General features: G+C 69.0%; 51 protein-coding genes, 2 tRNA genes and 2 pseudogenes (1 of these 55 cut by a window edge). 36 read left to right on the top strand and 19 right to left on the bottom strand.

Annotated elements, in window-relative coordinates; genetic code table 11:
- Together ACWDX9_RS07985 and ACWDX9_RS07980 are read left to right on the top strand one after the other, a co-directional pair.
- Window positions 1–873, top strand: the 3' portion of a protein-coding gene (locus ACWDX9_RS07985) for an extracellular catalytic domain type 1 short-chain-length polyhydroxyalkanoate depolymerase (protein ID WP_449950364.1). Its footprint begins 462 nt before the window's first position; the window shows 873 of its 1,335 coding nt (coding positions 463–1,335); its start codon lies beyond the left edge, outside the window; the stop codon is at window positions 871–873.
- Window positions 874–904: 31 nt separating this feature from the next.
- On the top strand, window positions 905–2,341 hold the full coding sequence (locus ACWDX9_RS07980; protein ID WP_449950361.1) for a glycoside hydrolase family 43 protein: 1,437 nt from the start codon (window positions 905–907) through the stop codon (window positions 2,339–2,341).
- Window positions 2,342–2,594: 253 nt separating this feature from the next.
- Here ACWDX9_RS07980 and ACWDX9_RS07975 read toward each other — a convergent pair whose 3' ends face one another.
- The 8 genes from ACWDX9_RS07975 to ACWDX9_RS07940 form a co-directional block, all read right to left on the bottom strand.
- The gene (locus ACWDX9_RS07975; protein WP_449950358.1) at window positions 2,595–2,798 is read right to left on the bottom strand and encodes a hypothetical protein; all 204 of its coding nucleotides are present in this window, start codon (window positions 2,796–2,798) and stop codon (window positions 2,595–2,597) included.
- Between the two features lie 195 nt (window positions 2,799–2,993).
- A complete protein-coding gene (locus ACWDX9_RS07970) occupies window positions 2,994–3,548 on the bottom strand; it encodes a DJ-1/PfpI family protein (RefSeq protein ID WP_449950355.1) in 555 nt (184 codons plus the stop codon).
- A gap of 375 nt (window positions 3,549–3,923) precedes the next feature.
- Window positions 3,924–4,529 carry a hypothetical protein gene (locus ACWDX9_RS07965; RefSeq protein ID WP_449950353.1) on the bottom strand — a complete coding sequence of 202 codons (606 nt, stop codon included), beginning with the start codon at window positions 4,527–4,529 and terminating at the stop codon, window positions 3,924–3,926.
- A complete protein-coding gene (locus tag ACWDX9_RS07960; protein ID WP_449950350.1) occupies window positions 4,526–4,795 on the bottom strand; it encodes a hypothetical protein in 270 nt (89 codons plus the stop codon). Before ACWDX9_RS07960 ends, ACWDX9_RS07965 begins: the two co-directional genes overlap by 4 nt.
- Window positions 4,796–5,005: 210 nt before the next feature.
- Window positions 5,006–6,043, bottom strand: coding sequence for a COG1470 family protein (locus tag ACWDX9_RS07955; RefSeq protein ID WP_449950347.1), 1,038 nt, complete (start codon window positions 6,041–6,043; stop codon window positions 5,006–5,008).
- 98 nt (window positions 6,044–6,141) lie between these two features.
- On the bottom strand, window positions 6,142–6,783 hold the full coding sequence (locus tag ACWDX9_RS07950) for a hypothetical protein (RefSeq protein WP_449950344.1): 642 nt from the start codon (window positions 6,781–6,783) through the stop codon (window positions 6,142–6,144).
- A gap of 61 nt (window positions 6,784–6,844) precedes the next feature.
- Window positions 6,845–12,040, bottom strand: coding sequence for a ThuA domain-containing protein (locus ACWDX9_RS07945; protein ID WP_449950343.1), 5,196 nt, complete (start codon window positions 12,038–12,040; stop codon window positions 6,845–6,847).
- Between the two features lie 213 nt (window positions 12,041–12,253).
- Window positions 12,254–13,534, bottom strand: coding sequence for an ROK family protein (locus tag ACWDX9_RS07940; RefSeq protein WP_449950342.1), 1,281 nt, complete (start codon window positions 13,532–13,534; stop codon window positions 12,254–12,256).
- 242 nt (window positions 13,535–13,776) lie between these two features.
- Between ACWDX9_RS07940 and ACWDX9_RS07935 the strand changes: the two genes are divergently transcribed.
- The 13 genes and pseudogenes from ACWDX9_RS07935 to ACWDX9_RS07875 all read left to right on the top strand — a co-directional run bounded on the left by ACWDX9_RS07935 (window position 13,777) and on the right by ACWDX9_RS07875 (window position 29,076).
- Window positions 13,777–15,099, top strand: a complete 1,323-nt coding sequence (locus tag ACWDX9_RS07935) for an ROK family protein (RefSeq protein WP_449950339.1) — start codon at window positions 13,777–13,779, stop codon at window positions 15,097–15,099.
- Between the two features lie 364 nt (window positions 15,100–15,463).
- Complete coding sequence (locus tag ACWDX9_RS07930) at window positions 15,464–17,011, top strand: sugar ABC transporter ATP-binding protein (RefSeq protein WP_449950423.1); 1,548 nt, start codon at window positions 15,464–15,466, stop codon at window positions 17,009–17,011.
- Complete coding sequence (locus ACWDX9_RS07925) at window positions 17,004–18,014, top strand: ABC transporter permease (protein WP_449950336.1); 1,011 nt, start codon at window positions 17,004–17,006, stop codon at window positions 18,012–18,014. The genes ACWDX9_RS07930 and ACWDX9_RS07925 overlap by 8 nt, the downstream gene beginning before the upstream one ends.
- A 48-nt stretch (window positions 18,015–18,062) precedes the next feature.
- Window positions 18,063–19,124 (top strand): ABC transporter substrate-binding protein, encoded by a 1,062-nt coding sequence (locus ACWDX9_RS07920; RefSeq protein WP_449950333.1) that lies wholly within the window; start codon window positions 18,063–18,065, stop codon window positions 19,122–19,124.
- Window positions 19,121–20,143 (top strand): Gfo/Idh/MocA family protein, encoded by a 1,023-nt coding sequence (locus ACWDX9_RS07915; RefSeq protein ID WP_449950330.1) that lies wholly within the window; start codon window positions 19,121–19,123, stop codon window positions 20,141–20,143. Before ACWDX9_RS07920 ends, ACWDX9_RS07915 begins: the two co-directional genes overlap by 4 nt.
- A complete protein-coding gene (locus ACWDX9_RS07910) occupies window positions 20,140–21,147 on the top strand; it encodes a sugar phosphate isomerase/epimerase family protein (protein ID WP_449950327.1) in 1,008 nt (335 codons plus the stop codon). Before ACWDX9_RS07915 ends, ACWDX9_RS07910 begins: the two co-directional genes overlap by 4 nt.
- 77 nt (window positions 21,148–21,224) lie before the next feature.
- Window positions 21,225–21,550, top strand: a pseudogene (locus ACWDX9_RS07905) (alkaline phosphatase family protein); the annotation flags it as partial.
- Window positions 21,551–21,906: 356 nt separating this feature from the next.
- Window positions 21,907–22,893 (top strand): LacI family DNA-binding transcriptional regulator, encoded by a 987-nt coding sequence (locus tag ACWDX9_RS07900; protein ID WP_449950324.1) that lies wholly within the window; start codon window positions 21,907–21,909, stop codon window positions 22,891–22,893.
- Window positions 22,894–23,075: 182 nt separating this feature from the next.
- Window positions 23,076–25,238 carry an alpha/beta hydrolase gene (locus ACWDX9_RS07895; protein WP_449950322.1) on the top strand — a complete coding sequence of 721 codons (2,163 nt, stop codon included), beginning with the start codon at window positions 23,076–23,078 and terminating at the stop codon, window positions 25,236–25,238.
- A gap of 148 nt (window positions 25,239–25,386) precedes the next feature.
- Window positions 25,387–26,751 carry an ABC transporter substrate-binding protein gene (locus ACWDX9_RS07890; RefSeq protein ID WP_449950319.1) on the top strand — a complete coding sequence of 455 codons (1,365 nt, stop codon included), beginning with the start codon at window positions 25,387–25,389 and terminating at the stop codon, window positions 26,749–26,751.
- A 102-nt stretch (window positions 26,752–26,853) separates the two neighbouring features.
- Complete coding sequence (locus ACWDX9_RS07885) at window positions 26,854–27,771, top strand: carbohydrate ABC transporter permease (protein WP_449950316.1); 918 nt, start codon at window positions 26,854–26,856, stop codon at window positions 27,769–27,771.
- Entirely contained in the window at window positions 27,771–28,652 is an 882-nt protein-coding gene (locus ACWDX9_RS07880) for a carbohydrate ABC transporter permease (protein WP_449950314.1), read from the top strand. The genes ACWDX9_RS07885 and ACWDX9_RS07880 overlap by 1 nt, the downstream gene beginning before the upstream one ends.
- Window positions 28,653–28,815: 163 nt before the next feature.
- Window positions 28,816–29,076: a hypothetical protein gene (locus ACWDX9_RS07875; protein WP_449950420.1), complete on the top strand. Its 261-nt coding sequence runs from the start codon at window positions 28,816–28,818 to the stop codon at window positions 29,074–29,076.
- A 148-nt stretch (window positions 29,077–29,224) separates the two neighbouring features.
- Here the strand turns inward: ACWDX9_RS07875 and ACWDX9_RS07870 are convergent, their stop codons facing one another.
- Window positions 29,225–29,794 carry a TetR/AcrR family transcriptional regulator gene (locus ACWDX9_RS07870; protein ID WP_449950311.1) on the bottom strand — a complete coding sequence of 190 codons (570 nt, stop codon included), beginning with the start codon at window positions 29,792–29,794 and terminating at the stop codon, window positions 29,225–29,227.
- A gap of 90 nt (window positions 29,795–29,884) precedes the next feature.
- On the opposite strand from ACWDX9_RS07870, the gene ACWDX9_RS07865 reads away from it, so the two are divergent.
- Window positions 29,885–30,850, top strand: coding sequence for a ketopantoate reductase family protein (locus ACWDX9_RS07865; protein WP_449950309.1), 966 nt, complete (start codon window positions 29,885–29,887; stop codon window positions 30,848–30,850).
- Window positions 30,851–31,010: 160 nt separating this feature from the next.
- Window positions 31,011–31,184, top strand: coding sequence for a hypothetical protein (locus ACWDX9_RS07860; RefSeq protein WP_449950306.1), 174 nt, complete (start codon window positions 31,011–31,013; stop codon window positions 31,182–31,184).
- Here ACWDX9_RS07860 and ACWDX9_RS07855 read toward each other — a convergent pair.
- Together ACWDX9_RS07855 and ACWDX9_RS07850 are read right to left on the bottom strand one after the other, a co-directional pair.
- Complete coding sequence (locus ACWDX9_RS07855) at window positions 31,149–32,513, bottom strand: aspartate aminotransferase family protein (protein ID WP_449950303.1); 1,365 nt, start codon at window positions 32,511–32,513, stop codon at window positions 31,149–31,151. The genes ACWDX9_RS07860 and ACWDX9_RS07855 overlap by 36 nt on opposite strands.
- Before the next feature lie 412 nt (window positions 32,514–32,925).
- On the bottom strand, window positions 32,926–33,309 hold the full coding sequence (locus tag ACWDX9_RS07850) for a DUF4345 family protein (RefSeq protein ID WP_449950302.1): 384 nt from the start codon (window positions 33,307–33,309) through the stop codon (window positions 32,926–32,928).
- Between the two features lie 3 nt (window positions 33,310–33,312).
- On the opposite strand from ACWDX9_RS07850, the gene ACWDX9_RS07845 reads away from it, so the two are divergent.
- Window positions 33,313–33,597 (top strand): hypothetical protein, encoded by a 285-nt coding sequence (locus ACWDX9_RS07845; RefSeq protein ID WP_449950300.1) that lies wholly within the window; start codon window positions 33,313–33,315, stop codon window positions 33,595–33,597.
- Window positions 33,598–33,665: 68 nt separating this feature from the next.
- Here ACWDX9_RS07845 and ACWDX9_RS07840 read toward each other — a convergent pair whose 3' ends face one another.
- Window positions 33,666–34,343, bottom strand: coding sequence for an AAA family ATPase (locus tag ACWDX9_RS07840; protein WP_449950297.1), 678 nt, complete (start codon window positions 34,341–34,343; stop codon window positions 33,666–33,668).
- A 604-nt stretch (window positions 34,344–34,947) separates the two neighbouring features.
- Entirely contained in the window at window positions 34,948–35,382 is a 435-nt protein-coding gene (locus tag ACWDX9_RS07835) for a hypothetical protein (protein ID WP_449950294.1), read from the bottom strand.
- A 648-nt stretch (window positions 35,383–36,030) separates the two neighbouring features.
- Here ACWDX9_RS07835 and ACWDX9_RS07830 point away from each other — a divergent pair.
- The 3 genes from ACWDX9_RS07830 (at window position 36,031) to ACWDX9_RS07820 (ending at window position 39,167) form a co-directional block, all read left to right on the top strand.
- Window positions 36,031–37,524 (top strand): CYTH and CHAD domain-containing protein, encoded by a 1,494-nt coding sequence (locus ACWDX9_RS07830; RefSeq protein WP_449950291.1) that lies wholly within the window; start codon window positions 36,031–36,033, stop codon window positions 37,522–37,524.
- Window positions 37,525–37,697: 173 nt separating this feature from the next.
- Window positions 37,698–38,756: a DUF5994 family protein gene (locus ACWDX9_RS07825; RefSeq protein ID WP_449950288.1), complete on the top strand. Its 1,059-nt coding sequence runs from the start codon at window positions 37,698–37,700 to the stop codon at window positions 38,754–38,756.
- An 87-nt stretch (window positions 38,757–38,843) separates the two neighbouring features.
- Window positions 38,844–39,167: an STAS domain-containing protein gene (locus ACWDX9_RS07820; protein ID WP_449950285.1), complete on the top strand. Its 324-nt coding sequence runs from the start codon at window positions 38,844–38,846 to the stop codon at window positions 39,165–39,167.
- A 494-nt stretch (window positions 39,168–39,661) separates the two neighbouring features.
- Here the strand turns inward: ACWDX9_RS07820 and ACWDX9_RS07815 are convergent, their stop codons facing one another.
- Complete coding sequence (locus ACWDX9_RS07815; RefSeq protein WP_449950283.1) at window positions 39,662–40,888, bottom strand: Gfo/Idh/MocA family protein; 1,227 nt, start codon at window positions 40,886–40,888, stop codon at window positions 39,662–39,664.
- Between the two features lie 240 nt (window positions 40,889–41,128).
- Here ACWDX9_RS07815 and ACWDX9_RS07810 point away from each other — a divergent pair, with 240 nt between their 5' ends.
- The 7 genes from ACWDX9_RS07810 to ACWDX9_RS07780 all read left to right on the top strand — a co-directional run bounded on the left by ACWDX9_RS07810 (window position 41,129) and on the right by ACWDX9_RS07780 (window position 47,692).
- Entirely contained in the window at window positions 41,129–41,392 is a 264-nt protein-coding gene (locus tag ACWDX9_RS07810; protein WP_449950280.1) for a hypothetical protein, read from the top strand.
- Window positions 41,393–41,642: 250 nt separating this feature from the next.
- Window positions 41,643–42,629 carry an amidohydrolase family protein gene (locus tag ACWDX9_RS07805; protein ID WP_449950278.1) on the top strand — a complete coding sequence of 329 codons (987 nt, stop codon included), beginning with the start codon at window positions 41,643–41,645 and terminating at the stop codon, window positions 42,627–42,629.
- Between the two features lie 34 nt (window positions 42,630–42,663).
- Complete coding sequence (locus ACWDX9_RS07800; protein WP_449950275.1) at window positions 42,664–43,725, top strand: cupin domain-containing protein; 1,062 nt, start codon at window positions 42,664–42,666, stop codon at window positions 43,723–43,725.
- A complete protein-coding gene (locus tag ACWDX9_RS07795; RefSeq protein ID WP_449950273.1) occupies window positions 43,722–44,735 on the top strand; it encodes a fumarylacetoacetate hydrolase family protein in 1,014 nt (337 codons plus the stop codon). Before ACWDX9_RS07800 ends, ACWDX9_RS07795 begins: the two co-directional genes overlap by 4 nt.
- Entirely contained in the window at window positions 44,732–45,922 is a 1,191-nt protein-coding gene (locus tag ACWDX9_RS07790; RefSeq protein ID WP_449950270.1) for a CaiB/BaiF CoA transferase family protein, read from the top strand. The genes ACWDX9_RS07795 and ACWDX9_RS07790 overlap by 4 nt, the downstream gene beginning before the upstream one ends.
- Window positions 45,882–46,979: a hypothetical protein gene (locus ACWDX9_RS07785; protein ID WP_449950267.1), complete on the top strand. Its 1,098-nt coding sequence runs from the start codon at window positions 45,882–45,884 to the stop codon at window positions 46,977–46,979. Before ACWDX9_RS07790 ends, ACWDX9_RS07785 begins: the two co-directional genes overlap by 41 nt.
- 107 nt (window positions 46,980–47,086) lie before the next feature.
- Window positions 47,087–47,692, top strand: a complete 606-nt coding sequence (locus tag ACWDX9_RS07780) for a hypothetical protein (protein ID WP_449950265.1) — start codon at window positions 47,087–47,089, stop codon at window positions 47,690–47,692.
- Between the two features lie 227 nt (window positions 47,693–47,919).
- Here the strand turns inward: ACWDX9_RS07780 and ACWDX9_RS07775 are convergent, their stop codons facing one another.
- The 4 genes from ACWDX9_RS07775 to ACWDX9_RS07760 form a co-directional block, all read right to left on the bottom strand.
- Window positions 47,920–48,642 (bottom strand): hypothetical protein, encoded by a 723-nt coding sequence (locus ACWDX9_RS07775; RefSeq protein ID WP_449950262.1) that lies wholly within the window; start codon window positions 48,640–48,642, stop codon window positions 47,920–47,922.
- Window positions 48,643–48,699: 57 nt separating this feature from the next.
- Window positions 48,700–48,846: a hypothetical protein gene (locus tag ACWDX9_RS07770; protein ID WP_449950259.1), complete on the bottom strand. Its 147-nt coding sequence runs from the start codon at window positions 48,844–48,846 to the stop codon at window positions 48,700–48,702.
- The gene (selA, locus tag ACWDX9_RS07765; protein ID WP_449950256.1) at window positions 48,837–50,099 is read right to left on the bottom strand and encodes an L-seryl-tRNA(Sec) selenium transferase; all 1,263 of its coding nucleotides are present in this window, start codon (window positions 50,097–50,099) and stop codon (window positions 48,837–48,839) included. Before selA ends, ACWDX9_RS07770 begins: the two co-directional genes overlap by 10 nt.
- Window positions 50,100–50,145: 46 nt before the next feature.
- A tRNA-Sec gene (locus tag ACWDX9_RS07760) sits at window positions 50,146–50,239 on the bottom strand.
- A gap of 18 nt (window positions 50,240–50,257) precedes the next feature.
- Here ACWDX9_RS07760 and selD point away from each other — a divergent pair.
- The gene (gene selD / locus ACWDX9_RS07755; RefSeq protein WP_449950253.1) at window positions 50,258–51,253 is read left to right on the top strand and encodes a selenide, water dikinase SelD; all 996 of its coding nucleotides are present in this window, start codon (window positions 50,258–50,260) and stop codon (window positions 51,251–51,253) included.
- A 184-nt stretch (window positions 51,254–51,437) separates the two neighbouring features.
- Here the strand turns inward: selD and ACWDX9_RS07750 are convergent, their stop codons facing one another.
- The gene (locus tag ACWDX9_RS07750; protein ID WP_449950250.1) at window positions 51,438–51,767 is read right to left on the bottom strand and encodes an AIR synthase related protein; all 330 of its coding nucleotides are present in this window, start codon (window positions 51,765–51,767) and stop codon (window positions 51,438–51,440) included.
- Window positions 51,768–51,814: 47 nt separating this feature from the next.
- Here ACWDX9_RS07750 and ACWDX9_RS07745 point away from each other — a divergent pair.
- The 7 genes and pseudogenes from ACWDX9_RS07745 to ACWDX9_RS07715 all read left to right on the top strand — a co-directional run bounded on the left by ACWDX9_RS07745 (window position 51,815) and on the right by ACWDX9_RS07715 (window position 56,412).
- Window positions 51,815–51,909, top strand: a tRNA-Sec gene (locus tag ACWDX9_RS07745).
- Window positions 51,910–51,926: 17 nt separating this feature from the next.
- Window positions 51,927–52,340 carry a rhodanese-like domain-containing protein gene (locus ACWDX9_RS07740; RefSeq protein WP_449950247.1) on the top strand — a complete coding sequence of 138 codons (414 nt, stop codon included), beginning with the start codon at window positions 51,927–51,929 and terminating at the stop codon, window positions 52,338–52,340.
- On the top strand, window positions 52,331–54,115 hold the full coding sequence (locus ACWDX9_RS07735) for a SelB domain-containing protein (protein WP_449950245.1): 1,785 nt from the start codon (window positions 52,331–52,333) through the stop codon (window positions 54,113–54,115). The genes ACWDX9_RS07740 and ACWDX9_RS07735 overlap by 10 nt, the downstream gene beginning before the upstream one ends.
- Window positions 54,116–54,214: 99 nt before the next feature.
- Window positions 54,215–54,526 (top strand): annotated as a pseudogene (locus ACWDX9_RS07730) (MauE/DoxX family redox-associated membrane protein); the annotation flags it as partial.
- A 245-nt stretch (window positions 54,527–54,771) separates the two neighbouring features.
- Window positions 54,772–55,320 carry a hypothetical protein gene (locus tag ACWDX9_RS07725; protein ID WP_449950431.1) on the top strand — a complete coding sequence of 183 codons (549 nt, stop codon included), beginning with the start codon at window positions 54,772–54,774 and terminating at the stop codon, window positions 55,318–55,320.
- Between the two features lie 90 nt (window positions 55,321–55,410).
- Window positions 55,411–55,701, top strand: a complete 291-nt coding sequence (locus ACWDX9_RS07720; RefSeq protein WP_449950243.1) for a hypothetical protein — start codon at window positions 55,411–55,413, stop codon at window positions 55,699–55,701.
- A 162-nt stretch (window positions 55,702–55,863) separates the two neighbouring features.
- Window positions 55,864–56,412: a hypothetical protein gene (locus tag ACWDX9_RS07715; RefSeq protein WP_449950240.1), complete on the top strand. Its 549-nt coding sequence runs from the start codon at window positions 55,864–55,866 to the stop codon at window positions 56,410–56,412.
- Window positions 56,413–56,428 lie beyond the last annotated feature (16 nt).

Raw genomic sequence — 56,428 nt, 5'->3', positions numbered from 1 at the left:
TTCGCCACCGGCTTCTCCTCCGGCGCGATGGAGACCAACAACCTGCTCGCCACGTATCCGGACGTGTTCAAGGCCGGCGCGCCGTTCTCCGGGGTTCCTTACGGCTGCCTCGGGCCCGCCGGATGCGGGGACAAGACGCCGCAGCAGTGGGGCGACCTGGTCAGGAACGCCTACCCCGGCTACACCGGGCCCCGTCCGCGCGTGATGGCCTGGCACGGCACCGCCGACTCCGTGCTGCCGTACACGATGCTGCAGGAAGAGGTCGACCAGTGGACCAACGTGCACGGACTGACCCAGACTCCGGCCTCCACTGACAGCCCGCAATCCGGATGGACTCGGCGAGTCTTCGGCTCCGGGCAGGTCGAGGCGTACACCATCACCGGCGCCGGCCACGATCTGCCGCACGCCGGGATGGCCGTCTACGCCATCCGCTTCTTCGGGCTGGACGGCGGCTCGTCCACTCCGACGTCGACTCCCACCGTGCCAGGTGACGGCACCGGGCCGATCAGGGGAGTGGGTTCCGGACGTTGCCTGGACGTTCCGAACGCTGCCACCGCGGATGGCACCGCAGTGCAGTTGTGGGACTGCAACGGGCGGGACAACCAGAAATGGACCGCCACTTCGGCCGGCGAGATCAGGGTCTATGGCAACAAGTGCCTCGACGCGGCCGGGACCGGCAACGGTGCCAGGATCCAGATCTACTCCTGCTGGGGCGGAGACAACCAGAAGTGGCGCGTGAACTCCGACGGCTCCATCACCGGCGTGCAGTCCGGGCTGTGCCTGGACGCCGTGGGGCAGGGCACCGCGAACGGCACCCGGCTCCAGCTCTACACCTGCCACGCCGGCGCCAACCAGCGCTGGACCCGTACCTGACGCACAGCGGTCCGCAATCCGGAAGGTGATCATGAAACTTCGGTTCGAAGTCTTACCCGGGCGCGGCGCGCTTGTGATCATGGCGCTGCTCTGCCTCGTGACGATGATCCCTGGCACGGCCAGGGCGGACAACCCGATCGTCCAGACCATCTACACCGCCGACCCCGCTCCGCTGGTGCACAACGGCCGGGTGTATCTCTACACGGGACACGACGAGGACGGCTCGACGTACTTCACCATGAAGGAGTGGCGGGTCTGGTCGTCCGCGGACATGGTGAACTGGACCGACCACGGCTCGCCGATGAGCGTCGCCACCTTCAGCTGGGCGAGCGCGGACGCGTGGGCCGGCCAGGCCGTCTACAGAAACGGCAAGTTCTACTGGTACGTACCGGTGAAAGACCGGGCGAGCGGTCAGATGGCCATCGGCGTCGGGGTCTCGAACAGCCCCACCGGGCCTTTCACCGACGCCATCGGGCGTCCGCTGGTCAGGAACGGTGAGATCGACCCCACCGTCTTCATCGATGACAGCGGGCAGGCCTATCTGTATTGGGGCAATCCCAACCTGTGGTACGTCAGGCTCAACCCGGACATGATCTCGTACTCGGGCAGTCCCACGCAGATCCCCCTCACCACCGCGGGCTTCGGCACCCGCACCGGCAACACGAGCCGACCGACCCTGTACGAAGAGGGACCCTGGGTCTACAAGCGCAACGGCCTGTACTACAACGTCTTCGCGGCGAAATGCTGCTCAGAGTTCATCGGTTACTCGACGGCCCCCGGCCCCACCGGGCCCTGGACCTACCGCGGGACGGTCATGCCCACGCAGGGCAGCAGTTTCACCAACCACCCCGGAATCATCGACTTCAACGGCGGGTCGTACTTCTTCTACCACAACGGCGCCCTGCCGGGTGGTGGCGGCTTCACCCGCTCGGTCGCCGTGGAGAAATTCAGCTACAACGCCGACGGCACCATCCCCACGATCAACATGACCACGACCGGAGCACCCCAGGTGGGCACGCTGAACCCCTACGTGCGCCAGGAGGCCGAGACGATCGCCGGGGAGTCAGGCGTGGAGACCGAGCCCTCCAGCGAGGGTGGCATGAACGTCGGCTGGATCGAGAACGGCGACCACATCAAGGTCAAGGGCGTCGCCTTCGGCTCCGGCGCGCGGTCCTTCACCGCGCGGGTGGCCTCCGCGACCAGCGGCGGCCGGATCGAGCTCCACCTCGACGGTGTCAACGGCACGCTGGTGGGGACCTGCACCGTGCCGGGAACCGGCGGCTGGCAGACGTGGACGACCGTCACCTGCCCGGTGAACGGCGCGACGGGCACCCATGACCTGTACTTCAAGTACACCGGCGGGAGCGGCAATCTCTTCAACGTCAACTGGTGGCAGTTCACCGGCGGTACTGCTGCCGGCGGGAACCTGCTGACCAACGGCGCGCAGGCGCCCAGACCGCCCGGCTGATCGCTCTGCCGACCCACACCGGCGACGCCACAACCTGAACCACCGAACCCGGCAGGCCCGTCGTTGCCTCGGCGGGTCTGCGTCTTTGTCCTCAGCGCTGTCGTGCCGGCGGGCGTCACCTCCGCCGGCGCCGTCACGGCGGACGGGCGGCGGCTGCGCTTCCTGCACAACTGGACCTGGCAGGAGATCGCCGTCACGGCACCGACCGCGGTGCGACGTGCTCGCCGGCGCCGACCATGCGGCCGGTGCGGAACTACGTCTCGGTCCGTGGGATGTACGCGTCCTGCTGGAGACGCCATAGCCGTCGCTGCGCCCCGGCCTCTCGGGCCGGGGCCGCCCCCGTAAGCACCTCCGGCAGGCGCAGGCCGGGATCGGCGCGCTCGGCGACGACGAGTTCCGGCGCCGGGCGGTCGAGCTCGCGCGCCAAGGCGGCAAACCGCTCCGCCAGCCCGCTCACCTTCGTCCGCCACATCTTCCACGACCAGCGGTGACAACGGCTCCGGGCGGCCGGTACCGAGATCTCCGCCAGCAGCCGGTCAACGGCTCATCCGACCGGTGCCTGGACGGCGCAGGAGGCGCGCCTGCGACAGATTCTGGCCGAGTACGAGCGCGGCACCGGACAAGGCCAGGCGAAGGAGCACGGCCGAACCACCTACAACGACACGTTCGCGCCCTCCAGCACGCGCATGAAGGCACGCGACCATTCAGGCAGGTCTGGCCAGCCACGACAGGAGACCATCGCGCCGTCCACCACGTCGGGGGCGTCCACGAAGCTCGCACCCGCCATCTCCATGTCGGTTCTCAAGGGCGGGAACGCCGCCGTGGTACGGCCGCGCAGCAGGCCAAGCGCCGCCGGCACCTGCGCGCCGTGGCAGATCGTGCCCACCGGCAGGCCGCGCTCGAAGAAGTAGCGCACGATACGGGCGACGTCGGGATCGGTGCGGATGTACTCCGGCGCGCGGCCGCCCGGGATCACCAGCGCCTGGTAGTGCTCAGGGCGCACGTCGGCGAATGCGAGATCCACCGGCAGTTGATGGCCGGGCCTCTCGGTGTAGGCGTCCCAGCCGGGCTCGAAGTCGTGGACCACCAGCTTCACCGCACGCGTGGTGGGGGCGGCCACGATCGCCTCATGACCTCCTTCCCGGAGCCGGAAGACGGGGTACATGGTGTCCAGCTCTTCCGCCGCATCGCCGGTCAGAACAAGCACTCGGGCCATGACTCACTCCTATTCTCCCACGGTGGATCTTAGTCCGGAGGGGGCAGAAATGGCAGACCCCGCCGGCAGCCTCACCAGCGGACCGCTGTGTACGCCGAACACCGTCCGGACTACGCGCACGCTGCGACGCGCTCGACGCTCGAGCCCGGTCCTCGCGTGCTCGACCTCGGCGCCGGAACCGGCAACTGGCCGCCGTCCTGGTCACGCTGGGCGCCGACGTCGTCGCGGTCGAGCCGACCCGGCGATGCCGGCGATCTGCGCCGCGCCGCGGAGAACTTCGACGCGCGCACCGGCGAGGTCCCGGTCGGTTGCGCCCTCCTGTTGTATTCGCCCCTGTTGTATTCGCCAATCCCCGGCCGGCCGCATTCAGCGCCGGACGCCCATGCGGTGCCGCCAGGCGAGGGCGATCCAGGCCGCGAGGGCGACGAGCGCCACGAGGACGATGACGCCGATCTTGAGGGGAGTCCCCATCGCACCTTGGTCGTCCATCACGTTCGCCGGCGCGGCGGCCTTGTTCCGCGCGGGCGCCGTCGCCTGGCCCGTCGCCTGGCCCGTCGCGGGGGCGGTCGCGGGGGCGGTCGCCGCCACGGGGGAGGCGGCGACAACGCCCGCCTTCACCTTCACCGTCGCTTTCGCCTTGGAGGGCTCGGTCGCGGTCACGGTGACCCGCCACTCGCCGCTCGGCAGCGGCTCGGCGGAGTGGTAGAGGTTCTGGCCCTCGGGCGCCGACCTGAGCGGCACCGGCCCGAAGGAACGGCCGTCTGCCGAGGTCGCCTTCAGCGTGGCCTCGACGATCTCCGTTACGGGATGGCTGTCCTTTTTGTAGGTGACCAGCACGTTGACGTTGTCGGCGCCGTCTCCCGTCACCTCCAGCTTGATCGGCCCGCCGTGGGCGGAGGCCGCCGGTGCGCCGAGCACCAGCATGAGCCCGGCCAGCAGGACGGTGAGGACGTATGCCGGTGCCTTGTTCACGAGTCGTGACTCCCCTCGGGTTCGGTGTCGGGGGTGAGCGCCCCTTCGCCGGGTGATGTCGGTAGGAATACGTGCTGGTGGCCGTAACCCGCGTCGATGTTCACGGCGTCGAGAGCGGTGGCTCCGATCGACCAGGTGAAGAGCGCGTCGGCGCGTTGCCGTACGGCCGGATCCATGGCGGCCTCGCCGGACGGCGGGTCGGCGAAGCCCTGCACGGCCGCGGCGGCCGCCTGCTGCCAGGTCTTCTCGACGTCGGCGGCGGTCACCGCGACGGGCCCCGCTGCGCCGTCGGACGGCCGGCGACGATCGCGCCGATCGCGCCGAGCGCGAACGCGACCGCGAGGGCGAGCACGCGGGCCCACGTCGCACCCTGTGCGGGGGCCGGTTGCCTGGGTCGGTTGCCTGCGTCGGTTGCCTGGGTCGGTTGCCTGAGTCGGTTGATGGTCGCCACCTCTGAGGACGGATGTCGATGACGCTCACGCCTCCTGAGGCGTGCCTTTGCCGTGGAGCATGATCAGCTTCTCGATGCGCCTGCGGCGCCAGGCGGCGACCAGCCGGATGGCGAAGGGGGCGAGGGCGAGGAGGACGAGGAGGGCGAGCTGCGGCCACGGCAGGGCCCAGACCGTGGTGTCGATCGCCATCCGCTGGGCGGTGACGCCCGGGATCGGCTTGCCCGCGGGCGAGGGGATCACCGTGACCGTCGTGCCGATGGGACCCAGCGGCCAGGCGCCGGGCACCCGTGCGACGAACGTGCGGCTGCCGCCCGGCATGAGCTCCCTGGCCTTGGCCGCGGACGGGTCACTCCAGTTGTTCTCGCCCACGAACGTGGACGTCAGGACCCGGTTGTCCGCGACCAGCCGGACGTTGCCGACGTTGGCCACGGTGTAGGTCACCTCGACGGATCCGGCGGCGAAGGGATTCCATGATCCCGTGTACTCGGCCTGCACGTCGGTTACTGCCACCTTGGCCACATAGTCGCCGGTGACGCGGATGTTCAGGCGGACGCCCACCCGGTTCTGGACCCGTACCTGACCGGAGACGGTCTCCAGGGACGCGGTCACACCTGCGGGGTGATCGCCCGGCGTCGCGTTCTGGGGGATCGACACCGTCACCGGCACGACGGAGGTGGCCCCGGCGGCGATGGTCACCTTCTCGGGAACCGCTATCCAGGAGCCGCCGTCGCTCGGTTTCGCGTCCGAGGGCCGCATGTCGAAGTAGCCCTTGGAGGTCAGGTAGCCGTCGTTGGCGTCGATCGCGAAGTCGACCGGCTGAGTGGAGCGGTTGATGACCGCCACATGCTCGACCACCTGCTGCCCGCCGGCGAGTTCGAGCTCGATGACGCTGCGGCCGTCAGGACCGTCGGCGTTGGCCGGAACGACCGACCAGGTGGTGTCGGCGTCGGACGGGGTCGCGAACGCGACCGTGGTGACCAGGACGGCGACCAGCAGGGCAACGCCGACGGCGGGTAAGACGGCGAGGTGGGCGAGGGCGCCTCGCGAACGGCTTGTGGTCAACAGAGGTGTCTCCAGTCTCATCGTGGCCGTCCGGGACCTGCGCCAGGCCGGCACAGGTCCCGGACGCCCACAGCGGGCGATGGCGTCCTGCCTCCGGTTCAGGACTGGTTGAAGAGGGAGAGCGTCAGAGTCGAGTGGTACTCGCCGGCGGCGACGTCGGCGGGAGTGCGCAGCGCGAGGCCGGCGTTGACCTGCCAGGTGCCGATCTCGTCGGCGGAGTTCGCCGTCGACACCAGCAGTTCCTGCCCCTGCAGACCGACGGCGGGCGCTCCCGAGCCGTCTGAGATGACGCTGGAGACGGGCTCACCGGCCTCCACCGCACCGGAGGAGGAGTCGCTCAGCAGGCGCGGCCGCCAGCCCAGGTACTGCGGGCCGATCGGCGGCGCCGAACCGCTCGTCGCGGTGAACTCGCTGGCCTGGCCGACGACCGCCCAGAAGTCACCGGCGGGGATCTCCTCGGGCCGGCGGCTGTCGGTCACCGTGACCGTCGGCAGGGTGCCGACGAACTGGCGGGCGGCGGCGTTGGAGCCGTCCTCCTGCAGGGCCACTCCGCCGTTGTCGGCGACGGTCATGGACACCTCACCGGGAGTGGCGTTCGGCTCGATCGTCACCGACACGTCGATGCCGTTGTCGGGGTCGTCGTCCGCCACCGCCGGACCGGCCACGCCGGCGCCGGCGGCGGCGAGCGCGACACCGAGCATCGCCGCGGCGAGTATCCGTGTAGTCCTGTTCATTTTCATGTGTTCGCTCCATTGAGGGGGTGGGGCCGGTCGGCTGCTCGGCCGGCCGGCCCCGGTTCTGCTAGCGGCAGCTGAGCGCCGGGTAGGCGGCGTCGTACGACGAGGTGACCTGCCCGCCGCCGATCGTCGCGGTCCCCTTCACGGTCACCGTGCCCGCGTCGATCTGCCCGGCCCGGCTGTTGAAGGACTGGTACGCCTGCTTGCCCGGGGCCACGTCGGCCACGGTCTTCGAACCGAACGGGGTGGTCAGCGTCACCGTCGCCGGCACGTCCGAGCCGTTGACGGCCGTGACCGCCACGTACGCCGAGGTGCCGATGCAGCGGGACGAGGCGGAGACCGTCAGCTTGACCTGCGGCGCGGACGCCGAGATCGTCAGCGTCAGCGTCTTGGCCTCTTCGACGTTGCCCGCCTTGTCGGCCGAGCGGTACTTCAGCTCGTGCTGCCCGTCGCCGGTCACGGTGACCGGTCCGGTGTAGGCGGTCCAGCCGCCGCCGTCCAACTGGTACTCGGTCTTGTCGACCCCGCTGCCGCCGTCCTCGTCGGCGGCCTTCAGCGTGACCGACACCGGACCGGTGAACGTGCCGCCCGCCGGCTGCTCCGGATCGGTCGTCGCCGTCGTCACGGGCGCGGCCTTGTCCGAGCCCGCCTTGGTCAGGTGGAAGTAGTCGAACGTGACCGTCTTCGACGCCGACTGGTTGGTGCCGATGGTGTACACGCCGACCTTCGCGCCGGTGGCCACCGCGGTGTTCTCCACCGTCGCGGAGAGATCCGTCCAGGTCCGGCCGTCGGAGGAGTAGGAGCCGGTGTAGGTGGTGCCCGCCTTCCTCAGCCGCAGCCACCACACGCCGCTGGTGAGGTTGTTCACTTGCGGCTGCGGGTTCTGCACGGTGCCGCCGGCCTCGCTGCGCAGTTCGATGCTCCGCGCCACCGTCGAGCCTGCCGAGTTGGTGGTGAGGAAGTCGAGCTTCACGTAGTCGTCGTCGCCGGTGTACACCATGAGGCCGCCCTGCTGGTACTGCTCGTTGAGCGCCGAGGCGTCCACCTTGGTCTCCAGCGTCCAGTCGCCGCTCGGCGCCGTCTGCAGGATGAAGTTCTTCGGGCCGCTGTTGGCGGTCCCGTAGATGTCACCGGTCGTGGTGTCGAGCTCCAGCTTGCCGTTGCCGACGCGCGCCGCCGTGGCGTCGGGGCGCACGACCGCGTTCCAGCGGCAGGAGTCGAGCGCGGTGCCCTCGAACTCGTCGCCCGGGTCCGGCGCCGTCGCCTTGTCGTCCGGCGTGATGTGGAACCAGTCGAAGGACGCGTCCACCACCGGGTGGTTGGCCCCGGCCAGCGAGATCAGGCCGATCTTGGGGTTGGCGATCCCGGCGAGCGGCTTGGTCTGCGGCATCGCGGTGAACGTGGTGCCGTCCGAGGAGTAGTGGGCGGTGATGTTGGTGCCGTCGCTGACGAACCGCACGTACACCGTGTCGGGGTAGGAGTCCCCGAGGTTGGCCGTGTTGCTCTGCGACACCTCGTTCGGGCTGCCGTTCTCCTCCCGGATGAACTGGAAGATACGGCTGGCGTGGTTGGAACCCGAGGTCGACCGCGCCTGCAGCACCATCTTGGCGTAGTTGTCGTCGTCGCCGTAGATGATCAGGCCCGCCTGCTGGTACGCGTCACGCGCGTCCAGCGTGAGCTTGGCGGTGGCGGTCCACGCACCCGATGGCGCCGGCTGCACGACGATGTTCGGCGTGTTGCCGCCCGTGCTGTAGATGTCGGTGGTCGAGGTCGGGATCACGAGCTTGCCGTCCGCGACCTTGAGGTCCTGGTTCTCCCGGATGACCGACCAGCGGTCACGGTCGAGCTGGCTGCCCAGGAAGTTGTCGGAACGGCCGGCGAAGCACACCGTGGCCGCCGCGTCCACCTTGACCGGGACCTGGGCGGTGGCCGACGCGCCCTTGTCGTCGGTCACGGTCACCACGGCCGTGTAGTTGCCCGGCGCGGTGTAGGTGTAGCTCGCCTCGGCCGTGGTGGGCTCCGGCGCGCCGGTCACCCCGAAGTTCCACTTGTAGGTGATCGGGTCGCCTTCGGGGTCGGTGGCCGTCGCCTTGAAGCCGACCTTCAGCGGGGCGACGCCCGTCGCCGGGGTCGCCGTCGCGGTCACGGCCGGACGCTCGTTGTCCGTGGCGCCCTTGCCGACGAAGTCGACCCAGTTGAAGTTGGCCAGGTAGGCGTTGTCGGCCGCGCTCGCCGGCTTGCGCACGACGAAGTACAGCGGTCCGCTCTCGACCGGTGGGCCGGTCAGGTCGAGTGTGACGTCGGTGAACGTCTGCCAGCCGCCGGTGGGCGGCACGTTGACCGAGCCGACCAGAGCGCCGGTCTCGGGGTTGCCCGCCCGGACCTGTACGGTTCCGCCGGGTCCGCCCGAGGAGGCCCGGAGCCGGATCGCGGTGACGTTCGACAGGTTCACCGGGTCGAACGACCACCAGTCGCCGTCCTGGACGAACGCGATGTGCTGGTTGCCGCCCTGGGTGTCGGTCGTGGTCTCCGCCTGGACGCCTGCGGCGTCGGTGCCCTTGCCGTCGGCCACCCGGCCGGTCTGCGCGAAGTGCTCGGCCTGCTTGCGCTTGGGCTCCAGGATGATCTGGCCCCGCCCGGTCAGCGGTCCGGCGCCGTTGGCGCCCCCGTCGGTGTAGCTGGCCTCGATGGCGTAGAAGAGGTTGTCGTACTCGCCGTGGCCCGCCTGCTGGGTCTGCAGGGTGCCCTCACAGCCCTTGAGCTGGTCGAGCGGGTGGCCGTGGCTGTCGTGGCCGAGGATCGCCTGGATCTTGACCTTGTCGCAGTCGATCGTGCCGTCCTCGGCGTCGGTGACGGTGATCTTGAACTTCACCTGGTCGCCGAACTCGAAGAAGGCGCCGTTCGGCGGAACGTCCACCTTGACGGCGGGACGGGTGTTGCCCGCGCTGATCGACACGCTGGCGGTGGCGGTCTTGCCGTCGGGGGTCTTGACGGTCAGGACCACGCTGTAGTCGCCCCCCTTCTCATAGGTGAAGGTGGGGTTGGGGTCGGTGGAGTCGGTGTCCCCGTCACCGTCGAGGTCCCAGGCGTAGGTGAGCGTCTTGCCCTCCGGGTCCCGGCTGCCCTCGCTGGAGAACGTGACCGCCAGCGGCAGGGGCCCGTCGGTCTTGTCCGCCGTGGCTCGGGCGATCGGCGGTCGGGTGCCCTTGGTGTACTCGATGCGGTAGATGCCGGAGTCGGCGTTGTCGCCGCCGAAGCCGGAGCCCCACTCGATCATGTACAGCGCGCCGTCGGGACCGAACTTCATGTCCATCGGCTTCTTGAACGACAGGGAGCCGAGGATCGGGTTCATCTCGACGACCTTGCTGCCGTTCTCGTTGAGCTGGAACGACCACACCTTGTCGTTGTTCCACTCACCGAAGACGGCCTTGCCGTCCCAGTACGCCGGCCACTTCACGTCCGACTGCAGGTTCGGGTCGGAGCGGTAGACCGGGCCGCCCATCGGCGCGCCACCGCTCAGCTCCGGGAAGTTCTGCGGGTCGGCCGCGTAGTGGTACCAGATCGTCGCCGGGATCACCGGCGGCAGGCTGGTCAGGCCGTCGTTGTTCGGCGAGTCGTTGACCGGCGCGGCACAGTTGAACGGCGACCCCGACTGCTTGGTGGCGAAGTTGTAGTCGACGTACGGGGTGTTGTTGCCGATGCAGTACGGCCAGCCGAGGTTGCCGGGCTTCGAGATGAGGTTCCACTCGACCGTGTTCTGCGGACCCCGGGTGGAGCTCGCCGCGTTCGCGTCGGGGCCGTACTCACCGAGCATGATGTTGCCCGTCTTGGGGTCGAGACCGATGCGGAACGGGTTGCGCAGGCCCATGCCGTAGATCTCCGGCTTGGTCTTCGCCGTGCCCGGCGCGAACAGGTTGCCGGACGGGACGGTGTAGGTGCCGTCGGCCTCGGGGTGGATCCGCAGCAGCTTGCCGCTCAGGCTGTTGGTGTTGCCCGCCGTACGCTGGGAGTCCCAGCTGGCGCGGCCGGACTGCTCGTCGAGCGGCGCGTAGCCGTCGGAGGCGAACGGGTTGGTGTTGTCGCCCGTGCCCAGCCACAGATTGCCGGTCTTGGGGTCGATCACCATGCCGCCGCCGTGGTGGCAGCACTCGGCCCGTTGCACCGGGACGTCGAGGATCTTCTTCTCGCTCGACAGGTCCAGGGTGTCACCGCTGACGGTGAACCTGCTCAGCCGGTCGACGTTCGTCCCGGTGGGGGAGTAGTAGAGATACACCCAGTGGTTCGAGTCGAAGCCGGGGTCGAGCGCCATGCCGAGCAGGCCGCTCTCGTTGGCGGTGAAGACGCTCAGCTTCGCCGCCGTCACCGTGCCGCCGGCCGGCTTGATGATCTTGACCTCGCCGAGCCGGTCGATGTAGAAGACCCGGCCGTCCTTGGCGACGTCCACCATCATCGGGTTCGACGTGTTGTCGTCGAGGGTGACCTTCTCGAAGCTGGAGCTCTGCGAGGCCGAGCAGTCGGCCTTGACCGCGCCGGCGGCGGTCTGGATGCCGCCGAGCAGCAGCTTCAGGAAGTTGGGCTCGCTGTAGTTCTCCTTGAGGTGGCCGAGCCCGGTGTACCACGAACGGCCGCCCTCGAAGTCCTGACACCACGTGTTCGGGTGGTCGGCGCCCATCGTGGCGCCGGTGTAGGACTTCTCGTCCATCGACGTCAGCACGTGGACCGTGCCACGCGGGTTCGCCTGGTAGTCGTACCATTCGTCGGTACGGGTCCAGGTCGTCGGGAGATCCTTGGTCGCCGGGTGCGCCGGGTCCTCGACCTTGACCGTGGCCTGCTGGATCGCCGGGTGCTGCTTGAAGTACGCCCCGACCAGCTTGCCGTACCAGGCCCAGTTGTAGCCGCTGTCGGCGGCGGCGTGGACGCCCACGAAGCCGCCGCCGCCCTGGATGTAGCGCTGGAAGGCGTCCTTCTGCGCCTGCGTGCCCAGCGGGTCACCGGTCGTGGACATGAAGACCACGGCCTGGTACTGGGCCAGGTTCTGGTCTGTGAACAGGGCGCTGTCCTCGGTCGTGTCGACCGCGAAGTTGTTGTCCTGGCCGAGCTTCTGCACGGCCGCGATGCCCTCGGGGATCGAGTCGTGCCGGAACCCGGTCGTCTTCGAGAAGACGAGCACCTTGAAGGCGGGCTCCGCCGCCGTGGCGGCCTCGGCGCTCACGGGCGCCGCAAGGGGCGTGAGGAAAGGGGCGACGAGGGCTAAGGCCATCGTGGTGGCGGTTCGACGTCTCGGGCGTCGTCCGCCTTCTGGCAGGACCGCGTTGAGCAGCCTTCCTGCCCATGTTCGAGGACGTGGTGACATGGAAAACCCTTCCTGACCGGGGGGACGTCAGGCAAGGCGCGCGCCGCCGCGCTGTTGCCACTTGGTGGTAGCGGATAGTGCGGGTTGCTGGAGGGTGCCGTCTCCAGGTCTGTGGGGCCGTCAGTAAGGTGCCGGCCTGCGGAGTGAATCCAAGATCGTCGTCGGATCGTCGATGATGTGGTTGACCACCATGCTCGCGGCGCCCCGGGAGGCGGCGCCGAAGCCGAGCGTGGAGGCGACGAATCGGCACTCGGCGGCGGGAGCGGCCACCACGAGCCGTCGCAGCTGATCTTGTGCGTGCGGCAGCAGCCACTGGGCCAGTGAGGCGAAGTAGCCGCCGATGACGATCACCCGCGGGTTGAACAGGTTGGCCAGGATCGAGCCGCCGAGCCCGAGCCACTCGCCGACCTGCGCCACCGCCATCGTCATCCGCCGGTCGCCCGAGGCCAGGCCCCTGGCGATGTCGGCGACCCGTTCGCCGGGATCGGGCACCGGCATGCCGGGCAACCCGTACGCCTGTTCGGGCATGGCCGCGCGTACGAGCGCGGCCAGGCCGACCTTGGTCTCCCAGCAGCCGATGCGGCCACAGCCGCATCGGTCGCCGTTGGGGTCGACCCGCAGATGTCCGACCTCGCCGGAGAATCCGTCCGCTCCGCGCAGAAGTTCGCCGCCTGAGATGATGCCGCCGCCCACGCCCACCTCTCCGGTGAGATAGACCAGGTGGGGCGTGCCGGCGGCGACGCCGGAGGTGTATTCGGCCAGGGCGGCGAGGTTCGCGTCGTTGTCCACCCACACCGGCACGCTCCGCGGGCCGAGTACGGAGCTCAGCTGCTCGGCCAGGGGCAGGTCGCGCCAGTGGAGGTTCGGCGCGAGTGTCACGACGCCGCGTGTCACGTCCACGAGTCCGGGGACGGCCACCGCGATGCCGGTCGGGACCGCTCCGGCCCGCCGCATCGCCTCCACGGCCTCCTTGGCCACGAGCCCGAGCCGGCGCACGGCGCTGTCAGGGCCGCTGCCCATCGCGTCGTGGACCACCCGGCGCTCGACCAGGCTCCGGCCGCTCAGGTCGGTGCCGTGGACGGCGATGTAGTCGACGTTGATCTCCATGCCCAGGGCGCCGACGTGCGCGCCGTGCAGCGCCACCGCCCGTCGGGGACGCCCGATCGCGCCCACGTGCTCGACACCGACCTCCCGCACCAGCCGCCGTTCCAGGAGCTCGGCCATGAGATTGGAGACGGTGGCCCGGTGCAGCCCGGTCGCCTGCGCGATCTCGGCACGGGACAGGGAGGTGTGGTCGCGCAGCTCGCGCAGCACCAGCGACAGGTTCGCCCGGCGCAGCGTGGCGGGACCCGAAGGCGCCGCGCCGCCAGGGGAGCGGGAGCGGGACGGTCTGTACGTCACCCGCACCACCTGCCCCTTTGTTTGTCTCCGAGATCAATTAATCAGGGTTGTAACACGGCGATGTCGGACCACGCACCCCTCAAGTCCGTAACGAGTTGGCATCGCTCGCTTCCGTGCACTTCGGCCCCGTTTCTCGCTCTGGTTATCGGAACGTTATGCAAGTTACGAACGATTTAATACTTGTGCCCGCCGGAAGTCGTGCCTTTAATTCGGCTAGCCATCCGAACTAATCGAGGAGGAGCGTGGACCACAGCCGGGCCGACGGCCACGCGACCGACTCGATGAGTCGCGGCGGGTCGGCGGGAGTCCCCGCGGATCAGGCCACCGTGCGCCGTTCCAACCTCGCCCTCGTGCTGCGTCACGTCAGCGCGTGCGGCCCGTGCACCCGATCGGCCGTCGCCGCCGCGACCGGGCTGAACAAGGCGACCGTCACCAGTCTGGTGAGCGAGCTGCAGGCGCGCGGACTGGTCAAGGAGATGGGGCCGCAGCACGCCGGCTCCGTCGGCCGCCCGGGTGTCGCGCTCGCCCTGGACGGCTCCCGGGTCGGCGCCCTCGGCATGGAGGTCAACGTCGACTACATCGCCGCGATCGCCACCGACCTGGCCGGCAGGGTGATCATCGACCGGCGCATCGGTTTCGACGCCATGGGCTCCGGCCCGGAACGCTCGCTGGACGAGCTGGCCCGCATGGCCGAGAGGACCGTCGCCGACCTCGACCGGCTCGGGATCACGCCGGCCGGGATCATCGTGGCTGTCCCCGGCCTGATCGACGCCGCCACCGGCACCGTCGTCGTCGCCCCGAACCTCGGCTGGCGCGGGGTGGCGGTGGCGGAGCGGCTCTCCCACGCGAACATCGCCGCGGACATCCCCGTCGCGGTGGACAACGACGCCAACCTCGCCGCTCTGGCCGAGTACACCTCGGGCGTCGCCGCGGGCACCTCCGACCTGGTCTACCTCACAGGCGAGGTGGGCATCGGCGGCGGCGTCATCGCCGGCGGCCGGCTGCTGGGCGGAGCGGACGGATTCGCGGGGGAGGTCGGCCACGTCGTGATCGATCCCTCCGGCGAGCCGTGCCGCTGCGGCCGGGTCGGCTGCTGGGAGACCAAAGTCGGGCTGGCCGCGCTGGTCCGCATGGCCACACCGGACCGCGCGTACGGCACAGGCCCGCAACTCGTCCGTGACCCGGAGGAGCGGCTGGCCGAGATCGAGCACCGATGGGCCGAAGGAGATCCCCGCGTCGACGCCGCCGCCGCGGAGGTGGGCCGGTGGCTCGGAATCGGGGCGGCCATGCTGGTCAACCTCTTCAACCCACGGGTGATCGTGCTGGGCGGGTACTTCGCGCGACTCGCCGACCTGATCATCCCCGCAGCGCAACAGACGCTGGCACGCCTGGGCATGAGCGACGCCGTCGAGCGCTGCCGGTTCGCCGCCTCCGACCTCGGCTTCGGCGCCGCCTCACGCGGAGCGGCCGGTGTCGTCGTGGAACGAGCACTGTCCGACCCCACAAGCATCTCGATCCGACCGTCTCCAACCATCGGGGTCATCGAGGGAACCCCGATGGCCTGATCGCCACAGTCAGCCTGACCCGCGTGTCCGCCACGCGGTCCCGATCTACCGCCCGCTCCCTGAACCTCCCGTCGGCCTGACCGTCCTGTTCCGCACCGCCTCGCCCATTTCGCGTGCCGCGGCCATGGGGCATGCGGCCAGGTGGACGGGAAACTCCCGTGCCCCTTTCCCCACCCAGAACGTCCCGCTCGCCTGATCGGTCACCCGAAGCCGCACCGGCACCGTTGACGCCGACCTCGGTGCCGTCGCGGTGGTGCCACCGGCGCCGTCAGGCGGGCGGGGCCATCAGACGGACACGGCCACACCGTAACCGAGGGAGGCCTCTGTGCCGCGGTCACCATCCGACTCGTCATCGCTGCTCGTGATGCGAGGAATCGTCAAGCAGTTCCCGGGCGTGCGCGCCTTGGACGGCGTGAACCTTGAGGTCAGAGCCGGAGAGGTGCACTGCCTGCTCGGCCAGAACGGCGCCGGGAAGTCCACGCTCATCAAGATCCTGTCCGGTGCCCACGAACCCGACGAGGGCGAGGTGCTGCTCGACGGCTCGCCCGTACGGCTGGCGCCGCCGACCGCGGCGATGAGCCACGGAATCGCCACCATCTACCAGGAACTCGATCTGGTGGACGGGTTGAGCGTGACGGAGAACATCTTCCTCGGCCACGAGCTGGCGACCTTCGGGTTCTCCCGCCGGGCCGAGGCCGACCGGGCGACGGCCGAGCTGCTCGAGCGGCTGGGGCACGGCGAGATCCGCCCCCGCACCGAGGTGGGCGCGCTGTCTCCGGCCCACAAGCAGATCGTCAGCATGGCCAGGGCGCTGTCGCACTCGGCCCGGGTGATCATCATGGACGAGCCGTCGGCCGCGCTGGACCACGACGAGGTCGGCAACCTGTTCCGGGTGATCCGTGACCTCACCTCCCAGGGCGTGGCGGTGATCTACATCTCCCACCGGCTGGAGGAGATCCGCGAGATCGGCGACCGGGTCACCGTGCTCAAGGACGGGCGCACGGTCGCGGTGGGGCTGGCGGCCAAGGACACCCCGACCTCGAAGATCGTGGCGCTGATGACCGGCCGCAATGTCGAGTACGTCTTCCCGCCCCGGCCGGGCAGGGGAGCCCACGAGGGGCGGCCCGAGGTGCTGCGGGTGGAGAACCTGACGCTGCCCGGCCGGTTCGCGGACGTGTCGTTCAGCATCAGGACCGGGGAGATCGTCGGCCTGGCGGGCCTGGTCGGCTCCGGTCGCAGCGAGATCATCGAGGCGATCTACGGCGCGCGACGGGCCGGTGGCCGGGTCGTGCTCGATGGGCGGACGGTGCGGCCGGGCAGCACGACCCGAGCGGTGCGGATGGGTATGGGCCTGGCCCCCGAGGAGCGCAAGGCGCAGGCGTTGCTGCTGGACCACCCCGTCGCGCAGAACATCACGCTGGCGAGCCTGAGCCGCTACACCAGGCCACGGTGGCTGGGCTGGCTCGACCGCCGGGCCGAGTTCGCCGAGGCCGAACGGGTGTCGCAGGCGCTGGACATTCGCCCGCCCGATCCGCGCCGGCCGATCAGGACCTTGTCGGGCGGCAACCAGCAGAAGGCGGTGCTGGGACGCTGGCTGGCCGAGGACCGCAAGCTGCTGCTGCTGGACGAGCCCACGCGTGGGGTGGACGTCGGTGCCCGGGCCGAGCTGTACGCGCTGGTGCGCAAGCTGGCCGACGACGGCATCGGTGTGCTGCTGGTGTCCAGCGAGGTGCCTGAGGTGCTGGGCCTGGCCGACCGCGTGCTGGTCATCCGCGAGGGCCGGATCGTCCATGAGGCGCCGGCCGAGGACCTGGACGAGCACCGGGTGCTCGACCTGGTGATGGTCTCCGCAGGACAGAGGCCCGGATCCGATGTGGCCAATCCCCCCACCGAAGGAGCATCGCATGACTGAGGTTGATCGGGCCGCGCCCACAGGTCCGCGATTGAAGGCGGCGGGACCGGGCGGGCGGTTCGGCCGGCTGGGTGACGTCCGGCATCTGGGGCTGGTCGCGGCGTTGACACTGCTGGCGATCGTGGGATTGGTGACGAGGCCGGAGAACTTCGCCACCTCCTCCAACTTGGTGAGCATCCTGGCGCTGGCCTCGACCATCGGGGTGATCACTGTTGGCATGACGTTCGTGATCATCGGTGGTGGCATCGATCTGTCGGTGGGCGCGCTGATGGCGTTGGCGTCGGTGTGGGCGACCACGCTGGCGACCCAGTCCTACGGGCCGGTCGTGATGATCGTGTGCGCGGTGCTGGTGGGCACCGGCGCGGGGCTGCTGAACGGGATCTTGATCGCCTACGGCCGGATGGTGCCATTCATCGCGACGCTGGCGATGATGGTGGCCGGGCGCGGCCTGGCGCAGCGGATGTCCAACCAGCGCACACAGCTCGTGCAGCAGGACAACTCGATGATCGTGAGCCTGTCGACCACGCGGGTGCTCGGGCTGCCGCTGCTGGTGTACGTGTTCGCGCTGGCGGTGCTGCTCGGCTGGCTGGTGCTCAACCGCACGACGTTCGGCCGGCGCACCTACGCGGTGGGCGGCAACCCCGAGGCCGCCCGCCTGGCCGGCATCGACGTGCGCAGGCACACGCTGCTGTTGTACGCCCTGTCGGGGTTGTGCTGCGGGATCGCCGCGGTGCTGATCATGGCCAGGACCACGACCGGATCGTCCACACACGGCGACCTGTACGAGCTGGACGCGATCGCCGCGGTGATCATCGGCGGGACGCTGCTGAGCGGCGGCCGGGGCACGATCATCGGGTCGATCCTGGGTCTGCTGATCTTCACTGTGATCACCAACCTGTTCATCCTGAACGGCCTGAACACCGCCGACCAGCTCATCGCCAAGGGCGCGATCATCGTCGCCGCCGTGCTGCTGCAGCGGCGAAGCCTCAAAACACACACCTGACACCAGGGCCGGATCGCAAGCCTTCCGGCTTCAGCAAGGAGAGAAGACATGGACAAGAACGTCGCCCGGCGCGGCTTCCTCTTCAGCGGCGCCGCCCTCGGCGCGGGTGCCCTCATCAGCGCCTGCACCAGCAACGAGCCGGTCGCCACCCAGCAGGCGAGCGCGCCCGCCGCCGCTCCCGCGGCCAAGGACGGCAACGACGCCCCTGGCGAGAAGGTCGTCATCGGCTTCTCGGCCCCGGCCGCCGACCACGGCTGGATCGCCGCCATCAGCAAGAACGCGGCGGACGCGGCCAAGCAGTACACCGACGTCGAATTCAAGCCGGTCGAGCCGACCAACGACATCAACCAGCAGATCTCGGCGGTGGAGTCGCTGATCCAGGCGAAGGTCAACGTGCTGGTGATCCTGCCGAACGACGGCCAGCAGCTCAACCAGGTCGCCCGGCAGGCCATGGACGCGGGCATCCCGGTGGTCAACGTGGACCGCGTCTTCCCGGACAAGCTGTCCTACCGGGCCTGGATCGGAGGGGACAACTACGGCATGGGTGTGGCCGCCGGACACCACATCGGCAAGACGCTGAAGGACAAGGGCGTCTCCAACCCGGTCATCCTGGAGATCCAGGGCATCGCCACGCTGCCGCTGACCCAGGACCGCAGCAAGGGCTTCGCCGACGCGCTGAAGACGTACGGCTTCAAGGTGACCGCGCAACAGGACGCCAAGTTCACGGTGGAGTCCGGGACGCAGGTGGCCGCCAACCTGCTCCAGGCGCACAAGAAGATCGACGCGATCTGGAACCACGACGACGACCAGGGCATCGGCGTGCTGGCGGCGATCAAGGAGGCCGGTCGCAACGAGTTCTTCATGGTCGGCGGCGCGGGCTCGGCCAACGCGATGCGTGACATCCAGGCCGACAGCGGCGTGCTGAAGGCCACCGTCACCTATCCCCCCACCATGGCCGCCTCGGCGATCAAGATCGCCCGGCTGATCGCCCAGGGCAAGGGCATGAGCGACCTGCTGGAGCAGCAGGTGCCGCAGTCGATCACCCTGGCTTCGGAGACCATCACCAAGGACAACGCCGGCCAGTACCTGCCCCTCGGGTTCGAGTCGTGAGGCCTGTCGTCGGGATCGGCATGGTCGGCTACGCGTTCATGGGCCGTACCCACTCCCAGGCGTGGCGCAGCGTGGACGCGTTCTTCGACCCGCCGCTCAGGCCCTCGATGGTGGCCGTGGCCGGCAGATCCGCCGAGGCGACCGCGCGGGCCGCCGAGAAGCTGGGGTGGGCCGGCGCGGAGACCGGCTCGAAGCGCCTCCTCGACCGCGACGACGTGCAGATCGTCGACATCTGCACGCCCGGCGACTCGCACGCCGAGATCGCCGTCGCGGCGCCGGCCCGGCGGTTCGTCGAAGAGGGCATGCTCGGCGCGATCCGGCACGTACGGGCGCAGTATCTGCAGGACTGGATCGTCGACCCCGAGTTTCCCCTGGTCTGGCGGCTCCAGAAGGACAAGGCCGGCTCCGGGGCCCTCGGCGACATCGGCGCTCACGTCATCGACGTCGCCGAGTTCATCACCGGTGAGCGGCTGACCGGGGTGGCGGCGCTGACCGAGACCTTCGTCAAGGAACGTCCCCTGGCGGCCAGTTCGGCCGGGCTCTCGGCCGGCGGCGGAACCGGGAGGGGCACGGTCACCGTGGACGACGCGGCGCTGTTCATCGGACGGCTCAGCGGCGGCGGGCTGGCCTCCTTCGAGGCCACCCGCTTCGCGACCGGGCGCAAGAACGCGCTGCGCATCGAGATCAACGGCGCCCTGGGCAGCCTGGCCTTCGACTTCGAGTCGATGAACGACCTGTGGTTCCACGACCACACCATCGACAGCGCCGAGCACGGATTCCGGCGGGTGCTGGTCACCGAGCCGGACCACCCGTACGCCGGGGCGTGGTGGCCGCCGGGCCACGGCCTCGGGTACGAGCACACCTTCGTTCACGAGACGAAGGACTTCCTGGAGGCGATCGCCGCCGGCACCGACCCCACACCGTCCTTCGAGGACGGCCTGCGGGTGCAGCGGGTGCTGGCGGCCGTCGAGCAGAGCGCGGCTGAGGACAGCCGCTTCATCACTGTGGAGGGATCATGACGAGGCCGGTCACGTTGTTCACCGGGCAGTGGGCGGACCTGCCGTTCGAGGAGGTCTGCCGGCTGGCGTCGGAGTGGGGCTACGACGGCCTGGAGATCGCCTGCTGGGGCGACCACTTCGAGGTCGACAGGGCCCTCGCGGACGACTCCTACATCGAACGCAAGAAGGAGACCCTGGCCAAGTACAACCTCGGTGTGTGGACGATCTCCAACCACCTGGTCGGCCAGGCGGTCTGCGACCACCCCATCGACGAGCGCCACAAGGGCATCCTGCCCGCCCGCATCTGGGGTGACGGCGAACCCGAAGGCGTACGGCGGCGTGCCGCCGAAGAGATCAAGAACACCGCCCGCTCGGCGGCCGCGCTCGGCGTCACGACCGTCGTCGGCTTCACCGGCTCGTCCATCTGGCACACGCTGGCGATGTTCCCGCCGGTGCCCCCGTCGATGATCGAGGCGGGCTACGCCGACTTCGCCGACCGGTGGAACCCGATCCTCGACGTCTTCGACGAGGTCGGGGTGCGCTTCGCCCATGAGGTGCACCCGAGCGAGATCGCCTACGACTACCACACCACGGTGCGGACGCTGGAGGCCATCGGGCACCGGCCGGCCTTCGGCCTGAACTGGGACCCGTCGCACATGGTGTGGCAGGACCTGGACCCGGCGAACTTCATCCTCGACTTCGCCGACCGGATCTACCACGTGGACTGCAAGGACGCCCGGGTGGCCACCCGCGACGGCCGGCGCGGCCGGCTGGCCTCCCACCTGGCGTGGGCCGACCCTCGGCGTGGCTGGGACTTCGTGTCCACAGGCCGGGGCGACGTGCCGTGGGAGGCGTGCTTCCGCGCGCTCAACCACATCGGCTACGACGGCCCGATCTCCATCGAGTGGGAGGACGCGGGCATGGACCGGCTGCACGGCGCGCCGGAATCCCTCGCCTACATCCGCTCGCTCAACGCCATCACCCCACCGGCCGCCGCTTTCGACGCCGCCTTCTCCTCCGAATGACCCACCACGCCGGGCGGCGGCCGCACAGTGGCCGTACAGTGGCCGCCGCCCACCGTCCCGGTGAACGATCGCGAGAGGACCCGTGGACCTCGCACGCGTTCGCCGTCGCCGACCACCAGGTGGCGCACGTCTACGTTTCCGACCCCGCCGACGTGCCGGCCGTCGCCGAGGTGCTCGACGAAGGCGGAAAGAAGGCGCACGGCCTGGACCACCCCCGCACCGGCCAACTGGTCCTGCTCGCCGAGCCCGAGGAGTGGTTCAGGGCCGGCGCGGCACTGCTGCGCGAGAAGCTCGGCCTGCGCTACCTCATGAACGTCGTCGGCCTCGACCAGGGTGCTCGCGCCGTACGCGGCTCACATGGGCTGCTCCCGCGGACCCCGCCGACGCGCCGGTACTGCTCTGCTCTGCCCCGTCCGCCGGCAGCGGTCAAGGACCTGCTGCTCCGCCTGACACCGCGCTGATCTCATGGAGAGGATCGCGCCTGGGGACGGGCGACGCCCCGGCTCACGTCCGTCCGGCAGTCTCTCGTCGGCATGGGCCGGATGGCCGTCAAGACCGTGCTCGGCATGGCGGACGGCGTCCAGCCCGCCCCGTCGCACTGATACGCCCAGCGTTCCAGCTGGTCCAATTCGTGATGTTCGGTCGGCCGAAAAGGTCTTGTATCGGCAAAAGTTATCGCTTACGGTGACGCTGCAAACGTAACCGATAACGATTGCAACTAGTGAGGGCTGCATGGCCGAGGTCGGCACGCCGGTAACGATGAGCGATGTCGCGCGATTAGCGGGCGTCTCGACCGCGACCGTGTCGCGAGTGGTCAACGGCCGTTACGGCGTCAGCGCGAGCACCATCGCACAGGTCCGCTCGGCCATCGAGCACCTCGGCTACGAGTCGAGCCTGGTGGCCACCAGCCTGCGGCGCAGCCGCACCAACGTCCTCGGCCTGGTGAGCCACAGCTTCCAGTCCTACACGGCCGAAGTGCTCAAGGGCGTGATGGAGGCGCTGACCCAGTCGGGTTTTGACCTGATCATCTACGCCAACAGCGACCTCTACGGAACGTACTCCGAGGGCTGGGAGCGGCGGCATCTCGCCCGCCTGTCGGGCACGCTCACCGACGGCTGTATCGTGATCACGCCCTCAGGCGACATGCGGAGCAACACCCCGATCGTGGCCATCGATCCGGCGCGGGACTCGACGGTGCCGTCGGTGACGGCGGACAACCTCGCGGGGGGCACCGCGGTTGTCGAGCATCTGCTCGCTCTGGGGCATCGGCGGATCGCATTCATCGCGGGCAGGTCCAATCTGGAGGCCGCATGGTTGCGCGAAGAGGGATACCGCAGAGCACTGGCCGCAGCCGGGGTGCCGGTAGACCCCACGTTGATCGCCAGGGGCGACTTCAACCCCGAGTCAGCGGTCCCGCTCGCACGGGCGCTGATGGACAGGGAGGACCGTCCGACGGCGATCTTCGCGGCGAGCGACGGGATGGCCCTGAAGGCCCTGGACGTCGCGAAGGAACTGGGGCTCAGCGTTCCCGGCGACCTGTCGCTCGCCGGGTTCGACAACATACCGGAGTCGGCGCTGAGCGATCCGGGGCTGACCACGGTGGACCAGTCGATGTACCGGCTCGGGTTCGAGGCCGCCCGCATGCTGAGGTCGCTCGTGAACGGTAGCTGGGAGGGCCCACACCAGATAGTGCTTCCCATCCGCTTGGTGGTACGCGGCTCCACCGCGGCACCCAGAACGCCCTGAAAGCGGGGCATCACACACAGTGTGGCGCCCGGACACATCTGAACGCTCGAGCCACCGAGCGTTCAGATGCAAATCCCCTTACCCATGGAGGTACGTGCACACAGAAACCCGCAGCACATTCACCAATGAGTCAGGTCGGCCAGGCGGGTGCTATCCGCGGCCAGCCATCAAGGGAGTTAAACATGCGTTCATTAGCCTATCACGGCAGTTCGCGGCCTATTGGCGTACGCCGATTCGCGGTGGCGATCGCCGCCGGAGTCATGCTGATCGCGGCAGTGCTGCTCGCGCCACGGCCGGCGGCGGCGGACACGCCATGGCTCAGCGTCTCCGAGGACGGCTACGCGTCGTTCACCGTTCCGGTGGCCTCCGTCGAGGCAGCCGTGGGCCAGGTGTCCGGGGTCGTCATCGAGGGGAACTTCGGGCCCTCCTTCACCTGGGCGGAGTTCGGCCTTACCCGCCGGGGCACCGCCTTTTCCGGGGTCCTCGGCCCGCTCAAGCCGGGGCTGTACACCTACCAGGTCACGGGCGATGACACCAAGGGTCTCAAGGACCCGACGAACGGTACGAGCGTCGCGTCCAAGCCGCTCCTGAGCACCTTCTTCGTGGCGGGCGACTCGGTGCGCCTGCTCGCGGACGTGCCTCAAGGGCAGGGCGGCAAGGTCGAGACCCTCACCTACCGGACCAAGGGCCAGGAGCGGTCGGCGCTGGTGTGGTTGCCGCCGGCGTACTCGGGCAAGGGCTCCAACGCCTACCCGGTGTTGTTCCTGCAGTCCGCCACCGGTGTGAGCGCCACCGACTGGCTCGACCTCGGTCGCGCCAAGCAGATCCTCGACAACCTGTCGGCTCAGCGGTCCATGGAGCCGATGGTGGTCGTGATCAGCGACGGTGACGCGGCGGCCGGCGACAAGGAGCTCCAGAAGGCCGTCACGGAGCGCTACCGCGTGCACCGCGGCGCGGCGCACCAGGCGATCGCCGGAGTGGCCGAGGGTGGGACGCAGGCGCTACGTGCCGCACTGGCCCACCCGGCTCAGTTCGCCTACGCCGGCTCGTTCTCGGGTCTGCTGGCGGACGGCGTCGGCCGGCCGGACGCGCACGCGATCAAGCTGCTGCGCCTGTACACCGGGAACGTGACGGATCCCGCGTACAACGCGACCAGCCGGCTGACGAAGGCGCTGGACCGCGCCCGGATCACGTACGAGTTCGACGGGGTCAACCCCGACGCCGGGGCGAACTGGAACGCCTGGCAGGAGAACCTCATTGACTTCGTGCCGCGGCTGTTCCGCAAGGTGCCGGACCACGGCCCGAGCGCCGGTCACGGGCGGCTGAAGGGCGAGTTCAACCCGCCGGCCCCCGGCACCACGCCGACGCCGTTCGTGAGCGAGGACCGCTTCGTCACCTTCGAGACGACGACCGACTTCAAGGACGCCCAACGCGTCAAGGTGTGGGCGAACTGGGCTCCCAACGGGAGCTGGCTGCGCGTCCGGCTGTCGCGCGAGGGCGACCGGTGGCGGGCGACCGTGGGTCCGCTCGACCCGTGGTTCTACTACTACCGGCTGATGGTGGACGGCGTCTCGGTCAAGGACGTGTCGAACCCGACGAAGGTGACCTCCGAGCCGACCTGGAGCACCTTCCTCGTCAATGGCGAGAGGTCGCGGCTGCTCTCCGACGTGCCCGCCGGCCAGGGCGGAAAGGTGGAGAGCCTGACGTACCGGAGCACCGTCGCGAACCAGGACCGGACCGCGCTGGTCTGGACCCCGCCGGGATACGACCCGAACCGCGCGGAGCCGTACCCCGTCTTCTACCTCCAGCACGGTAGCGGCCAGAGCTACACCGACTGGGTGGAGATGGGCCGCGCCAAGCAGATCCTCGACCACCGGTTCCTCGACGGGGACCTGATGCCGATGGTGGTGGTGATGGGCAACGGCAACGTGTCCGACTTCACCAAGGAACTGCTGGAGAACATCGTTCCGGCGGCCCGTGCCCGGTACCACATCTCCAGCGACCCGTCGCGGCAGGCCCTCGCCGGCCTCTCGATGGGAGGCGGGCAGACGCTCACGCTGCTCAAGGCGCGCCCGGGTCAGTTCGCGTACGTCGCGGCGTTCTCGGCCGGGTTCGGCAGCGGCGCCGGCGTCGACGCGCAGGCGATCAACAACGGGACCAAGCTGTTGCGCCTGTACGTCGGCGACCAGACCGACTTCGTCTACCCGTCGTTCATGACGTCCCTGACCACGTTGAACAACCTCGGTATCCGCTACGAGTTCGACGGGGTCACCCCGGGGCCGCACGGCTGGGACGTGTGGCAGAAGAACCTCATCGATCTGGCACCGCGCCTGTTCAAGCGCTGACATAAGCCCGGCCCGGGCGACATATCGCACCCGGGGCGATGTTAGCGCTCACAAGAGAATCGACACGAGGGCGGGGCACGGGTGGCTTCACCTGTTCCCCGTCCCGTTCGATCGCTCTCCTTCAGCGATCCCCAAGGGAAACAAGCCAATGACGAAAAACAGGATCATCGCGGCGGCCCTGCTCGCCGCCACCTCCGCGCTCGCCGCCTGCTCCTCCGGCCAGCAGGCCGGCAGCGCGAGCAACCCGAGCGGAAACGCCGTCGCCAGCAACTGCACGAACACGATCCCCAAGAAGAACCTGCCGGTCGTGACGATGTGGGGCTGGTACCCCAACATGCAACTCGTCGTCGACAACTTCAACAAGCAGAACGGTGAGGTGCAGGTCTGCTGGACCAACGTCGGCCAGGGCGGCGACGAGTACGACAAGTTCCAGACGGCCATCTCGGCGGGCACCGGGGCGCCCGACGTCATCATGATCGAGATGGACCGGATCCCGACCTTCCAGATCCAGAAGTCGCTCGTCGACATCAAGCAGTACGGTTATGACCGCGTCAAGGCCGACTACAGCGAGGGCGCGTGGAAGGACGTCTCCGTCGGTCAGGCGGTCTATGGCGTGCCGGTCGACGGTGGTCCGATGGCGATGATCTACCGGAAGGACCTCTTCGAGAAGTACGACATCAAGCCGCCGAAGACCTGGGACGAGTACGAGCAGGCCGCGCAGAAGATGAAGGACGCGGGCGGCCCGCACTTCGGCGACTTCGCCGCGAACGTCTCAGCCCTCACGATGGCACTGCAGATACAGAAGGGCGCGTCTCCGTTCGCCTACGACCCGGCGCAGCCAGAAAAGGTCGGCGTCAAGCTGAACGACCAGGGCTCCAAGGACGTGCTCGACTACTGGGCGCGCCTGGCGAAGAAGGGGCTGGTCGGGACACAGGACCAGTTCACCCCCGAGTACATCTCCGGCGTCATCAACGGCAAATACGCCACGTACATCTCGGCGGCGTGGGCGCCCGGCTACCTCACCGGTGCCGGTGTCGGCAAGGGCAAGGACACCGGCAAGTTCGCGGTGGCGCCGCTCCCGCAGTGGGATCCCGCCAACCCGGTGCAGGTGAACTGGGGCGGGTCCGCCTTCTCCGTGACGAGCCAGGCGAAGAACCCCGAACTCGCGGCGAAGGTGGCGTACGGCCTGTACGCCGACAAGGAGTCGCTCACCGACGGCTGGACCAACCAGATCATCTTCCCGCTGAACCTCAAGGCGCTCAACTCCCCCGAGTTCGTGAACCTGAAGGTGGCGTTCTTCGACGGCCAGCAGGCGAACAAGGAGGTCTACGTGCCCGCGGCGAACGCCTACAAGGGCATGACCTACAGCCCGTTCGGCCAGTACTACTTCGACGCCTTGACGAAGCAGGTCAGCGCGCTCATCGAGGGCTCCGTCACCGGTGCGCAGGCCGCCGACCGGCTGCAGGAAGACGTGGTGAAGTACGCCAAAGAGCAAGGTTTCACCGTTCAGTGACGAGCAGGGTGGGGCCGCGCCGTCTGAGGCCGGCCGGCCCGCCCGCTGTTTTCCCGCATCGACTTCCCGGAGCCCAAGATGTCCCTCCTGCTAGAAGAGGGTGTGTCCAGCACCCAAGAGAAGACGCACAAGATCCGCGGTAAGGTGCGCCTCCGTGAGCATCTGATGGGGTGGCTCTTCGTCGGGCCATTCGGGATCGTCTTCCTGGCGTTGCTCATCGCGCCGCTCGGGTACGCGCTGTATCTGAGTCTTTTCCAGAAGAAGCTGATCGGCGGCACCAGCTTCGTCTTTCTCGACAACTACGTGAAGGCGTTCACCGACCCCAGTTTCCTCTCGGGGTCGTGGTTCGTCATCCGCTTCTCGCTGGTGTCCATCCCGCTGCAGATCATCGTCGCGCTCGCGATGGCGTTGATCCTGGACGCCGTGACCTCCCTGTTCACCCGCTTCTCGCGCCTCATGATCTTCCTTCCCTACGCGATTCCCACAGTCATCGGGGCGGTCATGTGGGGATTCCTGTACAGCAAGAGCTTCGGGCCGCTCACCGACGTCTTCGACTGGTTCGGCACCACGCCGCCTGATTTCCTGAGCACCAACCTGATCTTCTACGGCCTGGTCAACGTCGTCACCTGGCAGTGGGCCGGTTACTACATGATCATCCTGTACGCGGCGCTCCAGGGCATCGACCCGGCGCTCTACGAGGCCGCCCGCATGGACGGCGCCGGCAAGTGGCAGATCGCGCTGCGGATCAAGATCCCGCTGATCACCCCCGCGCTGGTCCTGATCCTGGTCTTCTCGCTCATCGGCACCTTGCAGTTCTTCAACGAACCGCAAATCCTGCGCTCCCTCGCGGCCGGCACGATCGGTCCTGACTTCACCCCCAACATGTACGCGTACCAGCAGGCGTTCGCACTCGCGAACTTCAACTACGGATCGGCGATCTCCTTCGCTCTCGGCGGGATCGTGTTCGTCGGCGTCTACGCCTTCCTGTTCTTCACTCGCAAGCGGAGGAGCTTTCTGTGATGAGTGACCGCTCCCTGGCCGGCGCCCGCCGCCGGCCGTCACGCCACCTCCCGCTGCAGGTGCTCCTCGGCTTTCTGGTCGTGTATTTCCTGGTGCCGTTCTGGTGGGTCATCGTGAACAGCTCCAAGGACGCCCCCGGACTGTTCGGGGGCGGCAACACCTTGTGGTTCGCCGACCACATCGACTATCTCGGCAACCTGCGGCAGTTGTTCACCTACGACAATGGCATCTACGGCAGGTGGATCCTCAACTCCACCCTGTACGCGATCGCGGGCGGGGCCGGGGCCACGGTTTTGTCCGTCATGGCCGGCTACGGATTCGCCAAATACCGCTTCGCCGCCAGGCGTTTCTCCTTCGCCCTCGTGCTCGGCGCGTTGATGGTGCCCGCGACGGCCTTGGTGATTCCTACCTTCATGATGTTCTCGCAACTGGGGTTGACCAACACGATCTGGGCGGTGATCCTGCCCTCACTGCTCAACCCGTTCGGCGTTTATCTGATGCACGTATATGCGCGTGACGCGGTCCCCGACGAGATCCTGGACGCGGCGCGGGCCGACGGGGCGGGGGAGATCCGGACGTTCGTCCAGGTCGCCTTTCCGCTGATGCGGCCGGCGGTGGTCACGGTGCTGCTCCTGTCCGCCGTGGCCTCCTGGAACAACTACTTCCTGCCCCTCGCCATGCTCTCCGACAACCGCCTCTTCCCCGTCACCGTCGGGCTCGGCATGTGGCAGGGCATCGCCTCGGCCAACAACGCGGGCAGCACGTCCCTCTGGAGCCTCATCATCCTGGGCGCGCTCGTGTCGGTCATCCCGCTCGTCATCGCCTTCTTCACGCTTCAGCGACACTGGCGCGGCGGCCTGTCCGTCGGCGGCCTGAGATAGGGCCTCAGAACAGGGATGGCTCGTAGACCAGGTGTCCGGTGACCTGGTGCGGCACGAGTTCGAGGCGGAGCCCGGGCAGCCCGTCCGCGTGCAGCGGGCGGGCCCTGGTTGAGGACGTTCCAGCTTTGACGAGGTGTTCACCTCACTCGGTGCTCGCATCATCATGACGCCCGTTCGTGCGCCGCGAGCCAACGCGATAGCCGAGCGTTGGGGCGGCACCGTTCGAAGGGAATGCACCGATCGGCTGCTGATCTACGGTGAAAACCATCTCCGCCGCGTCCTGCGGACACACGAGCGGCATGACAACCGGCACCGTCCCATCGCTCACGAGACCGTCGACCGCCTCAACCATCACACACCCCGGCTGCACCCAGCGATCTCGATCAGGTCCGCCTGCAACGCCGGCAGACACTCGACGGTCTGATCAACCAGTACCGGCGGGCCGCACAGACGTGGCGGATAACCGCAGGCCAGAGGTCGCATCCGGGTTTTCGCACCCCCACACGCATCGTCGCCGCCGTACCACTAACCGGATCCTCCGCTCGCGGCATGCGACCTCGTGTCGCACCTTGTCATAGCGGGCGGCGCAGCCCGTCCAGCACGAGGGTGATGACATCGTCGGCCTCGGCTCGCCAACCGGGGCGGTCATGGGCCGCACCGATGCCGTGCAGTGCCATCATGACGGCACCGGCATCCACGTCGTCGCGGACGGCGCCGTCCTTCACAGCGGCGGCCACCAGGTCGGTGACAGCCTGCTCCAGCGCCCGGCTGCCCTCGGCGAGGACGCCCGAGCGATCGGCCATGAGCGTGGCCAGCGTCCGGGCCAGGCCCTGATGGGCATCCATGTGGTCGACCATGCCGCGAAGGAAGGTTGCCAAAGCCTCCGCCGCGGGCAGCGTGGCCTGTAGCTGGCGGGCGCGGTTGCTCAGCGCGGCGACTTCCCCGTGGTAGACCGCCTCGGCCAGTGCCTCCCGGGTGGGGAAGTGGCGGTACAGCGTGCCGGTGCCCACCCCGGCCAGGCGGGCGAAGTCGTCGAAGCGCAGGTCGAAGAAGTCGCCGGCGTCGAAGACCTCTCGTGCCTTGGCGATCAGGACATCGCGGTTGCGTTGGGCGTCGGCCCGCAGCGGCTTGTCGGCGGTCATGCGCTACCTCGCGTTGACAAATGGAGATGACCTCCATATTTTCAAAGTGGAGATGGTCTCCAAATCGATGGTACCCCACGGAGGTGCAGGGTGAAGATCCTGATGTTCGGCCGAGGCGTGATCGCCACCATCTACGGCTGGGCCCTGCGACAGGCGGGACATGACGTCGAGTTCTACGTCCGGCCGGGTCGCGCGGCGACGTACGGGGACGCGGTGGACCTCGACCTGTTCGATACGCGGCGGCGGGTGTGGGGGTGGCGTGTCGTCGAGAAGTGGCCGGTGCGCTACCGCGAGGCGCTGGAGCCGGACCACGACTTCGACCTGATCGTGCTCAGCGTGCCCCACCACCGCCTCGCAGGCGCGACGGCCTTCCTGTCCCCGCGTGTCGGCCAGGCCACGGTGCTGATCTTCGGCAACATCTGGACCGAGCCGCTCGCCGCGATCGGCGCACTCCCCGCCGACCAGGTCGCCTGGGGCTTTCCCCAAGCTGGTGGCGGTTTCGGCGCGGACGGCGTACTCCGTGGAGGGCTGCTGCCGTCGGTCATCTTCGGCACCCTCGGCCAGCCCCCGACCGACCGGGAGCGGGCCGTGCGCCAGGCGTTTCGCGAGGCCGGGCTCCGGATCAAGGAGCAGCCTGACTTCCGCGGCTGGCTGTGGGTCCATTTCGTGTCGGATGCCGGCCTGTTCTCGCAGGGCCTGCGGCTGGGTTCCCTGTCCAAGCTGGCCGGGTCGACGAGCGACTTCCGCGAGGCGCTGCTGGCCGGCCGCGAGCTGCTGCCGCTTCTCCAGGCGCGCGGCCTCGACCTGCGACGTCACCGGGGCGGTGTGCTGCTGTTCCGGGCGCCCACCTGGCTGATGGCCCCCGTGCTCGCCTGGCTGACTGCTCATGTCACGCCGCTGCGCGTGAATTTCGCGGCGCACTCCGACCCCGACGCCGAGGAGCCGAGTGAGGTCTGCCGGGACACCCTGGCCGAAGCACGACGGTTGGGCATCTCGGTACCGCGACTGGAAGCGGCGGAACCGAACTTCGCTCGTGAGGGGACGGGTCGAGTCTGAATCCACCGATGTTGTCGGTCCCGGTGGTCCATCGCGGTTGCTTGGTCCGCCGCATCCCAGAGCCGAAGCCGGTCGCACCGGTCGACCGACTGCCGTTCACACATGGCTTTTCGCTGTCCAGCCTCTATCGCCGGTCCGTGACGTCGTGGAAGGAAAAGTCATGACTGCCGCCGAGAAGCACGAGTTCCCCATGGCCCATACGTGCCCGTTCGCGCCGCCGCCGGCGTACGAAGAGATCCGCGAGGAAGAGCCGGTCTCGCGGGTTCGTCCGCCCGACGGCGGGTGGGCCTGGGCGGCCTCACCGGGCGGTGGTGTCGAGTACGGCCTTCAATGACGCTTCGAGGAGGTCCACGCCGGTGTGGAGTTCGTCGTCGCTGATCGTGAGGGGCGGGGCGATGCGGAAGATGCCGCCCATCCCGGGGAGCTGGACGATGTTCATGTGCAGCCCCCGTTCGAGACAGGCCGAGGTGACCGCTTTGCCCAGCGCGTCGGCGGGGGCCTTGCTCTTCTTGTCCCGGACCAGCTCGACGCCTTGCAGCAGGCCACGGCCGCGTACGTCGCCGACGACCTCGTAGGCGTCGCGAAGCGCCAGCAGTCGCTCGGTGAGCTGGCCGCCCAGCCGAGCGGCGCGCTCGACGAGGCCGTCCCGGTCGATGACGTCGAGGACGGTCAGCGCGACGGAGGCGGCCAGCGGGTCGGAGACGTGCGTGGTGTAGAAGAGGAACCCCCGCTCGTGGCAGACCTGCTCGATCTCGGCGGTCGTGACGACGGCCGCTACGGGCAGCCCGGCGCCGAGGGTCTTGGACAGCGTCAGGACGTCGGGGGTGACGCCGTCGCGCTCGAACGCGTACATCGTGCCGGTGCGGCCGAGACCGGTCTGCGCCTCGTCGAGGATGAGCAGCATCCCGCGCTCCTCGCACATCTCCTTGAGACGGCGCAGGTAGCCGGGCGGTGGGTCGATGATCCCGCCCGAGGACAGGACGGGCTCGACGAGGCAGGCGGCCAGGCTTCCGGCGGACTGCTGGTCGACCAGGGCGAAGCCGTAGGCCAGCTCGGCCTCCCAGTCGTAGGACCCGTCGGAGTGCCGGAACGGCGAACGGTAGGCATTCGGCGTGGGCAGCGCGAGGTTCCCCGGGGCGGGCGGACCGTAGCCGCGCCGCCCGGCCGAGAACGTCGCGGAGGCCGCTGCCTGGGTCATGCCGTGCCAGGAGCGGTCGAACGAGACGATCTCATACCTGCCCGTGCACAGCTTGGCCATCTTGATCGCGGCCTCGTTCGCCTCGGCGCCCGTGGTGAGCAGCAGCATCTTGCCCAGCGTGGCGGGCAGGGTCGCGGTGAGCCTGCCCGCCAGCTCCACCACCGGGGCGCTGAGCATGCCGCTGTAGAGGTGGTCGAGCGACGCCACCGCCGACGACACCGTCGCCACGATGTCCGGGTGCGCGTGCCCGAGGATGGCGCTCATCTGCCCCGAGGTGAAGTCGAGGATCGGCGTGCCCTGGCGGTCATAGACGTACGCGCCGCGGGCCCGTTCGATGACCCTCGGGGTGAAGCCGACTCCGTAACGGATCAGAACGCGGTCCGCCTCGTCCCAGAACGTCGTGTCCATCGCCCATCCTCCCTGACCGCGCCCGGCGACGACGCCGAACGGCTCGCTCGATGCCATCGTCGATCATCGGCAGGCATCACGCCAGTTCCACCCCGGCGGCCCGCCCGCTGGTCCGCGTGTTGTGGCTTCGGCTTGGCGGTCCTCGAGTCTGGCGGCCGCCTGCGCCCGCGGGCGTGGGGTTGCCTCAGAGGGTGGGGGTCTGGTCCGGTGCGCAGCGAGTTGGTGTAGCCGAGGCCGCGCCGGCGCGCCGATGAGTCCGGCGCCGGCGTCGTCGCTGGGGTGCCTCGCGTCGGGATGTCCTGCCTGGCGGTCGGTTCACCCTGCGCGGCGGCCTGATCGAACACCTCCTCACCGCACCTTGACGCGCGCCCCATCGGTGACCGGCCGCGGCACCGCCTCGGGCTCATGCAGCGACCCGCCGTGCGCACGACTGCCGGTCACGGACGCCGCTCCTGATCATCGGCGCGCCTCAGAGCCTGCCGGCGCCCGGGTCATCAGTGAACTGCTGTGTCCGTGCCGCCAGCAGCGCCGCACCGCCAAGGGTGAGTTCGAGGCCGAGGTAGGCCCAGTAGGAGCGATCCGTCCGGGGCCGGTCGACCGCCAGCGCGGCCAGCCGGACCGCTGCCGCGCCGAGCCACGTCACCGCCACGGCGGCGTTCGCCTGCGGGGTGTCGCGGACCAGCGCCCATCCGCCGAGCGCGGCAAACGTCCCGCCGAGGCCGGCCCGTATCTCCGCTCGGCCCCGCGCCTCACTCGCATCGATCTTGAGGTTCGCGCCGACGCTCTCGGGCATGAGCACACCGGCCATGCCAGAAAGCAACAATGCCCCGCTGCTGACTCGTCCAAGACTCATGCCGTGACCGTACACAAGCGATCGGGACACCGGGCCGGCCCGCCACGCGCGCCACAGCGCGCCGACCGCCGACAGCGCGAGGTCGGCGCGGCGGGCGACGTCCTCCCCGGCCTGCGGGCCCAGGTGCTACGGCACCTGTCCGCCGCCGACCTGCCCGACCTGCTCGATGACGGCCATCTGGTCATGGCCGCGGTCCACCAGGAGATCCGCCGCCCCGCCGAGCCCGCTCCCGGCCCCGGCGGGTACCTGTCCTGCTCACCGGCCACGACCACGGCCTCCTCCACGTAGGTTTCGCCGAGGCGTGGACACACTCTTGCCGGTGCCCGACGGATCCGTCACTCAGCCGCCGGCCGATGTCACCTCCGCGCCTCGGAGGTATTGCCGTGTGCAAGCGAGGGCCATCGGTCCGCGGCCCACTCCGGCCAGCCCAGCCACCCCGGTGGCGGACCGGGGATGTCGCCGCCGCCGAGTTCGGCGGCATCTGGTGCCTGGAACTGCTTGCGCCATTTGTCGATGTCCGCTTCGCTCATCGGAAATGTCGTGTGCGGTGCGGTTGCCTGGCGGTGGGCGATCCGGGCGCGTTGGACGTCCTTGTCGATGGGCAGGTAGATGACTTGGCAGGCTGCCCCGGCTGATGTTGCCAGCCAGCGCAGTGCCGACCGTTCGTCGCGGCTCCAGAGCCCGAAGTCGAGCACGACGTTGGTGCCCAGTTGCAGCGCCTGCAGGGCTAGTGTGATGAGCCGTCCTTCCAGGATGTCGCGCTTGCCGTCGGGCTGCGACCCGTCGAACAGGGAGATCATCCACTCGTCCGGGGTCAGCCGCAGCGCGCGGTGCGCCGCGGCGAGTTCTTCGGCCCGGGTGGTCTTTCCGGCGCCGGGGAGCCCGACCATCAGGAGAAGCTTGGGTTCGGACTGCACGTCATGGTTCGGCTTCGCTTTCGCGGTGGCTGCGGCCGGCTTGTCGGCGACGGCGAGGAATGCCTCGGACGCGCGAGGGAAAGGATCTTGGTGCGTTGGATGGAACTGCTGCGACATGGATTTGCTCCCCGGATCACGCGGGACGATCCGGCAGCACAGCGAGACACGCGATTGGGCTGCCGGCGGGACACTGATCCGGCGGTACGCCCTGGCACTGACCCAGCGGGGCAGGCAATGAGGCCGCGGTTTACGGCAACCGCGATACCGCCGCTAAGCGGCGGCGCGGATGTTCATAGCGGCGATGCAATCCATGCCGCCACAATACCCGACAGCACCAGCCTGGTCGTCGACCGCGGCCGCGATCGGTGACCGTTCGGGCCTGCCACCGATCCGTGCAGCGGCTCCAAGTCGTCCTCATCGTCGTCGACGTCGTCGGTGTCCACCGCGTTGAGGGGCCCATTCCTGGGTCCAGTGACATCCCAGAACGGGTGCACGGACCGGTCTCCGCGCGCGTGAGCACACTCCGGCCGGCCCTCCGCTCGGGTTCGTGCCATCAGCCGCAAAGTAGCTGTCAGGAACCAGGAGCTCGGGCGGCTTGACATTAAGCCGTTGGCGAGCGACGCGACCTGTGGAACATCCTCGCCGTCGTTACGACGCTGGGGCGGCGCCGAGACGCACCCATCCGGCGAGACATAGTGGGCTTGATCTTCGGCCAGCCGGGTCACGGCCGGGGCGATCTCTTCGGGGTGGCACTACGTCCTAGAACGGCTGCGATGTCACCCACCAGCTTGACCGATCGCACGATGCGGGAGGTGCTGGGTGTGGCGTCCCCGGCGGGAAGGATGCGGATGGGATCGTCGCAGCTGCGCCCTGCGTACAAGATCACCTCGTAGCGGGAGAGGTTCCTGACCGGCTGGCCGCCGCTGCTGCCGGGCAACGCGGTGCAGCGGTTGATCGTGCCGGTAGTCAGCTTCGGCGTGCTGTAGTCCGGATAGCCATATACGCAGACGGAGCCGGTCTTGCACGCGGAGGCGTAGATAGTGGCGGCTGTTGCGGTTGTGGTGGCCGACGTCATGGACATGGTGACAACTGCGAGGATCGCAGCGGCGGAGCCTGCGAAGCGCATGTTCTCTTCAAGCGCCACCACCAGACTCACAGATCCTTCGAGTAGCAAGATCAAGGTTGAAGGAGAACCAGGAGATGGGCGACGCGTTCATCCCCAAGGCGAATGCGCTCCTGAGCCGCTGGCGCAGGGTCGCGTTCGCGACCCCGGAGGCCCTGCGTGCCCAGCCCAAGGGCACTCGGCTGTCCCGGGTCGCCACCCCGCTCCGCCCTGCGACTCTCGCCTGGCCGAGCACTGGGGCCACGCCCACGACGTCGCCGATCCTCTCGGCATCCCTTATCCCGAGGGTGCCCGCCTGCGCCACATCGCCTGCCTAGGGCACCGCACCCTGCCTCACGCCTTCTACGAGCAGGGCATCGAGGGCGGCCCCCTCTAACTGCGAGCTAACCTCCCCCGATGGGCGCTTCGGCGACCCTGCCGCGCCTTCCACGATCATCGGCCCCACCGCCGAGTTCTGCCGCGTCGGCGCCCGCCGCCGGTCGCTTGCCGACACGACGCTGAAGGCGAGCGGCCCGTACGCGGCATTCGCCGTCCACACCCCTATGACGGTGCCGGGCGGGGCACCTGTCCCGGCCCGTCAACACCTCTGCGCCCAGCGCCCTGACGCGGAGAGGTGTTCAGCGGACATGGCGGGTAGTGGTAGGGGTTCCACTTGATTCCCGCACGCCGAGGAGCGTATCGATGGTGAGCCAGGTAGAGATCGAACGCAAGTACGATGTCGAGGGCGCGATCACGATCGAGGACCTGGCCGGTCCCGACGTCACGGTGGACGAGCCGCACACGTGGCGGCTCGTGGCCGACTACGTCGACACCCCTGACCTCGCGCTGGCCAGGCACGGCGTCACGCTGCGCCGTCGCGAGGGTGGCCAGGATGCAGGGTGGCATCTCAAGTTGCCGCTGGTCAAGGGGGGCAGGCGGGAAGTGCACGCACCGCTGGGGGCGGGCGTGCCCGCCGGGCTGGCCGGTCTCGTGGCGGCGTTCGTCCGCGGGCGCGAGCTCGTACCGGTCGTCACCCTGGAGACCGATCGCACCGCGCGCACGCTGCACGACCGCGACGGTGTGGCCTTGGCCGAGGTCAGTGACGACGTGGTGGAGGGTCGGCGGCTGACGGGCGGCCGGGATCGGCGGCCGGTGTCGTGGCGCGAGATCGAGGTGGAACTGATCGACGGGCCCGCCGACGTACTGGACAGCCTGGAGCGGAAGCTGCACGAGGCGGGGGCGGTCACCTCGTCGTCGCCGTCCAAGCTGGCGCGGGTGCTGGGCGACGAGCTGGCTCCCGGGTCCGGCCGCGGCGGGCGCGGTGCCGGGGCGGCGCTGATGGCGTACCTGGAGCAGCAGCGCGGGCAGGTGCTGGCTCATGACCCGCTGGTGCAGCTGGCCGATCACGACGATGACACGGTGCACAAGATGCGGGTGGCGGTGCGGAGAATCCGCAGCGTCCTGCGTACGCACGCGCGCCTGCTTGACGGCGGGCGGGTCGCGGGGCTGGAGGCGGAGCTGAAGTGGCTGGCCGGCGAGCTCGGCACGGTACGCGACCTCGAGGTGCTCGCGGCCCGGTTCGACCGCCACCTTGCCGAGCGTGGCATGGAGGGTCGGCCGGGACGGGAGAGCCTGGATCGGCTGGCCGCGGAGGAGCGCGAGGCCAGACGCTCGCTCAAGCGCACTCTGCGTGGCCCCCGCTACTTCGCCGTGCTGGCCGCTCTCGACGACTTCATCGCGGACCCGCCCTTGCGCGGACGGGCCCGCCGCAAGGCTGCCCGGGTGCTGCCCGGTCTGCTGGCGGGTAGCTGGCGCAAGGTACTGTCCAGGTACGGCCAGGCCGAACACCTTCCCGAGGGCGCCGAGCGCGACCAGATGCTGCATTCCACCCGCAAGGCCGCCAAACGCGCCCGCTACACCGCCGAGGCCGCCGCCGACATCGTGGGCAAACCCGCTAGGAAGATTGCCAAACAGGCGGAGAAGCTCCAGGAGACCCTCGGCAGTCGCCAGGACGCGCTGGTCGCGCAGGACTGCCTGACTCGGCTCGGCACCCGCCCCGGCCTGTCGGCGGAGGACGCGTTCACCCTCGGACTCCTCCTCGACGCCGAACGCGAAGAAGCCTCCCAAACGCGGCACGACCTCACTCCGGTCCTGGACAAGGCCACCAAGCGGATGCGTACGCTCGAGAATCGCTGACCGGCGATCACCGGTCGGATCCCGGCGCGACGTGGCGTGGGACGGCGGCGAGCGGTCATGCCCGTCGCAGCGGCAGGCCCTGATGGTTGAGGGAGACCACGATACGGTAGGCGTCATCTGCCTGCCGGTGGAGCAGGTAAGACGACGACAGACGGACGAGTTCGCCCCCGTCGATGCGAGGCGCCGTCCATTCGGTGCGGACGAGCAGATACCGGTCGTCTGTGGGCTTGATCCGGTTTGACGGACATCCGAGATCAGGGGTTCGTCCCCGGAAGGATGTCCATGATGGAGATAAGCCGCGTCCTCGCCGCTCGTTCACCGCCGGAGTTCAAGGCCGAGATCGTCGAGCCCATGAGGGCAGGGAGGTTCCCGTCTCGGTCTCGGATCAGATAGCGCGCCCGGCGGCCCGCATCGTCCCCATCGCCAGATTCTTTATCGCCTGGGTGACCCAGTTCGCGCTCCGGTGGGTGGTGGTGCCGAGCACGTCACCTACTCGGGCTGCTTCCGGAATTACAGAATTTCGGAAGCACGGGGTAGTGTCGAACATACCGAGGTCTTTTCGAGCGTTGGCATTCAGGTCTGCGTCGCCCCCGGCGAACCACTCACCGCGGCCCTCCTCTTGGGGCTGGACAGGTCAGACGACCATGACGCCAACACTTGTTTCTCAGTCTGTACCGTTGAGCTCCGCCTCGTCCGCGATGCCTCGGGTCGATTCTGAGCTACGGCTCAGTCTCCACCCGGTGCTGGAGCGGCCAGCCGTGGTGAACGGGGCCTGGTGGCCCTACTCCCGCGACGCGGCCGCCGAACTACCCGATCTCATCGCCGCCGTCGACCAGCGGCTGCAGCGGACCACGCTGCTGGTAGGCGTGCATCGGGACGCGTGGCGGCGCATCCCACGTCGGATCCCGGCACGTGGACGGACGGTCCGCATCGGTGGGTTCCGGCATGGCGACCCGCACGTGATCGTTCTGTTCTTCGCCTCCGACGAGCCGGTCGCCCTGCTGATCATCCCGCCGGACACCGCCGTCGGACCTGCCGAGGACGCGCTCAAGCTCACCGCCCAGAACACCGCCGACTTGACCGACGATGCCATCTTCGCCCTCGCGCACCTGCCGTCCGATCCCGCTCTCCGCGCGACAGCCGACAGCGTGGCCCGCTGGGAGAGCGAGAGCGGCTCGGTCAGCGGGCAGGAGGCGCGGCACTCCATCAGACGGCCATCAGCTCCGGCGTAACCCACGTACCGTCCGCCGACCTGATCGAGCCGGTTCAGCCACGGCAGACCCGGCGGCGGGTTCAGCTTCTCCAAAGGGGAGACTTCCATGACCGCCATCAACACCGCGCCACTTGGCGGGGTCGACCCTTCAACGCCGACCACCGTCCACCTGTCGGGCGAGATCGACATCTTCACCAGTGCGGCGCTTCGCCGGCAACTGATGAGCACGCTGCAGTACAGCACGAGCCTGCTCATCCTCGACCTGTCGAAGGTGTCGTTCTGCGACGCCAGCGGCTTGGCCGTCCTGGTCGGCATCCAGCGCCGCGCCCGGTCGATGGGCATCACCGTGGCCCTGACCGCGCCCCGCCCGTTCATGTCCCGGCTGCTGCGCATCACCGGCCTGGGCCGCGGCCTACCGATAGTGGCGTGAGCGGGGTGCGCATCATGTGGGGCTCAAGAACTCGATTCAATCTCCAGCGCAGCGCCTGTAGGGCGGGTCGAGTTCGGCTGAGGCGGTCTTGAACAGGTACTCGGCGCGGGTAGGACAGGCGGCCGCGTCCGGTGACGGGACAGATGTCGGCTGCGGCGGGCGCGCGTCGCCCGGAGGTGGGGGCACGGCGGTCGGCGAGGAAGACCGGACCGGTCTGGCGGCCTTGGAGCAGTGTGCCTGCCGATAATTACATCCGCCCAGGTCATGGCCATGTGGGGGCTCGTGTGGCGGCGCGGGCTCCAGCCACCAAGAAGGCAATCGCGTGCGGCATGATGATCGGCCGTGCTCCTTCGTCTGGCCTATCTCACCGTCACGAACACGTTCGCCGCACTGCGCCGTTCTCGCCGCCCTCCTGACCTCGTTGCCCCGCGAGGTCTTCGCGCTCGGCCAGGTCTCCCTCCCCGGGCCGCGAGCCGTCAATCCGCCTGGACCATCTACCGCAGCGGACTGCCGACGGGGACGGGAGCGTCCCCGAGATCGGGTACGGAGAGACGCTCGCCGCCGCGAAGGGCCGATTCCTGCGCGATCAGGCCGGGCAGAGTGAAGCGGGCGGCGGCCCATGCATTGACCGTCGGCAGGGTGCCGGCCTCGACGGCGCGTACGAAATCGTCGACCAGGAGCTGATGGCTCCCCTCGTGTCCGTTCGGCGCCGCCTCGAACTCGGCGGGCAGACGTACGACCTCCTCGTCGTGCACCGGAGCGTGCCCCGACACGAACGCCGGGCGCAGCGACGGTGCGACATCGGCGAGCAGGGGATCATCGAGGCTCAAGGTCGGTCGGGACTCGATCAGTTCGGACACGTCTTTCGCCCCGTTCTTGTCCTGCCAGATCGAGGTCGTGGCCAGTTGCTCGAAGCTGCCCTCGGTGCCGAAGAATCTGAACCGGCTCTCGCGGGTCCGTGACGGGTAGCCCACCCGCCGGAACTCGTTGATCCGCATCGAGCCGCCACCGGCGAGTTCGAACAGCGCGGTCATGTTGGAGAAGTCGTTGCCGAACATGCTGACCTCGGTGTCGAAGACACCGTCGCCTCTTTCGTCGTGAACGCCGATGCAGCTGACGCTCACGGCATGGCTCGGGATCGCCCCGAGCACTCCGCCGATGGAGTGGGTCGGGTACCACATGGGCGGGTAGCTGGCCGTCGCCTTCCAGCCTTCACCGCCGCTGAAGCGGTACGCGTCGTAGAAGCCGAGATCCATGTCGTGCAGGTAGTCTCCCTCGGCGTAGAAGACCCGGCCGAACTCTCCTGCGGCGAGCTTCTGCCGCGCGAAGATGGTGGCAGGGTTGTAGTAGCTGGTTTCCCCCATCATGTACGTCAGGCCCGTCTCGCGTACCGCGTCGATGATCGAGGAGATCTCCTCCCGCGACACCGCCATCGGCACCGCCGAGAAGACGTGCTTGCCGGCCCGCAGGGCCTGCACGACGAGCAGCCCGTGCGTCCAGCGCTGCGTGAAGATGGCGATCGCGTCGATCGACGGATCGGCCAGCATGGCGCCGAAGTCAGGGCGTGTGCCGGCCAGGCCCCAACCTTCGACCAGCTTCTCCGCGCGACCTTCGATCTCGTCCGTCGCGTACACATGGGAGATGCCGGGGTGGAGGTGGAAGAGGGAGGCGAAGTGGGCCGAGAACTGCCCCGCTCCGACCATGCCGAGGCTGAATGCCATGATGACGCCCCTTACTGAGCTCGGCGAACCGCTGTGGTAGCGACATGAGCGTTCCGTGCTGGTTTGCACGTGCCGGTGACTGCACCGCTCTCGGGAACGAGCACCAGGGTGGCCTGCTGATTGCCCATCGGCGTCGCTGCCGACAACGCCCAACGACCTTCGAAATCGCTCATGCTCGGGAGCGTATCACCCTTTCTCCACCATGCGGTGAACTATCGTGCTATCGTACTTCATCTACTGATGAAGAAAGGCTGGGAGGATGCGTGTAGTGGGGTCGATGTCGTGGTGTACGAGCGCGACGACGTGCAGCGTCGTCCGCAGGGCATCAGCCTGCACTGTGACGATCGGGCGATGACGGCGCTGTGCGCGTGCCTGCCGCCCGCGCATATGGCGATGGTGGAGGCCGCCACCGGTGGTCTGCGCAAGAACACCCAGTTCGTCACCAAGGTTGCGCGCGCCCACCCGCCATCGCCGCGTGCGCCTGGTGGAGCTGGCGAATCCTGAAGGCGGGAGTACCCGCGTGAACACAGCGGTACGACGCCGGGCGCCAGCGCTCACGCAGCACAGACGACCAGGGCCCAGGCCCTGTACCCGATGAGGGAGGCAGTCCTGTCTGCCTCCACAAGCATCAAGGCCACCGTCAGCCGGTGACCTCCGCGGGGCGATTGCCGCAGGGCACCCGACGGCCGACACCGGGCCCGGCCAGGCCCGACCGCCCAGCTGGCCTGGGTGGACAAGGAAGGAGACAGCGCCCATGCTAAAGATCATTGCTCTCGAAGAGCACCTGGTCACGGCGGGGATCTTCGAGGCGTGGCGGACGGTGCCGGAAACCTGGCAGTTGTATGGGGCCGCCACGGGCCGCCCGGACCTCATCGACCGGCTTTTCGACCTGGGTGAGGCCCGGCTGGCGGACATGGACGACCAGGGCATCGACGTTCAGGTGCTGTCGGTGACACCGCCCGGGGTCCAGAGCCTCGGCGCGGCAAGGGCGGTCCCGCTCGCGCGGGAGGCCAACGACGCTGTCGCCGCAGCCGTCCGCGCCCACCCCGGCCGCTTCGAGGGATTCGCGACACTGCCCACCCCGGACCCCCGTGCGGCCGCTGAGGAACTGCGGCGGGCGGTCACCGGCCTCGGCCTCAAGGGCGCCATGATCCATGGCCGGACCGGGTCGAGGAACCTCGACCATCCCGACATGACACCGATCTGGGAGGCGGCCGCGGAGCTACGCTGCCCGATCTACCTGCACTCCCAGTTCCCCGACGCTCCTGTCCGTGACGCCTACTATTCGCATTTGGGGACCGTCGCCGACAAAGTCTTCGCAGGTCCCATGGTCGGATGGCACTACGAGACCGGACTGCAGCTGCTGCGGCTGGTGCTGGCGGGGACTTTCGACCGGTTCCCGACCCTGCAGATCATCACCGGGCACTGGGGTGAGGTCGTGCTGTTCTACCTCGACCGGATCACCCAGACCCAGTCCTGGACCGGACTGTCCCTGCAGCGGCCGATCGGCGACTACTTCGCGCGCAACGTCTCCTACACCGGCAGCGGGATCCTCAGCGAACGTTACCTGCACTGGACCAAGGAGGTGGTCGGCATCGACCGCATCCTCTACGCCACCGACTACCCCTTCATCGATGCCGGCAACGCCCACGACTTCCTCGACGACGCGGCCCTCACCGCAGCCGAGCGTGAAGCCGTCGCACACGGCAACTGGGAGCGCCTCACCGCCCATCTCGGCTAGCGTCCTGCAACTCACGATCGGAGTGACCGACAGCATGACGACGAAGCGTTACACCTCCCCGGACCCCGAGCTCGACAGCTACTACGGCGACCTGGCAGCCAAGGACCTGCAGCCGCTGTGGGAACTGGGCGAAATGTTTACCTCCGAACCCAAGGCCGCCGCTGTCCCGCATCGATGGCGGGCCGCCGACCTCCACGAGCTGGCCGGCCGCGCCGGGGACCTCGTCCCGATCGAACGGGGAGGCGACCGCAGGGTCATCGGGTTGGCCAACCCCGGTCTGGGCGGTGCGCCCTTCATCGCGCCGTCGTTGTGGGCCGGGGTGCAATTCCTCATGCCCGGTGAGCTGGCGCCGCCCCACCGCCACACCGCAGCGGCCCTGCGGTTCATTCTCGGTGGCCGTGGCGCCTACACCGTGGTCGATGGCGACTCCATTCCGATGACGCCCGGCGATCTGGTGCTCACGCCGGGATGGACCGTGCACGAGCATCACCATCCGGGCGACGAGCCGATGGTCTGGCTCGATGTGCTGGACTTGCCGCTGGTGATCGGTCTTGACGCACTATTTTTCGAACAGCGCCCTGGCAACCCCGAGCAGCAGTGTCCACCGCGCTCGGCGTCGGAGATGCTCTACGGGCAGAGCGCGGGCTTGGTGCCGGTCGGGAACCAGACGCCGGCGTTCGATGGCCCGTCCTCGCCCCTGACGGTGTACCGATGGATCGACACCGACGCTGCCCTGGACGCGCTGTTGGAGGCGACGTCGGCCGACGAGGGCACCGTGAGGTTTCGGGACCCGACACGTGCCCGTGACGTCATGCCGACCTTGCGCTGTGAAATGACACGGATGCGTGCCGGTGCGACCGGCTGCACCCAGCAGCAGACCGGATCGCAAGTGGTCACCGTCCTCAACGGCAGCGGCCGAGCGCGGCTGGCCGAGCACGACTTCGACCTGGAGGCGGGAGACATCTTTGTCGTCCCCTCCTGGGTGCCGTGGCAACTGAGCGCCGACACACAGCTCGACGTCTTCGTGACCAGCGACGCTCCGGTACTGGAGGCGCTGGCGCTGTTTCGCCGCGACCAGGTCGAGGCATCCCGATGATTCTGCTCAGCGTCGGTGACGAAAAGCACGGCGATTCGGTCGTAGCTTTGGTCGCGCCGGGGGAGCTCGTCGACCTGCGCCCGCTGATCGGACGCGGCTGGCCGGACTTGGGTCTCAGCCCGATGAGATGGCTCCTGCACGTCACCGGCGGCGTGCCGAGGTTCGAAGCCAGAGACCTGGAGCAGCTGCCCCGGATACCGCTGGACAGCGTGACCATCGCCCCTGTCGTGCCCGACCCCTCGAAGATCATCGCAGCGCCCGTCAACTACCGAGACCACCAGGCCGAAATGCGAGCCGAACATCAGATCGCGGGCCTGGGCGTGTTTCTGAAAGCGCCGACCTCGGTGCTCGGGCACCAGGGTTCGATCCGGCTGCCCTACACCGATCGCCGGTTCGACCAGGAAGGCGAACTGGCCGTCGTGATCGCACGGCGTGCGCGCAACATCTCGGTGAACGACGCGGCCGAGGTGGTGGCGGGATATACGTGCCTGCTCGACATCACGATGCGCGGGGGTGAAGACCGTTCCACACGCAAGTCCTTCGACACCTTCACACCCATGGGGCCGCAACTGGTCACCCCCGACGAGGTCGGCGACCCGACATCGCTGCGGCTGCGGACCACCGTCAACGACACGGTGCGCCAGGACGCCGCGATCGCGGACCTGATCTGGGATGTGCCCCGCCTCATCAGCTACGCCTCCTCGGTGATGACCTTGCTTCCCGGCGACGTGATCAGCACCGGCACCCCCGCCGGTGTCGGGCCCCTCACCGACGGGGACCGCGTCAGCGTGGACATCGACGGTGTCGGCACGCTGAGTGTGTCCGTCAGCGCGGACGCGGCGATCGCGTGCCCCACCCGTGGGGCCGGCCACGGCCCACAGCCTCCCGCCCAGATAACCCCCGGGTCGCGCGCGGAATGCGCTGCGCCCCCGACCGGCACGACTCAACCGGCCTCGGATAATGCCGACCGGCCGCCGACGCAGATCTCTCCTGAGACCGGGCGTCGATGACGAGATTTCCCCTTGAGGGTGTGCGTGTGCTGGAACTCGGCAATTACATCGCCGCACCCACCACCGGACGCATGCTGGCCGACTTCGGTGCCGAGGTCATCAAAGTCGAACGCCCCGGCAGCGGCGACGAATTGCGGCGGTGGCGGCTCTACGCCGGCACCACCTCGATGCTGTTCCGCACCATCAACCGCAACAAGAAGTCCATCGTTGTCGACCTGAGAACCGAGGCCGGGCAGCACGATGTCCGCACGTCGGCCACACAGTGCGACATCGTGCTGGAAAACTTCCGGCCCGGCACACTGGAGAAGTGGGGCATCGGCGTCGACGCGCTCAACGCTGCAAATCCGACGCTGATCTTCGTGCGTATTTCAGCGTTCGGTCAGACCGGGCCGATGGCCACCCGTCCCGGATTCGCCGCCGTGGCCGAGGCATACGGCGGACTTCGCGAACTCGTCGGTGAGCAGGACCGGCCGCCGGTGCGAGTGGGGGTGTCGATCGGTGACTCGATCGCTGGGCTCTACGGCGCGTTCGGCGCGGTGATGGCGCTCCTTGATCGGCAACGACACCCCGGCAAGTCAATTCCTTTGCAAGATCGGATCATCGATGTCGCACTGAACGAATCGATCTACTCGATGATGGAGTCGCTGGTTCCCGACTACCTGGCCTACGGAGTGCAACGACACCGCACCGGTGGACGCATGGAGGGCATCGCGCCATCCAACGCCTACCTGTGCGCGGACGCCAGATCGGTTGTCATCGCCGGCAATTCCGACGCCATCTTCCAGCGATACATGACCGTCATCGGCCGTCCGGATCTGGCTGCCGATCCCGAATTGGCTACCAACGATGGTCGCTGGCCCCGGCGCGAAGAGCTCGACGACGCGATCGGCGCATGGACCGCGAGGCGGCCGCGTGATGAGGTCCTCGAGATCCTCGGCGAGGCCGGCGTACCGTGCGGCCCGATCTATACCGCGGCCGACATCGTGGAAGACGAGCAATACCTGCACCGCAACATGATTCAGTCGTTCGACGTCGACACCGGTGACGGAGCACCGACATCGGTGGGGTTCCCCGGCATCGTGCCGGTCCTCGGCGGCCGATCACTGCCGATCGCCTCGATCGGACCGGATCTGGGAGCGCATACCGATGAGATCCGGCAACGCTATCTCCGCGAGAACCAGCCATGACGCCGCGCAATCGGGCTTCGACAAGGCGTTGCGCCGCATGATCTCGGAGCGAGAAATGAACGCTTCCCGCCAATCCGGCCCACCGGCGCACGACGGCTCGGCGATGATCCTTCGCGATGTCACCCTGCGCGACGGTCTGCAGCTGACCGGCAAGGTGCTGCCCACCGAACGCAAGCTCGAAATCGCCCGCACCCTCCTGCAATTGGGGGTCCCGGCGCTGGAGATCGGTTCGATGGCCCGACCTGACCTGGTCCCGCCGATGGCCGGCACTATGGAGCTGGTCGCCGCACTGACACCCGCAGAGCTGCAACGGTGTTGGCTCTGGGTGGCCACACCGCGGCACGTGGAGAAGGCAGCCGCCGCCGGCGTACGCAACTTCCAGTACTGCTTGTCGGTCTCGGATTCGCACAACAAGGCCAATATCGGTCGCAGTACCGAGGACAGCTTGTCGGCCATGCCGGCGGCCGTCCGCCTGGCCCGCGACGCCGGCGGCTCGATTCAGCTGTGCCTGGCCACCGCATTCACCTGCCCGTTCGAGGGTGCGGTGGATCCGCGGCGGGTGCTGGGGATCGCGAACGATCCGCGTGCGCAGGGCGCGGCGGACATCGTGCTCGCCGACACCCTCGGACAGGCGCATCCCGCGCAGGTGAGCGCGCTCGTCGCGGCGGTGCGCGACGCGTCTGCGTGGCGCCGCATCGTCTTTCACGGTCACGACACCTGGGGGATGGGGGTGGCGAACTCGCTCGCCGCCCTCGCCGCGGGGGCGAGCATGATCGACGGCACGCTCGGCGGCCTGGGTGGCTGCCCGTTCGCGCCCAGCGCCGGCGGCAACACCGCCAGCGAAGATCTGCTGTTCGCGACCCGACCCGATTGGTTCACCCCGGCGAGCTTGGCGACGCTGGCCGATCTTACCGAGCAGCTGCTGGCCGAACTCGGCGAACCCAACCGGTCCCGCACGCTCGCCGGTGCACGTTCGGAGGCCACAGTCTTCGAGTGGGTGAGGCAGGGGTCGACCGCGGCCGAGCCTCCCCGCGCTCTGTCGGCCCCTTCGCCATGATCGGCGGTGACGACAGGACACCGGACGCCGCGCCAGGAGCGCGGTGGCGACGGTGGGCGGGCCGGACCCTGGCCGAGGCGACCGGGCGCCGCCATCGGGTCGACCCGGTGGCACCGCGCACCGGCGGCCCGGCCGGCAACGCCCGCCTGACCGCATGGACCGGGCTGGTGCTGCTGGTGTTGTTTCTCGCCGAGATCGGCACCCTGCTCGATCTCGACGACTTCGTCAGCTGGCACATCGCGATCGGAACGCTGCTGGTGCCACCGGCACTCCTCAAGACCGTGACCACCGGCTGGCGTGTCCTGCGCTACTACACCCATCGACCCGCCTACCGGCAGGCCGGCCCGCCGCCGGTGCCCCTGCGCGTCCTCGGACCCTTGGTCGTCGTGTCCACCCTGGCGCTGCTCGGCACCGGACTCGCCCTCGTCGCCGCAGGCCCTGACACCATGAGCCTGCTGACACTCCATAAGATCGCCACCGCTGCCTGGGTCATAACGACCGGGTCGCACACGCTCGGCCGAATTCTGCCCGCACTCCGCATCGCCGGCATCGGCCGCGAAACAACGCCCCTACCCGGGCGTACCGCCCGAGTCGTCATCCTGCTGCTGACTCTCGCCGTCGCCGTCCTCACCGCGACACTCGTCCTCACCGCCTCGCATCCGTGGGCAGCCGGCCAACACCTGACGCCTCACCAAGCAACGTACGGTCGATAATCCGGCAGCCTGACGTTGGAGCGTGCTGGTCGCGACAGCGGATGTCGATACCGGTCGCCTCGTCCTGCTCGTCGCGGCCGCGGTGGTCGACGCCGTTGCGTGCGAGATACCGCAGCGCCGAGAACTCGGATGACGCGGGTAGCGATGGCATGTTGCCACGCCCGGCCCCCAACGAACCGGCCGTGCCTGCCGTGCAGGCAACCGGCTGCAGCAAGCCCTCGGAGGGCTTACACGCGGGGCGGAACCCGGGATCGCCGCGGGCCGGACATCGGTCCGCGGCGATCCTTCGTCGCCGCGACGTGAGACTGCTTCAGGCTCGGGATGTCGCGGGGTCGGGAGACCCGGTAGATCGCCGTCCCGTGGCCCTCGACGAAGGCGGTGAGCCGGTCGTTCACCTGCGATCTCTCATGCGACCAGAGATCCTTGACCATGTAGGAACCGCGGCCGCCGATGCCGAGCGATCGCAACGAGACGCTCTGCGTCACCGGCCCCATGCTCTCGTTGAAGAACAACACGGCCTTGTCGCCGCCGACGAGGTCTTTCACCAGAATCCACTGCTTGCCGACGTGCGAAAGCACCCGCGCCGGTTTGCCGAGCGGATCCTGATCGATCGCGATCAGGTCGCGGTTGGTCAGGATCTCAAGGGTCGCCTTGCTGGCTTTGCGGAGATCGGTCCCGGAGATCAACGGCGCCGCCATGAACGCCCACAGGCCGAAATGCGACCGGTACTCCGTGTCGCTCATGCCGCCGTTTCCCACCTCGAGCATGTCGGGGTCGTTCCAGGCGCCGGGGCCGGCGTGCTCTGCGAGCGCGACGGTCGAACGGAAGATCGCGGCGACCTCGGGCCAGATGTCGTGGATGTCAACGGTCGTCCGCCACAGGTGGCCGACATCGCCCGCCCAGGTCCACGGTTCGGACCTGCCCTGCTCGCCCCCCACTCCGGCCGGCATGTTGGTGAGGAGCCGCTCGTGCGCGGGTACGTCGACGAACGCGATCCGCTCACCCGATCAGAGTGTGGCCCAGGCGAACCCGAGGTCGATGGTCATGCCGCGGCGGCGTTCCTCGCCCCAGCGGTCTGGGCTCCATCCCGTCAGCGCCCGGACCAGCGTCGACTGGCCACGGTCAACGTGACCGGCCGTCGCGATCACCTGCACACGTGCTCCACCGCAGCGGCGATGACCTCGTCCTGACCGGGCTCCACCGCACGCAGGTCGAGCACCAGGCGCCCATCGGTGATCCGGCCGATCACAGGAGGATCGTAGGAGCGCAGTCGCAGGGCGAGGCTCTCGTCCACGGCGATTCCCGCGCTGGGCAGCTCCACTCCCGGTGCGCCCCCGCCGCCGACCCTGGCGATGGTCGGCACCGCCTCCGCGTGCCCGCCGAGCCGTCGCGCGAGACGTTCCGCGCGTTCCCTGAGCTCGGCGACACTCGCATGGAGCGACCGGTACACCGGCGGCCGCGGGCCGCGCAGGGTCGCTTCGAGCGCGGCCAGGGTGAGCTTGTCCACCCGCAGCGCGCGGGCGAGGGGATGGCGGCGCAGCCGTTCCACGAGGTCTTTTTCGCCGAGCAGAAGGCCCGCCTGCGGGCCGCCGAGGAGCTTGTCGCCGCTGGCGGTGACCAGGGCCGCTCCCTGGAGCAGGGCACTGGCCGCGTCCGGTTCGCCGGGCAGCAGCGGTTCCGGGCGCAGCAGTCCTGAACCGATGTCGGCCACCACGGGCGGCCCGATCGTGGCGAGCTCTTCGATGGAGACCTCGCTGGTGAATCCCTCGATCCGGTAGTTGGACGGATGCACCTTGAGGATGAAGCCGGTGTCCTGGCCACAGGCGTTCTGGTAGTCCCGAAGGGCGGTCCTGTTCGTGGTGCCGACCTCGCGGAGCCGGCAGCCGGCGGCCTCCAGCAGCTCGGGCACGCGGAATCCATCGCCGATCTCCACCAGCTCTCCGCGGCTGATGACGATTTCCTTTCCCCGCGCGAGTACCGTGGCGGCGAGTACGAGCGCGGCCGCATTGTTGTTGACCACGTGCACGGCCTGCGACTCGGGAACCGCCTGCGCGAGCGCGGCGAGAGCCGTACGGCCACGGCGGGCGCGCTGTCCGCCGGCGAGGTCGAACTCGACGTCGGTGTAGCCGGCGGCTGCGGTGACCGCCGCGACGGCGGCGGGTGAGAGCGGAGCCCGGCCCAGATTGGTGTGCAGGAGAACACCGGTGGCGTTGACGACGCTCTTGAGGCCGCCCGCGGTCGCCGGCAAGAGGGCGAGCGCGACGTCCGCAGCGCTGTCGGGGTCGGCGAAGCCTTCGCGGACCTGTTGCTGGGCGTTCGCCACCGCGGCCTTGACGAGGCTACGGCCGAGCCTCTCCTGCGCGGCGGCCAACCGGGGGTCGTTCAGCATGGCATCGGTCCGCGGCACCAAACTGCGTCGATCCACTCACGACCATCCCAAGGCTCGCCGACCAGCGGAGGCGGACGGGAATCGAACCCGCCGCGCCGAGATGCTCGGCGCCACTGGTTTTGAAGACCAGGAGGGTCACCAGACTCCTAAACGCCTCCAGAGTGGATCATAGACCCATGAACAACATCAGGCTCACGCAATACGGCAACGGAGGCGGCTGCAGCTGCAAGATCCCTCCGGGCGAACTGGAGGATCTGGTCGCTGGACTCTCGCCGACCTCTTCTCCGTCGACAGGGCGGTTACTGCTGGGAATCGATCAGGGGGACGACGCCGCGGTGCTCCAGGTGGAGGACGCGACCTCGGCCATCGTCACGACGACGGACTTCTTCACCCCTGTCGTTGACGATCCGTATGACTTCGGCCGGATCGCGGCCACCAACGCGCTCTCCGACGTCTACGCCGTCGGCGGCGAGCCCGTCATAGCCTTGAATCTGCTCGGCTGGCCCCGCGACGTGTTGCCCCTAGAGCTCGCTCGCGAGGTCCTGCGCGGTGGATCCGCGATGGCCCAGGCAGCGGGCTGCCATCTCGCCGGGGGCCACAGCATCGACGACCCCCATCCCAAGTACGGGCTGGCCGTCACCGGCCTTGCCGACCCCAGCCGGCTGCTGCGCGTGGACGCGGGCAAACCCGGCATCCCCCTCACTCTGACCAAACCTCTCGGCATTGGAGTGCTCAACACGCGGCACAAGGCAACCGGGGAGGTCTTCCCTGAGGCGGTCGCCGCGATGACGACGCTCAACCGGGACGCGTCCCGGCTGGCGCTGGCCGCGGGGGTTGTGTGCGCCACCGACGTCACAGGTTTCGGCCTGCTCGGCCATCTCTACAAGCTGACCAGGGCGAGCGGCGTGTCCGCCGTCGTTGACAGCGCCGCCGTGCCTTACCTGGACGGAGCGCGAGAGGCCATCCGTGACGGGTACATCAGCGGCGGATCTCGCCGGAACCTCGACTGGGTCGCCCCCCACTGCGACTTCGGCGACCTGCCGGAGAACGAGCGGCTTCTCCTCGCCGACGCGCAGACCTCAGGCGGCCTGCTCGTCGCGGGCGAGATCCCAGGTTTTCCGGTGATAGGCGAACTCGTCCCTCGTGGCGAACACCTGTTGATCGCGAAATAACGGGGCGACCGTCTTTTCGTCCCGGCACCGGACGCAGGACCTCACGGTGATACACGTCGCGGTGTCCGGCGCCGCGCGGGAGGAGGTCCCAGCTCCTCGCCTCGGTGTTGGTGTCCCGCTCGAAAGCACGGTTTCGCCGAAGACCCGTCGTCACCGGCACGATCAACGAATACCACCACGCCGCTTAACCGCAGCTCAGGCCGCGTAACTCAATATTCGAGCGGCACACCAGCAGGTTGAGCCCGATGAGCGGCCGGCCGCCATCGCATAGACGTCCGACAGCGTTGGCGGCCGCGATCCGCCCCCAGTCGTACGGGTTTCCGACCATGGGCATGAAGGAGTCGGCCGTGCTGACGACGGCGACATCACCCTGGATCCTGACGACGGCCGCGTCGTCGCCGGCGTCCGTGCCCGACGACGAGCTCGCCGAGCGGGTCCTTCGGGGTGTGGCCGACCCCGGCGAGCATGGCTTCGCCGGGCCGAGCACCGCAGTCGTGCCACCGGAGAAAGACAACCCTCAGTATCTTTCTCCAGAACGGTCTTCGCCTATAAGATCATTCCGGAGGCGTCCAGGAGCCTGGAGGCCTCCCGGTCTTCAATACTGGTGTCGCCGAGCATCTCGGCGCGGCGGGTTCGATTCCCGTCCGTCTCCGCCAACCTCCCGTGGAGTGTGATGAGCGTCGACGAACTGCTGGAACAGGCCCGTAGGACGATGCGCCGGCTCGACCCGGCGCAGGCCCAGGCGGCCGCCCGCGCGCCGGACACCTTCATCGTCGACACCCGCCCGGAGTTCCAGCGCCGCCACGACGGGGAGGTGCCCGGCGCCATCGTGATCGAGCGCAACCACCTGGAGTGGCGGCTCGACCCGTGCTCCTCCGCACGCATCCCCGAGGCGGCCCCGGGCATCCGGTGGATCGTGCTGTGCGACGAGGGCTACTCCTCCAGCCTGGCCGCCTGGTCGCTGCGGCAGCTCGGCCTGACCCGCGCCACCGACGTGGTCGGCGGCTTCCAGTCCTGGCTCGCGGCCGGCCTGCCGGTCGTCACGCCCGAACACCCCACGGGTCCCCGCCTGGCGCCATGTTCGTGATCGCCACCGCGGGCCACGTCGACCACGGCAAGTCGACGCTGGTCCGGGCGCTGACCGGGATGGAACCCGACCGCTGGGCCGAGGAGCGCCGCAGGGGCATGACCATCGACCTCGGCTTCGCCTGGACGGCGCTGCCGTCCGGACGGACGGTGGCGTTCGTCGACGTGCCCGGCCATGAGCGGTTCGTCACCACCATGCTGGCCGGGGTGGGGCCGTGCCCGGCCGCCATGATCGTCGTCGCGGCCGACGAGGGCTGGTGCGTCCAGTCGGGTGAACACCTGGCCGCCCTCGACCTGCTCGGCGTACGCCACGGCCTGCTGGTGATCACCCGTGCCGATCTGGCCGACCCGGCTCCGGCGCTCGCCGAGGCCCGTTCCCGGCTTCGCGGCACGTGCCTGGAGACGATACCCGCGCTGGCCGTCAGCGGGGTCACCGGGCAGGGCCTGCCCGAGCTGGCCACCGCGCTCGACCGGCTCGCGGCTGGACTGCCGCCGACCGACACCGACGGCCCGGTACGGCTGTGGGCCGACCGCGTGTTCACCATCACGGGCGCGGGGGTCGTGGTCACCGGCACCCTGACGGCGGGCACCCTGCGCGCGGGCCAGACGCTGCACCTCGGCGACGAACCGGTGCGGGTGCGCGGTCTGCAGACGCTCAACACCCCGGCCGACGTGGTCACCGCCACCGCCCGCGTGGCGGTCAACCTGCGCGGGCCCGTCTCCCCTTCACGCGGGGACGCACTGCTGACCCCCGGCGCGTGGCACCTCACGACCTCGGCCGACGTACGGCTGTCGCCGGGTGAACCGCCGAAGGGCGACCTGCTCCTCCACATCGGTTCGGCCGCCGTGCCCACCAGGATCAGACCGCTCGGCGAGGGCGCCGCGAGGCTGTCGTTCGCCAGGCCGTTGCCGCTGCGAGTGGGCGACCGGGCTCTGTTGCGCAATCCCGGCCGCTCGGCCGTGACGACTGGGGTGGTCGTCCTGGACGTACGGCCTCCCAGACTGACCCGTAGGGGGGCGGCGGCAGCCCGCGGCGCGGCACTCGCCGAGGCCTCCCCGGGAGCCGGGAAGGACGCATCGGGTACGCGAGACGCCGTACCGGGAGGCGGGTTACCGGGGGCGGCCGATCTGCTGCGCTGGCACGGGCTGCTCAGCGGCGCCGACCTCGCGACGATGGGCGTCACCGCGCCGCCCTCTTCCCTGCCGGGCGGCTGGCACGCCGACCCGGAGCACTGGGCGGGACTCCGGAAGGCGCTCGCCGAGGTGGTGACGGGGGCCGGGGACGGGCGGCTGACCGTCGAGGCGGCCACGCACCTGCTCGGCTTGCCGGACCGGCGGCTGACGAGGGCGCTGATCGCGCCGCCGCTCACGCTGGAGGCGGGCGTCATCGGCAGGCAGGACCTGGCGCCTCCGCCGCTGCCGGCGCACCTGCGGCACGCGATCGGCCGGCTCCGCGCCGAGTTGGCCGACCGGCCGTTCCAGGCGCCGAGCGCGCGGCGGCTGGCCGAGCTCGGGCTGGCCGGCAGGAACCTGGTCGCGGCCGAGCGCGCCGGCGCCGTGCTGGTCGTCACCGCCGGCGTGGTGTTGCTGCCCGACGCCCCCGACCGGGCGGTGGAGCGGCTGCGCTCGCTGCCCGTGCCGTTCACGGTGAGTCAGGCGCGGGCCGCGTTGCAGACCACGCGCCGGGTGGCGGTGCCGTTGCTGGAGATGCTCGACGGTCTGGGCCGCACCACACGGCGCGAAAACGGATCACGAACCTGCACATCTGTCAACTGACGGGATCAAAAACACCTGACAAGAAAATGTCAGGACGTCTGGAACGAAAAAAGTCCCCTGCCCATTGCCGAGTTTCGGACACTTAAGTATTTTTCGATCATGACGAGTAGCGTCGCAGGCGTCGTCGGGCAAGGTGCGCTCATCGCCATCTTCCTGGTCGCGGCCCTGTCGAAGATCCTTACTCACCGTGCCCTCACACAGACCATCTCCAAGCTGGGCTTCAGCGCCATCGCCCGACCGGCGGCCCTGATCGTGATCGGCGCGGAACTCCTGGCCGTCACCGCGATGACGATCATGCCGTCGGCGACCTGGCCGAGGGCGCTCATCGCGCTTCTGGCCCTGTCGTTCGCCGGTGCCGGAATCCGCGCGCTGGGGCTGGGAGAGAAGATCAAGTGCGGCTGCTTCGGCGGCGGCGGAGCCGCACTGGGCTGGCGGCAGGTGCTCTACCTGCCGCTCTGGCTTGGCCTGGCGGCGGTGGCCGAGTTCGCACCGCCGTCGTGGAGCGCCGACGAGGGGCTGGCCGGGCTGGCCGCCCTCCTGCTGGCGCTCGTCGCGTGGAAACTACTCGCCGAGGTCAGGCTCTTGCGAGTGCTGCGGGGCGACCGCCTGGTCACTCCGAACCCGACACGACACGAGGACGCGGAGGTGCCCGCCGCATGACGACGGTGCTGCTTGTGGTGGTCTGTTTGCTGGCCGTGGTGGTGTTCATCCAGATCGGCGCCCAGGTCGAGCTCTTCGAACAGGTCAGGCAGATCCGCGGCTATCTCGATATCGAGGACAAGCCCACCGCGGTGGAACTGGGCACGCTGCAAGGGGCCAGCCCCAGCCGGTTCGGCCTGCCCCCCGTCCTCGATCACGCTGAACAGGCCATGGTGCTGTTCGTCTCCGACAAGTGCGAGACCTGCCGCAACCTGGTCGCGGCGCTGCGCGGTGGCGCGGTGCCCCTTTCGATGTGGGTCGTGGTCGTCCCGGTGAGAGGGGACGGCAACGAGTTCATCAACGAGTTCGGACTGCACGGCGAGCGCGTCATCCTCGACGACGAGGAGCGCATCGTCGGCAGCCTCGGGCTGGATCTGACACCCGTCGCCCTTCACATCGCCGAGGGAAAGCTGACACGGGCCCACACGGTGCCGTCGGTCAGGCAGATGTACGCGGCCACTCCCGTCTCCTACAAGTACTCCCTGGCCCGCAAGCCGTCCGTCTAGCACCGATCCCGCCCCACGCAACCACAAGAAAGGCACCACATGGAGAAAACCTCCGGCATGAGGTCCAGCCGCCGTGGCTTCATCGGCTGGATGAGTAAGGTCGGTGTCACGGCCGTCGGCGCCGTCGCCGGCATCGCCGCGATGTCCCAGCCCGCGGCGGCGGCCAATTGGAGATGCTGCAACCTCGCTTTTCCGAACAACTTCTGCAGCACGAACAGCCAGGGGCAGTACGTATGCCCGTCGGGTTACAGCATGAAGGTGTGGAACTGCTGCACCGGCTCGCGCCTGTACGCCTGCGGCGAGTGCACCAAGGGCTCGAACTGTAACACCGGGCCGTTCATCTGTTCGGCCGGCTGGACGGTCCGAGCCAACAGCTGCTAGTCGTTCTCAGGAGATCCCTTGCCCCTTGACACGTGGGTGACAATCGCGCTGCTCCTGCTCATCATGAGTGCGGGCTTCGCGCAGCTGTTCAGTTTTTGAGGCCTTTCTTTCGTCGGATATCTCCGCCCCCTGGTTCAGGGGAGAGCTCTTGGGGAGAAGGCCATGTATCGGCCCATCCTCAATCTGGCGATCGGCTTCACGATCTCCGCCGTCCTCACGTACGGGCTGGTCCATCTCATCGGCAGTGGACTGCGCGGAACAGGCCCCAGGATCGCCGCCTGTGTCGTGCTGCTCGCCTGCATGGCCATCGATTCCGGTAGGTTCGGCCTCCGCACGCCCATGTTGCGGCGGCAGACCCCTCGCGATCACTTCACCCGGTTCGGCCCTGCCAAAGGCGCGTTCCTCTGGGGACTCGACACCGGGCTTGTCGTGACCACCTTCCGCGTCACGTCGCTGACGTGGGCGGCACTCGGCGTGACGCTCTTCGGGCTGGTGCCTTGGTGGGCCGGCCTGTGTTACGCGCTCGGCTTCACGCTTCCGTCGATGGTGATGGTGGCCATCGTGCCGGGGTCGAAGGACCAGGACACGAAGGCCGAGCCGATGTGGCTGATGGAGTGGCTCATGGACAGGGAGAAGGCGGTCCGGACCTACGCGTTCTTCCTGTTGTCCCTCGCCTTCGCCGGCGTGCTGGCGACGGTGTTCCTCGGTTGAGCGCGGTGGGCGGACC

It is taken from the genome of Nonomuraea sp. NPDC003201 (assembly GCF_053590415.1).
This window is presented reverse-complemented; position numbering and strand designations above follow the sequence as displayed.

What these genes read in the sequence shown, in the direction of transcription:
- ACWDX9_RS07980 (WP_449950361.1), top strand. Translation starts at nt 905, where the DNA reads ATGAAACTTCGGTTCGAAGTCTTACCCGGGCGCGGCGCGCTTGTGATC.
- ACWDX9_RS07950 (WP_449950344.1), bottom strand. Translation starts at nt 6,783, where the DNA reads ATGAAAATGAACAGGACTACACGGATACTCGCCGCGGCGATGCTCGGT.
- ACWDX9_RS07945 (WP_449950343.1), bottom strand. Translation starts at nt 12,040, where the DNA reads ATGGCCTTAGCCCTCGTCGCCCCTTTCCTCACGCCCCTTGCGGCGCCC.
- ACWDX9_RS07930 (WP_449950423.1), top strand. Translation starts at nt 15,464, where the DNA reads ATGCGAGGAATCGTCAAGCAGTTCCCGGGCGTGCGCGCCTTGGACGGC.
- ACWDX9_RS07925 (WP_449950336.1), top strand. Translation starts at nt 17,004, where the DNA reads ATGACTGAGGTTGATCGGGCCGCGCCCACAGGTCCGCGATTGAAGGCG.
- ACWDX9_RS07920 (WP_449950333.1), top strand. Translation starts at nt 18,063, where the DNA reads ATGGACAAGAACGTCGCCCGGCGCGGCTTCCTCTTCAGCGGCGCCGCC.
- ACWDX9_RS07910 (WP_449950327.1), top strand. Translation starts at nt 20,140, where the DNA reads ATGACGAGGCCGGTCACGTTGTTCACCGGGCAGTGGGCGGACCTGCCG.
- ACWDX9_RS07900 (WP_449950324.1), top strand. Translation starts at nt 21,907, where the DNA reads ATGAGCGATGTCGCGCGATTAGCGGGCGTCTCGACCGCGACCGTGTCG.
- ACWDX9_RS07895 (WP_449950322.1), top strand. Translation starts at nt 23,076, where the DNA reads ATGCGTTCATTAGCCTATCACGGCAGTTCGCGGCCTATTGGCGTACGC.
- ACWDX9_RS07890 (WP_449950319.1), top strand. Translation starts at nt 25,387, where the DNA reads ATGACGAAAAACAGGATCATCGCGGCGGCCCTGCTCGCCGCCACCTCC.
- ACWDX9_RS07880 (WP_449950314.1), top strand. Translation starts at nt 27,771, where the DNA reads ATGAGTGACCGCTCCCTGGCCGGCGCCCGCCGCCGGCCGTCACGCCAC.
- ACWDX9_RS07875 (WP_449950420.1), top strand. Translation starts at nt 28,816, where the DNA reads ATGACGCCCGTTCGTGCGCCGCGAGCCAACGCGATAGCCGAGCGTTGG.
- ACWDX9_RS07870 (WP_449950311.1), bottom strand. Translation starts at nt 29,794, where the DNA reads ATGACCGCCGACAAGCCGCTGCGGGCCGACGCCCAACGCAACCGCGAT.
- ACWDX9_RS07860 (WP_449950306.1), top strand. Translation starts at nt 31,011, where the DNA reads ATGACTGCCGCCGAGAAGCACGAGTTCCCCATGGCCCATACGTGCCCG.
- ACWDX9_RS07855 (WP_449950303.1), bottom strand. Translation starts at nt 32,513, where the DNA reads ATGGCATCGAGCGAGCCGTTCGGCGTCGTCGCCGGGCGCGGTCAGGGA.
- ACWDX9_RS07850 (WP_449950302.1), bottom strand. Translation starts at nt 33,309, where the DNA reads ATGAGTCTTGGACGAGTCAGCAGCGGGGCATTGTTGCTTTCTGGCATG.
- ACWDX9_RS07840 (WP_449950297.1), bottom strand. Translation starts at nt 34,343, where the DNA reads ATGTCGCAGCAGTTCCATCCAACGCACCAAGATCCTTTCCCTCGCGCG.
- ACWDX9_RS07830 (WP_449950291.1), top strand. Translation starts at nt 36,031, where the DNA reads ATGGTGAGCCAGGTAGAGATCGAACGCAAGTACGATGTCGAGGGCGCG.
- ACWDX9_RS07825 (WP_449950288.1), top strand. Translation starts at nt 37,698, where the DNA reads ATGCGAGGCGCCGTCCATTCGGTGCGGACGAGCAGATACCGGTCGTCT.
- ACWDX9_RS07820 (WP_449950285.1), top strand. Translation starts at nt 38,844, where the DNA reads ATGACCGCCATCAACACCGCGCCACTTGGCGGGGTCGACCCTTCAACG.
- ACWDX9_RS07815 (WP_449950283.1), bottom strand. Translation starts at nt 40,888, where the DNA reads ATGGCATTCAGCCTCGGCATGGTCGGAGCGGGGCAGTTCTCGGCCCAC.
- ACWDX9_RS07810 (WP_449950280.1), top strand. Translation starts at nt 41,129, where the DNA reads ATGAAGAAAGGCTGGGAGGATGCGTGTAGTGGGGTCGATGTCGTGGTG.
- ACWDX9_RS07805 (WP_449950278.1), top strand. Translation starts at nt 41,643, where the DNA reads ATGCTAAAGATCATTGCTCTCGAAGAGCACCTGGTCACGGCGGGGATC.
- ACWDX9_RS07800 (WP_449950275.1), top strand. Translation starts at nt 42,664, where the DNA reads ATGACGACGAAGCGTTACACCTCCCCGGACCCCGAGCTCGACAGCTAC.
- ACWDX9_RS07795 (WP_449950273.1), top strand. Translation starts at nt 43,722, where the DNA reads ATGATTCTGCTCAGCGTCGGTGACGAAAAGCACGGCGATTCGGTCGTA.
- ACWDX9_RS07790 (WP_449950270.1), top strand. Translation starts at nt 44,732, where the DNA reads ATGACGAGATTTCCCCTTGAGGGTGTGCGTGTGCTGGAACTCGGCAAT.
- ACWDX9_RS07785 (WP_449950267.1), top strand. Translation starts at nt 45,882, where the DNA reads ATGAGATCCGGCAACGCTATCTCCGCGAGAACCAGCCATGACGCCGCG.
- ACWDX9_RS07775 (WP_449950262.1), bottom strand. Translation starts at nt 48,642, where the DNA reads ATGCCGGCCGGAGTGGGGGGCGAGCAGGGCAGGTCCGAACCGTGGACC.
- selD (WP_449950253.1), top strand. Translation starts at nt 50,258, where the DNA reads ATGAACAACATCAGGCTCACGCAATACGGCAACGGAGGCGGCTGCAGC.
- ACWDX9_RS07740 (WP_449950247.1), top strand. Translation starts at nt 51,927, where the DNA reads ATGAGCGTCGACGAACTGCTGGAACAGGCCCGTAGGACGATGCGCCGG.
- ACWDX9_RS07735 (WP_449950245.1), top strand. Translation starts at nt 52,331, where the DNA reads ATGTTCGTGATCGCCACCGCGGGCCACGTCGACCACGGCAAGTCGACG.
- ACWDX9_RS07725 (WP_449950431.1), top strand. Translation starts at nt 54,772, where the DNA reads ATGACGACGGTGCTGCTTGTGGTGGTCTGTTTGCTGGCCGTGGTGGTG.
- ACWDX9_RS07720 (WP_449950243.1), top strand. Translation starts at nt 55,411, where the DNA reads ATGAGTAAGGTCGGTGTCACGGCCGTCGGCGCCGTCGCCGGCATCGCC.
- ACWDX9_RS07715 (WP_449950240.1), top strand. Translation starts at nt 55,864, where the DNA reads ATGTATCGGCCCATCCTCAATCTGGCGATCGGCTTCACGATCTCCGCC.